This is a genomic window from Emticicia sp. BO119, from assembly GCF_013912375.1.
Classification (GTDB): Bacteria; Bacteroidota; Bacteroidia; order Cytophagales; family Spirosomataceae; genus Emticicia.
This window is the reverse complement of record NZ_JACETV010000008.1, coordinates 173,015-230,685: the sequence shown is the minus strand read 5'-3', so window position 1 is coordinate 230,685 and position 57,671 is coordinate 173,015. Positions and strand designations below refer to the sequence as shown.

Annotated in this window: 53 protein-coding genes (2 of these 53 running past the window's edge); 23 read left to right on the top strand and 30 right to left on the bottom strand. The window is 37.7% G+C overall.

The window, feature by feature from the left end; genetic code table 11:
- The 9 genes from H1R81_RS22580 to H1R81_RS22540 all read right to left on the bottom strand — a co-directional run.
- Positions 1–256 carry the beginning of a M20 family metallopeptidase gene (locus H1R81_RS22580; RefSeq protein WP_181843019.1) on the bottom strand. It extends 935 nt beyond the left edge of the window, so 256 of the gene's 1,191 nt are visible here — the first part of the coding sequence; the start codon lies at positions 254–256; its stop codon lies beyond the left edge, outside the window.
- Positions 257–460: 204 nt separating this feature from the next.
- Positions 461–1,975, bottom strand: a complete 1,515-nt coding sequence (locus H1R81_RS22575) for a flotillin family protein (protein WP_220275290.1) — start codon at positions 1,973–1,975, stop codon at positions 461–463.
- A gap of 21 nt (positions 1,976–1,996) precedes the next feature.
- Positions 1,997–2,560, bottom strand: coding sequence for an NfeD family protein (locus H1R81_RS22570; RefSeq protein ID WP_181843017.1), 564 nt, complete (start codon positions 2,558–2,560; stop codon positions 1,997–1,999).
- A gap of 222 nt (positions 2,561–2,782) precedes the next feature.
- The gene (locus tag H1R81_RS22565) at positions 2,783–4,039 is read right to left on the bottom strand and encodes an asparagine synthetase B (protein ID WP_181843016.1); all 1,257 of its coding nucleotides are present in this window, start codon (positions 4,037–4,039) and stop codon (positions 2,783–2,785) included.
- A 219-nt stretch (positions 4,040–4,258) separates the two neighbouring features.
- Positions 4,259–4,660 (bottom strand): VOC family protein, encoded by a 402-nt coding sequence (locus H1R81_RS22560; RefSeq protein ID WP_181843015.1) that lies wholly within the window; start codon positions 4,658–4,660, stop codon positions 4,259–4,261.
- A 187-nt stretch (positions 4,661–4,847) separates the two neighbouring features.
- Positions 4,848–5,684 (bottom strand): ThuA domain-containing protein, encoded by an 837-nt coding sequence (locus tag H1R81_RS22555; RefSeq protein WP_181843014.1) that lies wholly within the window; start codon positions 5,682–5,684, stop codon positions 4,848–4,850.
- Positions 5,685–5,785: 101 nt separating this feature from the next.
- Positions 5,786–6,016 carry a DUF4287 domain-containing protein gene (locus H1R81_RS22550; protein ID WP_181843013.1) on the bottom strand — a complete coding sequence of 77 codons (231 nt, stop codon included), beginning with the start codon at positions 6,014–6,016 and terminating at the stop codon, positions 5,786–5,788.
- A gap of 217 nt (positions 6,017–6,233) precedes the next feature.
- Positions 6,234–6,773, bottom strand: coding sequence for a DinB family protein (locus tag H1R81_RS22545; RefSeq protein ID WP_181843012.1), 540 nt, complete (start codon positions 6,771–6,773; stop codon positions 6,234–6,236).
- A 73-nt stretch (positions 6,774–6,846) separates the two neighbouring features.
- Positions 6,847–7,788, bottom strand: coding sequence for a YafY family protein (locus H1R81_RS22540; RefSeq protein ID WP_181843011.1), 942 nt, complete (start codon positions 7,786–7,788; stop codon positions 6,847–6,849).
- Positions 7,789–8,047: 259 nt separating this feature from the next.
- Between H1R81_RS22540 and H1R81_RS22535 the strand changes: the two genes are divergently transcribed.
- Positions 8,048–8,593 carry a fasciclin domain-containing protein gene (locus tag H1R81_RS22535; protein ID WP_181843010.1) on the top strand — a complete coding sequence of 182 codons (546 nt, stop codon included), beginning with the start codon at positions 8,048–8,050 and terminating at the stop codon, positions 8,591–8,593.
- A gap of 174 nt (positions 8,594–8,767) precedes the next feature.
- Here the strand turns inward: H1R81_RS22535 and H1R81_RS22530 are convergent, their stop codons facing one another.
- The 5 genes from H1R81_RS22530 to H1R81_RS22510 form a co-directional block, all read right to left on the bottom strand.
- A complete protein-coding gene (locus H1R81_RS22530) occupies positions 8,768–9,166 on the bottom strand; it encodes a DoxX family protein (RefSeq protein WP_181843009.1) in 399 nt (132 codons plus the stop codon).
- A gap of 89 nt (positions 9,167–9,255) precedes the next feature.
- Positions 9,256–10,197 (bottom strand): NADP-dependent oxidoreductase, encoded by a 942-nt coding sequence (locus H1R81_RS22525; RefSeq protein ID WP_181843008.1) that lies wholly within the window; start codon positions 10,195–10,197, stop codon positions 9,256–9,258.
- Positions 10,198–10,276: 79 nt separating this feature from the next.
- On the bottom strand, positions 10,277–10,870 hold the full coding sequence (locus H1R81_RS22520) for a phosphatase PAP2 family protein (protein WP_181843007.1): 594 nt from the start codon (positions 10,868–10,870) through the stop codon (positions 10,277–10,279).
- Positions 10,871–10,880: 10 nt separating this feature from the next.
- Positions 10,881–11,426: an acyl-CoA thioesterase gene (locus tag H1R81_RS22515; RefSeq protein WP_181843006.1), complete on the bottom strand. Its 546-nt coding sequence runs from the start codon at positions 11,424–11,426 to the stop codon at positions 10,881–10,883.
- Between the two features lie 364 nt (positions 11,427–11,790).
- Complete coding sequence (locus H1R81_RS22510; protein ID WP_181843005.1) at positions 11,791–14,550, bottom strand: hypothetical protein; 2,760 nt, start codon at positions 14,548–14,550, stop codon at positions 11,791–11,793.
- 445 nt (positions 14,551–14,995) lie between these two features.
- Here H1R81_RS22510 and pfkA point away from each other — a divergent pair, with 445 nt between their 5' ends.
- Positions 14,996–15,970 (top strand): 6-phosphofructokinase, encoded by a 975-nt coding sequence (pfkA, locus tag H1R81_RS22505; protein WP_181843004.1) that lies wholly within the window; start codon positions 14,996–14,998, stop codon positions 15,968–15,970.
- Between the two features lie 19 nt (positions 15,971–15,989).
- Complete coding sequence (gene upp / locus H1R81_RS22500; RefSeq protein WP_181843003.1) at positions 15,990–16,634, top strand: uracil phosphoribosyltransferase; 645 nt, start codon at positions 15,990–15,992, stop codon at positions 16,632–16,634.
- A gap of 4 nt (positions 16,635–16,638) precedes the next feature.
- On the opposite strand, the gene H1R81_RS22495 is transcribed toward upp, so the two are convergent.
- The 3 genes from H1R81_RS22495 to H1R81_RS22485 form a co-directional block, all read right to left on the bottom strand.
- Positions 16,639–17,241: a DUF4230 domain-containing protein gene (locus H1R81_RS22495; protein WP_181843002.1), complete on the bottom strand. Its 603-nt coding sequence runs from the start codon at positions 17,239–17,241 to the stop codon at positions 16,639–16,641.
- 77 nt (positions 17,242–17,318) lie between these two features.
- Positions 17,319–18,260, bottom strand: a complete 942-nt coding sequence (locus H1R81_RS22490; protein ID WP_181843001.1) for an MlaD family protein — start codon at positions 18,258–18,260, stop codon at positions 17,319–17,321.
- Positions 18,261–18,481: 221 nt separating this feature from the next.
- Positions 18,482–19,240, bottom strand: a complete 759-nt coding sequence (locus tag H1R81_RS22485) for an N-acetylmuramoyl-L-alanine amidase (RefSeq protein WP_181843000.1) — start codon at positions 19,238–19,240, stop codon at positions 18,482–18,484.
- A gap of 204 nt (positions 19,241–19,444) precedes the next feature.
- Here H1R81_RS22485 and H1R81_RS22480 point away from each other — a divergent pair, with 204 nt between their 5' ends.
- From H1R81_RS22480 to H1R81_RS22460, 5 genes are all read left to right on the top strand, one after another.
- Positions 19,445–22,402 (top strand): putative LPS assembly protein LptD, encoded by a 2,958-nt coding sequence (locus H1R81_RS22480; RefSeq protein WP_181842999.1) that lies wholly within the window; start codon positions 19,445–19,447, stop codon positions 22,400–22,402.
- Positions 22,403–23,740: 1,338 nt separating this feature from the next.
- Positions 23,741–24,583 carry an N-acetylglucosamine kinase gene (locus tag H1R81_RS22475; RefSeq protein ID WP_181842998.1) on the top strand — a complete coding sequence of 281 codons (843 nt, stop codon included), beginning with the start codon at positions 23,741–23,743 and terminating at the stop codon, positions 24,581–24,583.
- Positions 24,584–24,600: 17 nt separating this feature from the next.
- Positions 24,601–25,227 carry a carotenoid biosynthesis protein gene (locus H1R81_RS22470; protein WP_181842997.1) on the top strand — a complete coding sequence of 209 codons (627 nt, stop codon included), beginning with the start codon at positions 24,601–24,603 and terminating at the stop codon, positions 25,225–25,227.
- Positions 25,228–25,248: 21 nt separating this feature from the next.
- Positions 25,249–26,073 carry an amidohydrolase gene (locus H1R81_RS22465; RefSeq protein ID WP_181842996.1) on the top strand — a complete coding sequence of 275 codons (825 nt, stop codon included), beginning with the start codon at positions 25,249–25,251 and terminating at the stop codon, positions 26,071–26,073.
- A 98-nt stretch (positions 26,074–26,171) separates the two neighbouring features.
- Positions 26,172–26,918 (top strand): glycosyltransferase family 2 protein, encoded by a 747-nt coding sequence (locus tag H1R81_RS22460; RefSeq protein ID WP_181842995.1) that lies wholly within the window; start codon positions 26,172–26,174, stop codon positions 26,916–26,918.
- 147 nt (positions 26,919–27,065) lie between these two features.
- Here H1R81_RS22460 and H1R81_RS22455 read toward each other — a convergent pair whose 3' ends face one another.
- Positions 27,066–27,509, bottom strand: coding sequence for a transcription elongation factor (locus H1R81_RS22455; protein ID WP_181842994.1), 444 nt, complete (start codon positions 27,507–27,509; stop codon positions 27,066–27,068).
- 9 nt (positions 27,510–27,518) lie between these two features.
- Entirely contained in the window at positions 27,519–28,628 is a 1,110-nt protein-coding gene (gene moeB, locus H1R81_RS22450; RefSeq protein WP_181842993.1) for a molybdopterin-synthase adenylyltransferase MoeB, read from the bottom strand.
- Between the two features lie 131 nt (positions 28,629–28,759).
- Between moeB and H1R81_RS22445 the strand changes: the two genes are divergently transcribed.
- The 4 genes from H1R81_RS22445 to H1R81_RS22430 all read left to right on the top strand — a co-directional run bounded on the left by H1R81_RS22445 (position 28,760) and on the right by H1R81_RS22430 (position 35,081).
- Entirely contained in the window at positions 28,760–29,503 is a 744-nt protein-coding gene (locus H1R81_RS22445; RefSeq protein ID WP_181842992.1) for an FKBP-type peptidyl-prolyl cis-trans isomerase, read from the top strand.
- Positions 29,504–29,674: 171 nt separating this feature from the next.
- Positions 29,675–31,747, top strand: a complete 2,073-nt coding sequence (locus H1R81_RS22440) for a carboxy terminal-processing peptidase (protein WP_229251197.1) — start codon at positions 29,675–29,677, stop codon at positions 31,745–31,747.
- Between the two features lie 285 nt (positions 31,748–32,032).
- Entirely contained in the window at positions 32,033–32,386 is a 354-nt protein-coding gene (locus H1R81_RS22435; RefSeq protein ID WP_181842990.1) for a PadR family transcriptional regulator, read from the top strand.
- A gap of 4 nt (positions 32,387–32,390) precedes the next feature.
- Positions 32,391–35,081 carry an ABC transporter permease gene (locus H1R81_RS22430; RefSeq protein WP_181842989.1) on the top strand — a complete coding sequence of 897 codons (2,691 nt, stop codon included), beginning with the start codon at positions 32,391–32,393 and terminating at the stop codon, positions 35,079–35,081.
- Positions 35,082–35,161: 80 nt separating this feature from the next.
- Here H1R81_RS22430 and H1R81_RS22425 read toward each other — a convergent pair whose 3' ends face one another.
- The 5 genes from H1R81_RS22425 to H1R81_RS22405 form a co-directional block, all read right to left on the bottom strand.
- Entirely contained in the window at positions 35,162–35,620 is a 459-nt protein-coding gene (locus H1R81_RS22425; RefSeq protein ID WP_229251196.1) for a hypothetical protein, read from the bottom strand.
- Between the two features lie 96 nt (positions 35,621–35,716).
- On the bottom strand, positions 35,717–37,288 hold the full coding sequence (locus H1R81_RS22420) for a hypothetical protein (protein WP_181842988.1): 1,572 nt from the start codon (positions 37,286–37,288) through the stop codon (positions 35,717–35,719).
- 75 nt (positions 37,289–37,363) lie between these two features.
- Complete coding sequence (locus H1R81_RS22415; protein ID WP_181842987.1) at positions 37,364–37,903, bottom strand: RNA polymerase sigma factor; 540 nt, start codon at positions 37,901–37,903, stop codon at positions 37,364–37,366.
- 85 nt (positions 37,904–37,988) lie between these two features.
- Positions 37,989–39,422 (bottom strand): PepSY-like domain-containing protein, encoded by a 1,434-nt coding sequence (locus H1R81_RS22410; RefSeq protein WP_181842986.1) that lies wholly within the window; start codon positions 39,420–39,422, stop codon positions 37,989–37,991.
- Between the two features lie 74 nt (positions 39,423–39,496).
- Positions 39,497–39,721, bottom strand: a complete 225-nt coding sequence (locus tag H1R81_RS22405; RefSeq protein WP_181842985.1) for a DUF2905 domain-containing protein — start codon at positions 39,719–39,721, stop codon at positions 39,497–39,499.
- 31 nt (positions 39,722–39,752) lie between these two features.
- On the opposite strand from H1R81_RS22405, the gene H1R81_RS22400 reads away from it, so the two are divergent.
- Positions 39,753–40,430, top strand: coding sequence for an NUDIX hydrolase (locus H1R81_RS22400; RefSeq protein WP_181842984.1), 678 nt, complete (start codon positions 39,753–39,755; stop codon positions 40,428–40,430).
- Between the two features lie 66 nt (positions 40,431–40,496).
- Here the strand turns inward: H1R81_RS22400 and H1R81_RS22395 are convergent, their stop codons facing one another.
- Together H1R81_RS22395 and H1R81_RS22390 are read right to left on the bottom strand one after the other, a co-directional pair.
- Entirely contained in the window at positions 40,497–41,960 is a 1,464-nt protein-coding gene (locus H1R81_RS22395) for a Gfo/Idh/MocA family protein (RefSeq protein ID WP_181842983.1), read from the bottom strand.
- Positions 41,961–42,214: 254 nt separating this feature from the next.
- On the bottom strand, positions 42,215–42,868 hold the full coding sequence (locus H1R81_RS22390) for an NADPH-dependent F420 reductase (protein WP_181842982.1): 654 nt from the start codon (positions 42,866–42,868) through the stop codon (positions 42,215–42,217).
- Positions 42,869–42,978: 110 nt separating this feature from the next.
- Between H1R81_RS22390 and H1R81_RS22385 the strand changes: the two genes are divergently transcribed.
- Positions 42,979–43,353 (top strand): helix-turn-helix domain-containing protein, encoded by a 375-nt coding sequence (locus H1R81_RS22385; protein ID WP_181842981.1) that lies wholly within the window; start codon positions 42,979–42,981, stop codon positions 43,351–43,353.
- 1 nt (position 43,354) lies between these two features.
- Here the strand turns inward: H1R81_RS22385 and H1R81_RS22380 are convergent, their stop codons facing one another.
- A complete protein-coding gene (locus tag H1R81_RS22380) occupies positions 43,355–43,711 on the bottom strand; it encodes a M23 family metallopeptidase (RefSeq protein ID WP_310588103.1) in 357 nt (118 codons plus the stop codon).
- A gap of 372 nt (positions 43,712–44,083) precedes the next feature.
- Here H1R81_RS22380 and hslU point away from each other — a divergent pair, with 372 nt between their 5' ends.
- Positions 44,084–45,478 carry an ATP-dependent protease ATPase subunit HslU gene (hslU, locus tag H1R81_RS22375; RefSeq protein WP_220275289.1) on the top strand — a complete coding sequence of 465 codons (1,395 nt, stop codon included), beginning with the start codon at positions 44,084–44,086 and terminating at the stop codon, positions 45,476–45,478.
- Between the two features lie 79 nt (positions 45,479–45,557).
- Here the strand turns inward: hslU and H1R81_RS22370 are convergent, their stop codons facing one another.
- From H1R81_RS22370 to dnaG, 3 genes are all read right to left on the bottom strand, one after another.
- Positions 45,558–46,457, bottom strand: a complete 900-nt coding sequence (locus tag H1R81_RS22370; RefSeq protein WP_181842980.1) for a PE-PGRS family protein — start codon at positions 46,455–46,457, stop codon at positions 45,558–45,560.
- A 117-nt stretch (positions 46,458–46,574) separates the two neighbouring features.
- Positions 46,575–46,982, bottom strand: coding sequence for an alternative ribosome rescue aminoacyl-tRNA hydrolase ArfB (arfB, locus tag H1R81_RS22365; protein ID WP_181842979.1), 408 nt, complete (start codon positions 46,980–46,982; stop codon positions 46,575–46,577).
- A 21-nt stretch (positions 46,983–47,003) separates the two neighbouring features.
- Positions 47,004–48,983: a DNA primase gene (dnaG, locus tag H1R81_RS22360; protein WP_181842978.1), complete on the bottom strand. Its 1,980-nt coding sequence runs from the start codon at positions 48,981–48,983 to the stop codon at positions 47,004–47,006.
- A gap of 72 nt (positions 48,984–49,055) precedes the next feature.
- Between dnaG and H1R81_RS22355 the strand changes: the two genes are divergently transcribed.
- The 8 genes from H1R81_RS22355 to H1R81_RS22320 form a co-directional block, all read left to right on the top strand.
- A complete protein-coding gene (locus H1R81_RS22355) occupies positions 49,056–49,667 on the top strand; it encodes a trimeric intracellular cation channel family protein (protein WP_181842977.1) in 612 nt (203 codons plus the stop codon).
- Positions 49,668–49,801: 134 nt separating this feature from the next.
- Positions 49,802–50,269 (top strand): hypothetical protein, encoded by a 468-nt coding sequence (locus H1R81_RS22350; RefSeq protein WP_181842976.1) that lies wholly within the window; start codon positions 49,802–49,804, stop codon positions 50,267–50,269.
- 244 nt (positions 50,270–50,513) lie between these two features.
- Positions 50,514–51,431, top strand: coding sequence for a transporter (locus H1R81_RS22345; RefSeq protein ID WP_181842975.1), 918 nt, complete (start codon positions 50,514–50,516; stop codon positions 51,429–51,431).
- 75 nt (positions 51,432–51,506) lie between these two features.
- A complete protein-coding gene (locus H1R81_RS22340; RefSeq protein ID WP_181842974.1) occupies positions 51,507–53,045 on the top strand; it encodes a phosphatase PAP2 family protein in 1,539 nt (512 codons plus the stop codon).
- Between the two features lie 54 nt (positions 53,046–53,099).
- On the top strand, positions 53,100–54,170 hold the full coding sequence (locus tag H1R81_RS22335; RefSeq protein WP_181842973.1) for a hypothetical protein: 1,071 nt from the start codon (positions 53,100–53,102) through the stop codon (positions 54,168–54,170).
- A 2-nt stretch (positions 54,171–54,172) separates the two neighbouring features.
- The gene (locus H1R81_RS22330; protein ID WP_181842972.1) at positions 54,173–54,715 is read left to right on the top strand and encodes a carboxymuconolactone decarboxylase family protein; all 543 of its coding nucleotides are present in this window, start codon (positions 54,173–54,175) and stop codon (positions 54,713–54,715) included.
- Between the two features lie 97 nt (positions 54,716–54,812).
- Entirely contained in the window at positions 54,813–55,376 is a 564-nt protein-coding gene (locus H1R81_RS22325; RefSeq protein ID WP_181842971.1) for a carboxymuconolactone decarboxylase family protein, read from the top strand.
- Positions 55,377–55,425: 49 nt separating this feature from the next.
- Positions 55,426–57,671, top strand: the 5' portion of a protein-coding gene (locus H1R81_RS22320; RefSeq protein WP_181842970.1) for a TonB-dependent receptor. 523 nt of this gene lie beyond the right edge of the window; 2,246 of the gene's 2,769 nt are visible here — the first part of the coding sequence; its start codon is at positions 55,426–55,428; its stop codon lies off the right edge, out of view.

Below are 57,671 nucleotides of genomic sequence, written 5' to 3'. Positions count from 1 at the left end.
GCAGAGCATCCATATCAGCTCTTAACCCGATTACTTTACTTTCACAATTTTTGCCCTCAACAAGGGCTACAACTCCGGTATTGGCAATGCCTTCCTGTGGACTTAGACCAATATCTTTAAGTTTTTGAGCTACAAAACGTGCAGTATTATATTCCTGAAAAGAAAGTTCGGGGTTTGTATGCAAATAACGACGATTAGCAATAGTTTCAGAAGCAAATTCCTTAGCTAAACGTTTTATTTTTGAGTCAATAGACATGCGCAATATTCTTTGGTAAACAGTATAGTATCAAAATCAGTCATTTTCTCAAAAATAATGACGATTTAGTAAAAAATGATTCATTTTTTTAATCGGACTGCTAAGATACGTATAGAATATTTTTCTACCATAATTTTTAACAAAAAATAGTGTTACCGCTCATTATTGAAAGATAACACTATCATAATTTTTGAGAAAATAAATTTATTTTTTGGCTTTAGGGTCTTCTTTAGGCACCTCTGGTTTCTCCTCTCCTTTCAGATAAGTAGGTAAATTAAGACCAGCCATATTAAATAAATCGTTCAATGGCGGTACAGTTTTCATCATACCTGACACAAAATTGGCAGTAGAAGAACTCCCATTATCATTTGTGCCATTGCCTGAATCCCAAACAGTAATTTTATCAATCTTGATATTTTTAACGGCTTCCACCTGTGTTTTAACCAATTCCGGTAGTTTTTCAATCAAAAGTAATTGGAAGGCCTTTGTTGGATCGCCTCCTGCAGCAGCTACAACTTCTCTATAACCTTCAGCTTGTTTAGTCAATATTTCAAACAAACCTTTGGCTTCGGCTTCCATTTTGGCATAAATAGCGTCGGCTTCCCCTTTGGCACTTTCTCTGATTCTTTCTGCCTCTGCCTGGGCCTCGATGATGGCTCTTTGTTTGGCTATTTCCGCCGGAATCACAATATTGGCAATCTGAGTAGAACGCTCTCTTTCAGAACGTGCTAACTCGGCTTTTTGCTCGGCTAAGTAGGCTTCTTCAAGTGCTTTAGCCTGTTGTACTTTTTCTGCCGTAATCGCTATACGAAGCGCTTCTGCTTCTTTTTCTCTTCTTAGTGCTTCCGAATTAGCAATGGCAATTTTAGCTTCGTTTTCTCCTTTTACGGCCACAGCATTGGCTTCCGAGGTTTTCACACGCGTATCTCTGGTTGCTTCTGCTTTACCAATGGCTTCGTCTTTTCCTGCTGATGCAATACTGATTTCGCGATCTTTCTGGGTAATAGCGATCTTTACATCACGGTCTCTGTGGGTTTCTGCAATCTGGGTATCCCTTTCACGGTCAGCTAACGCTTTTCCTGTTTCTCCGATTTTCTCTTGTTCTGCAACACTGACTTTTGCTTCGTTGATTGCCTTTGCCGCAGCTTCTTTGCCCAATGCTTCTATATAGCCTGACTCATCTTTAATGTCAGTTACATTTACGTTAATCAGCTTCAAGCCGATTTTCTTTAATTCTGTATCTACATTTTTTGAGATATTATCTAAAAATTTATCTCGGTCGGAGTTAATTTCCTCAATAGTCATAGTAGCAATAACCAGACGTAACTGACCGAAGAGTATATCCTTTGATAATTCCTGTATTTGCTCTGCCGACAGGCCTAATAATCTTTCAGCAGCATTATTCATGCTATCTGCTTCCGTCGAAATAGCAATAGTAAACCGACAAGGAACATCTACTCTGATGTTCTGGCGACTTAAAGCATTGGTCAGGTTCGCCTCAATTGAGATAGGTTTCAGATCTAAAAAAGCGTAATCCTGAATAACTGGCCAGATAAATGCACCTCCACCATGAATACATTTGGCGGAAGTTCCTCCTGTTCTACCATAAATAACCAGAATTTTATCAGAAGGGCATCTTTTATACCTTGAAATAAGGGCAGTGATTGTCACAAACAGAACAATAGCAGCCACAACAATAATAATAAGTGGTGAAGACATTTCAGACATATGTGTATAAGGTTAAATTTTTTCTACGACAAGGGTATTGTTTTCTATACCGATGATTCTTACGGTTTCATTAGTTTTGATTCTCCCGTTTTCAGTTATAGCTTCTAATTCATGAAAGGTACCTTTGATACTTATCTGCACTTTACCTTTGCCACTTTTGTGCTCAGGAATACTCAGATAAACAGACCCTACCTGATTAACCGTATTGCTGATCTGGAAAGAGTTATCCTCAGAAAGCTTACCGATTTGCTGAATGATAAAAAAGAATACAGCTACAAATGCAATTCCAATCAGAAAGGCAATAATAGCAAGTATAAAACGGTTGCCGACAAGATTATAAAAAGAAATACCTGTCCAACTAAATCCTAACAGAAAATTAATCAGATTTCTAAATGAAAAAAGTTGAAAGGGTTCATGCGAATGACCTAAATCTCCATCAAAGTCGGCTTCAATTCCATCAGCTGCATCAACTCCGGCAAAGGTCATGATGGTCTGAATAAGGAAAATTAAACTGGTAGGGATAGCGATGTACCAGAAAGTCCTTAGCAAAGGCTCCAGGTTATCAAAAAATTCCATAGGGTTTCATTAAGGTTATGTGTAGTAAAAAACAGTTCAATACCCGAAAGTAAGCGTTTTTCATGAAGGCTGAATATGATTTATGACAAATGGCTTGACCAGCCCGGGAAAATGTAAAAAAACTATTTGGATATTTATTTTTCACCAAAGATAAATAAAAAAAAATCAGACCGGGGTCTGATTTCAATTAGGGGCATAGTTTTTTATTAAGCGAATAGTTAATCAGGTCTTCCTTTTCTTTTTTCTGGCTGATGGGAATAAGACATTATTGAGAATAAGTCGATAACCCGGTGAATGAGGAAAAAGATTCAGGTCGGTTGGAGTCCGGTGAAAACCACGACGCCCTTCCGGGTCATGGCCTCCATAAAATACCCATTGTCCTAAACCCAGTTCACCATAGATATAACGATGCGATTCTTTGCCTTCACCCATCACAAGCACATTAGATTTAACAGTCTTTTTATTAAAAGCAGAGGTTTGTCCCATAAATTCTCTGATAAGATGCTCATGATTCTGTCCTAACATTGCCGGAATCACGTCCCATTTGGCAGAGAAATCGAACAGGTCAAAATAAGAAGATGATTCATCATCAAATCTGCCTGACCACACATTAATGTCAGAAAATGACATAGAGCCATAACCTTCACCATCATTGAAATACAAACTGAAATTCTCAAAGGCAAGGGTTTTGTTAAAATCTAATTTTGATTGCGCACCAGGGTCAATATCATCGCCATCAAATCTGCTGCTTACAATATCTGTTTCTTCTGCTGATAAAGCGATGTCTAATGTTTCGGCACCTGAGCACATGGCAAATAAATACCCTCCACCCATGCAGAATAGTTTAATCATTTTGGCCACATCTAATTTCAATGCTGATACTTTCGAATATTTTAGCCTTTTAGCAATATCTTCTTGCGCTTTCATATCTAAAGCAGACATGCGGCGGATATTACGGCCATATTGCCCTGTAAAATCTTCGTGATGCAGATGGAGCCAATCATATTTAGCTAAATCGCCCCTGATAATTTCTTCATCATAAATTACTTCAAAAGGAATCTCGGCATATTTCAACACCAATAAAACGGCGTCGGTATCTTCAAAATTAGAAAGGCTTATTTTAATAGGTGAATACACAGCTATTTTAGCAGCTTTATATAAGCGTACTACTTCCATATTTATGTCAGGATCGGAAATCTCTCTCAGAATGGCCTGCACATTGGCTGTAGAAAGCACCTCAAAAGATACGCCTCTTACCAGACATTCTTTTTCTAAAGAAGGGCTATAGTCAAACAAAAAGCTACCTCCTCGATAGTTGAGTAGCCAATCAAGTTCTGTATTCTGTTGAAGTGTGTTGTAGGCTATACCATAGGCTTTCAGATGGTTAGACTGGGTATCGTCCATTGGTACCAGAATTGAGTTCGCAAAACCTTGCCGGAAACTCAATAAGAAGAGTAGAATCAGTAGTTTTCTTGCCATGACTCAATCTGTTTTTTAATCAAATATACTAATCAATTTTCAGGTTTTATTTTTTGATGATATATTTTTTATGACCTGATAACCAATATTTTAGAAGCATTTTGTGAAACACTTTATCATAACAACAAAAGCATTTCGGATACTTTAATATTAAATGCTATACGTAATATTGGATTAAAAAAAGAAAGAACGAATTAGAACTAACATCTTGGCTTAAAATTATGTACTTTTCTTAGATTCGATAAAATCCCACAGATTGCCGTATAAATCTTCAAATACTGCCACTGTTCCATATTCTTCCTCAGATGGTTGCCTTACAAATTTAATCTCATTAGCTATCATGTTCTTATAATCCCGCCAGAAATCATCTGTAAACAAGAATAAAAATACACGTCCTCCTGTCTGGTTACCTACCCGGCTTTTCTGCTCCTCTGTTGATGCCTTGGCTAATAATAAATTACAACCTGTAGTACTACCAGGCGGACTAACAATTACCCAACGCTTGGTATCGCTCAAAGGGGTATCTTCAACGAGTTTGAAATGAAGTTTTTCAGTATAAAACGCTATTGCTTCGTCGTAATCATTTACTACCAGTGAGATATGTGCTATTTGTTGTTTCATATGAGGGCAATTGAGTGAATTAGTGATTGAGTGATTTTGTCCGAACAAATGATTTAGCTGATTTGTGTGATGTCATTGATTTATTTTTATAACTAAAATTAATATTAGAGAGTTTATTTTTTCAAAAAACCATTCTTGAAATCATAAAAATCAGCAAAATCACAGTTCTGACAATTTATTCACTCAATTATTTCTTTCTTCCCAACCACAATAGTGCATCAAGCAGAAATTTATTCTGGATTTCGTTATTGAAAGTAAATGATAATTCTTTATTGGTTTTGCCTTCGTAGTCAATATCATTATGCCCCATATTGGCATAAATCATTTTATACTTTTTGTTTGTCCACACTACAGGATAGTAGCCACTATGCCAGATTTCATGTTGTTTTGGACCTGTGCCTAATGGAAAACTTGTGGAATCAATAGACATCAGAATCTCTATATCAGGATTTGCCTTTAAGTCATTTTTCCATCTGTACCACTCGTTGGGAGACGATTTAAAGGTTTCTGGTAGGTGCTTCATGGCAGGGTGTTTTTTAGCTTCTATTCTCAAGATTGCTGAGGTAGGCCTCCATGTATTGCTTCTATATTCGCCTGACCCTAAAAATTCATTATGATACCAATCCCAATCCTGATTAAAGGCCGATTTATTCAATGCAAATCCTGCAAAATGGAAGCCCATCCATCCACCGCCGTTTTCCATGTATTGTCTGAACGCCTCTCTCTGTGACGGGTCTTCCGGACGGGTATCTAAGAAAAGTACAACCTGATATTGTTTCAAAAAATCAGTATTCAGATTGCTCCAGTTGTTCGTGGAATCATAAGTGAAATTATTTTCCTGAGCCATTTTTAGAAAACCCTTGTTGGCTTCATGTACATAGCTGATATGTGCTCTATCATTTTTGGCAGTATAAAAGGCAATAACTTTAAACTTTGGTTTTTTGTTTGGCGTAAAAGCACCTGTAAAAAGGCCGACTGAAAAAATTATGACTATAAGAGTGGCTGAACGCGTGAAAGAAATCATGGATTTGTAAATAGATGGTATTGGTTGAAAATTATGGTTTTATTGCCCTATTAGGTAGAAACAGGCAATTATGAGTTTAAAGTGATATTCTAAGAATAATCCTATTTCTTTTCTTTGGCTTTAATCTTTTCTTCCATTGCAGGATTCAGCGTTGCATAAATAGCCATGGCATGACCATGTCCTAAGCCAAAGTCATCTTTGAGCCAGGCGACTATTTCACCAGCTTTTACCCCCGGTTTGAGCAAGCCTTTTTCTTCGGCTAACTGTTTGAAATCTTCAGGTGTTTTACCTGTTTTCTTTTGAATATTATCAATATATGCTTGGAATGACATAATTATTATGGTTTTATAGGCACGAATAAATTCTGTTCAATACTATTACAAATTAAGTGGAAATGCAAATACTCTTACAACACTTCATAAAAAAGGGTAAACCTCTCTGTGCACGTGCTAAGCGTAGAGAAGGTTTACCCAGATTGTAATCAAAGTTGAGGGAATTTAAAAGTTGTGGATTGGTAGCGGTTATTCCCCTAAAGACACCTAAAAAGTTTTAAACTAATGCACGCTCCCGCGAGAGATAGTACATATAATTGGTAATTGGTGGATCTGAAAGCCCGATATGAAGGGCGATGTTCGTAATTTGTACCCTATGGTAGGTACTGTGGTCAAAAGCAAGTTGTATGAGTTCAAAGCGTGGAATATCACAGTCTAAAATATTGGGTATGTAAACGTGTGTGGTCTCTTTCAACTCTCTTTCTTCAAGTTCTAAAGTATAATCGGCAAATCTCTCTGATTGCTCCAGCAAACCCTCGAATATCTCTTCGGCCGAAGCATTTGAAATCTGTTCGTAAGGGAGGGTGGTAGTAATATTGTGTAAACAGGCAAACCAGGAAAGCTCTACCTGCCATATATGTACTAAAGTTTGCTTAAGACTATTAGAGCTTGAAGGTACTTCTACATCAAGCACATAGGTAGGTTTGGTTTTCAGCCAGCTGACAATTCTCTTATTCGCTACCTGATTATAGATAGCATAATCTTTAATATGCGTATGTATGTTTTTGTCAGTAGTTGCTGTGAGTTCTTGTAGCATTGCCTTTTCCGTTTAGTGCTACAAAGTAAATAGGGGCTAATGACAGCCCTATGTCAGCAGGTTAAAAGTATTTTTAAAATTTTGAAGAAATATTGGCAAGCATCGTTTTTAGCTTGTCTTTGAGGCTTTTTGGCGTTAAAATTTCGGCCTGATCAGCAAAAGTAATATACCAGCGGGCAAAAACATCAAGCGAAGCACTCAGAAAAGTCATCTCCATTGTTTCGCCTTTATCGGTTTCAGAAACAAAGCCGTTAAAATATTTTTGTTCGAGCAAAAAACGCATGGCAGGTTTATTTACCTGTATTACTACTGTTATTAAATTTTCATTTTCAGGCATACGTTCCAGGTACTCTTTCAGCGAATAATGCTCCTTTTTGAAGGATTCATCAGTTAAGGCTATCTTAGAAATCCGGTCAGTTCTGAAATGCCGGTAGTCGTTTCTCAGATGGCAGAAAGCAATAGTGTACCAGTAATTAAACTCATGATAAATACCCACAGGTTCTATTTTGCGTTGAAGAGGTTCGCTCGAATTAAAACTGGCATACTCCATCTTGGCTATCTTCTTTTCAGAAATGCTATTCAGAATAATTTCAAGGGTATTATTAATAGATTTATTGAAAGGGGTTGTCCGTTGGCGTACTTCAATGTTCTCTTCAATGCTGTTGAGCATATCTTTTTCGGCACTTCTTAATACAGCTTTCACTTTATACATAGCCGATTTATAACTGGCCTTGGTTGAAAGGTCAGTAAAGGTTTCCATTAGTTTTTCAGCAGTTATAAAGGTCCGGGCTTCCTCACGTGTAAACATAACGGGGGGTAGCCGATAGCCTTCCATAATAGAATAGCCAATACCGGCCTCACCAACAATAGGCACGCCTGCTTCTTCCAACGAACGCACATCTCTATACACAGTTCTTAAACTGATATTAAAGCGGTCAGCAATATCCTGTGCCTTTACGATTTTTTTCGATTGTAACTGAATTAAGATGGCAGTGATTCTATCGAAACGATTCATAAGTATAAGTGAAAAACTTATGCAAAAATCTGAAATAAATACATAAGTTGATGCGATTTTCTTTTTTTCTTCATTAAAAAGCCTATAATAAGATTTTTGAGAAAATATTCAGTTCTAAAATATTGATTGTGAGGAGCTTAAAAAAATGTTAAGAAAAAATAAAATAACTTTTCAATCCAAGTTTAAAGGAATCCCGTTAGTTGAGATATAATTCAAAATATTACAATAAATAAATCAATCTAAAAAAACAGAAGTAACCATGAAAACTTTAGCAATCAGCTTTATAGCTGCCTTCATTTCTATTGCCTCATTTGCACAGGAAAAAACTGTAATGGTAGGTGGAGCACCCATGTATCCATCAAAAAACATTGTTGAAAATGCTGTAAATTCTAAAGACCATACCACATTGGTAGCAGCTGTAAAAGCAGCGGGCTTAGTAGAAACTTTGCAGAGTGCAGGGCCATTTACTGTATTTGCACCCACCAATAAGGCATTTGACAAGTTACCTAAAGGAACAGTAGAAACATTAGTGAAACCAGAGAATAAAAGCACATTGACAAAAATTCTTACGTATCATGTAGTGGCTGGTAAGTGGAGTGCAGAAGACCTGATGGCAAAAATCAAAGCAGGTAATGGTAAAGCAATGTTGACCACCGTACAAGGGGGTACGTTAACTGCCTGGATGAAAGGCAAAAATGTTTGGATTACTGACGAAAAAGGAGGCATGGCAAAAGTGACGATTTCTGACGTAAACCAAAGCAATGGCGTGATACACGTGATTGATACGGTGTTGATGCCTAAGTAATTTGGACTTGAACTCTGATTTAGCTGATTGTATGATTACTCTGATTAAGTGTTACCAGTTTAAGAGTAGATAAAAGGAATTGCGGAGCAGTAATTCAAAAAATCAATGAAATCATTCAATCAGCTAAACCAGAGTTCAGACAATAAGTAATTAAATTACAGTTCAAAGACAAATTTATCGTTTCAAAGCATTATCTACTGAGTAAGCGTTATAGTTCAGATAAGACAGTAATACTGAAAAAAAGAACGTATGAATCATTTGAGAAGGTAATGCACCCCAGTCTTCTATCATGCCTGATCCAAAAATTAGTGCTACCATCGTAAATCCTCCAATAATCAGGGCTAATCTCGTAAATAATCCTATCAATAAGAGAATACCTATCACCAATTCAATTATCGGAAGGGCATAACTGAACGGCGTAACCAGTGCCTCCGGTAGCATTGAATTAGCAAATTTTTCAAGCATCCACGCACTGAATTTAGGGAGTTTTACCACACGCACAATTCCATGACAGAACATACTTGCACCTATCGCCAGACGTAATATTACAAAGGTTAGAGAGTGGTTAATCATAAAATTTGTTAGTTAGAGGAGTCAGAGAATTAATAAAAATGGCACAGACAGACAAATCTATCATGCATCACCTTCAATAACAAGCATTATCAGGGTTTAATAACAATCTTTCCTCTCGTTGAACCTGTTTCTATTTGCTGATGGGCTTTGCCCATTTCATCTAATGAATAAACGGCTGATACATGTGGTTTAATAATCCCTTTTTCGAGCAAATCAGCCAGCTGTTTCATATCCTCTCCATTCGATTGTACCATAAAATGAAAGCCAGTAACACCTTTCGCTTTGGCCTTCTCAACAATCCCTTCTGATGTGTTGGACGGAAGTGTAATAACTGTACCACCTTTCTTTACTACTTCAAAAGAACGTTCAATATTGTTGCCACCAACGGTATCTAATACAATATCTATATCGCTGATAGCTTCTTCAAAAGGCTTTGATTTATAGTCAAAATGTTCGTCGGCACCTAAACTCAATACAAAATCCTTATTGGCTGCCGAAGCCGTACCGATAACATATGCACCAAAGTATTTGGCAATTTGTACCGCAAAATGCCCGACACCTCCGGCTGCTGCATGTATTAATATTCTGTCGCCCCGATTAATTTTTGTATAGGTATTAAATGCCTGCCATGCAGTTAAAGCTGCAAGAGTAGCCGCTGCGGCTTCTTCAAGCAATATATTCGCAGGTTTTAACGCCAAATGAGCCGCAGGAGCAGCTACATATTCGGCATAAGCTTTGCCACTGCCTGGGAAATTAACCATTCCAAATATCTCGTCGCCTACTTTAAAATCTTTTACGTCGTTGCCTACCTCAGTTATTACACCCGAAATATCCCAGCCCAGAATAATCGGATTTTCCTCTTTCAGTTTTCCTGCCAATGCTTTACCCGAACGAGTTTTCATATCAACGGGGTTTATACTTATGGCTTTTACTGCTACCAATACTTCATGATCCTGAATAGTTGGTTGTGGAAGTTCTTCTACTACGAAATTGTCAACACTCCCAAATGCTTTTAATACGATTGCTTTCATTGATTTAATTATTTTTGATGGGGCTAAATTAGTATGAATGTATGTGCTCAGAAAATTTAAAATTCCAGCACATTATTCATTAATACTTTCTCTTTTTTTGCAGCCATCGGTTTACTTTATAGCTTGCCCATGCCGAACCTGCACCAATCAATGCCCCCGCTAAGACATCGCTCGGATAATGTACACCTAAATATAAGCGGGAATAAGCTACCGTGCCTGCCCAAAGGTAGGCAGGAACAATCACATACCATTTACGTGCCATGAGGCTCAATGAAGTAGCTGTTGAAAAAGCGGCTGTGGTATGCCCTGATGGAAAAGAAGAGTCGGTTTCAATAATATATGGATGTATAAAAGGATATTTTTCAGCGGGTCTTGGGCGGTCAATTACTTTCTTTAAAATATAAGAAGTACCTAATGATACTACTAATCCGGCCCCTGCAGCTAAACCCTGCCTTTGTAAATCTTTGTTCCTTTTGATTAATCCTATTCCGAATATACCAATCGGAACAGCAGCACTAATTGGGTAGGTAGCTTTGCTGAGGGTTTTAAAAGTGGGGTCTAAGCCTTGATTTCGGTGAGTATGAATGTCTCTAAGAATATTTATATCTAAAGTTTGTGCAGATAAGCTAAATGATAATAAAAAAGTGAGGATTGTATTAAAGAAAATTTTCATAGTCAGTGGGTTATGAATTGATAATAACTCTTTCGTTTGCTAATAAATGGAGGTTGCTTTCTAATTGAAGTTCAGAAATTTTATTGTCAAAATCATCTTTGTACGCATCTTTTAGTTGTTTTCGTTTAATAGCTTCCAGGCAACGTCTGATGTCATCTTTAGTCTCTAATAGTAATTCAGGTACTTCTGTTGGTTTTCCGGTTATATCATCTTTAGCCACCATCGTAAAATAAGAAGTATTAGTATGCTTTTGCTCTCCGGTTTTCACATTTTCAGAAACAACCCTTATGCCAACAACCATTGAACTTCTCCCTACATGATTAACAGAGGCGTGTAGAGACAGTAATTCGCCCACTTCAATAGGTTGCAGAAAATTAACACCATCTACTGAAACGGTTACCACATAAGCTCCTGCATGCTTTGAAGCACAGGCATAGGCTACCTTATCCATTAAAGAGAGTAGGATGCCTCCATGAATTTTTCCGCCGAAATTAGCATAAGAAGGAATCATGAGTTCGGTGATGGTTGTACGCGAGTAGGAGACTGGTTTAGGCATATGTAAATTGAGCAATTGAATGAGTTAGTGAATGAGTGAGTTGTCTGAATAAGAAATGTAAATAAATGTAAAAACGCCACGATAATCAAGTATCATGGCGTTTAACAATAAACCCTAACCCATAAAAATCAATATTATGAAACTATTGATATTTGCATTATTTTAATAATTACTATACAATTAGTGTGCCAGTTTTGTTTGAAAAATTTTATTTTTTTTATTAAAAAATTAAAAATAAACTGAGCCTTTTAAAATTTATCGGATAGAAATACTAATCAACTATCCGATAAATGATAATTGTTTACAAAAAATAAATGTAAAATTAGGAAAACACTGTCGGACTTTCTTACACAAAAGGAATTGTTTATTTTTGTATTTTTTCAAGATTTTTTACTTTCTTGTCCAATTCCTCTATTCTTTTATTTGCTTCTATTAAATAGAGCGTTAGTTCTTCTATTTTTTCCATTAATTTGGCACTCGTTTCAGCTACGTCTAAACCACGGTTGGCCATTTCTTCAGCCGATGGAACATTTGGCAAGTGTTGATTATGTTGAATAAACTTCTCAACATCTTTCAAAGGCATCAGTTTATAATCTGGTCTGAAAACATAGTCAGCCCAGCGTTCAGAATTAGCTAAAGCTACTCTAACCCTTTCTGTCAGGATACCCCCTCTGACAAACAGATTGAAGCCATCAGGATATGAATTGATACCTGTACCTATTACTACTTTTCCATTATTGGCATTGTGCAGGCGGCCATCAATAGTATTCCATGTATTTGATACATTGCTACCACCATCTGTTACTAAAATTACATTACCGCTATCGTCTACCGATAGCACCTTACCATATGCGTTGCCTGCTGGCGAGCCGGCTTTTAATCTTGTCAATTGCAAACCACTCTTATTATCTTCATTGCTATTGATGAAAATACCCCCTGTATTATTATTGACAATGCCAATGCCATTATCATTGTTCTTCCATAAAGAATTTCCAATACCTCCACCACCTCCTGATTGAGCAGGTGTGTTTACCAGTATTACCTGTCCATTAGCATCAACCGATAATACTTTTTGTGAAGTAACAGAAGTTGGTGCTTCACTATTTAATTTTGAAAGTATCAGGCCGTTAGAGATATACACATTCCCTGTATTTTTGTTAGAAATATTATTGTCGTTCACAGCCCACGGAGATGGCTCTGTTGATGGTACAATAGGAACACCACCGGTATTTGCTACAGTAGCTATTGAATCTCTTACCAGTATAAGATTGCCTGAATTATCAACAGAAAGTACTTTGCCATTTGATTTTCCGGCTGTTGAATTAGCCGTTAATTGGCTGAGCGTCAACTTACCTGTTTCTATTTTAATGCCATTCTTGGCATTTAAACCATTGTTTATGTTAACAACCCCGGCATTACTGTTACTGATATTAGTACCACTCAGTGCCCAACTGCTTTCTCCACTACCACCTGTAGATGCAGGAGCATTTGCTAAAATCACATTGCCTTGATTATCAACTGATAAAAATTTCTGACCAGTAACACTTACGGGAATATCGCTCGTAAGCTGAGGTAATCTTAACCCTGAATTAATTTGTACAATTCCTGAATTATTATTTGAAATGTTATTACCGCTGATATTCCACGAGGAAGGACCACCCCCCCCAACACCTACTGAGTCCCGAACCAGTAGCAGATTACCAAAATCATCAACAGTCAATACTTTACCATAAGGAGTGTAAGCTCTTTCATAAGCTGTCAGATTCTGTAGCCTTACACTACCTTTAAGTATCACGCTACCACCATCATTTACATTAGATAAAACATTGTCATTTTCTTCCCAGAAACCACTTATAACGTTCGTCTGGTTTTTAGTTGTTCCGATAGAATCTTTTACCAGAATCAACAAACCATTTTCATCTACTGATAAGACTTTGCCATTTGATTTTCCTGCCGCCAGAGTAGAGCGTAGATTTTTTAGGCGGATATTACTTGCAATTACATCTCCGGTATTATTGTTTTCAATATTATTACCCTTGGCCGTCCAATAACTTGTTGTCGGGCTTGTAGGTATTGAAGTGCCGATACCAATGGAGTCTCTTACCAATATTATTCTACCTTTTTCGTCGACTGATAACACTTTCTGGTTAGGTCTCCCTGCAGGTGAGGCACTGGTTAATTGTTTCAACTGCAAACCACTACTATTGGCTGACTTGCTGTCAATACTCAAAGCAGTTTCAGGAGCTTTTGTATTGATACCTAAATAGCCTTTGGCAAAATCTCCATAAATAAGGGGGCCATTTGTACCGCCATTTTCGATATATAGTTTATTATTGCCTATTTCATTTATACCGGCATTATTTCCAATAAAAACGTTTCCATCTCCCACTGATTTCTGCCCTGCCTGTGTACCAAGGGCTATATTTTGTGAGCCAATAATGTTAAAGAATAAAGCACTTGTACCTACAGCTACGTTATCACTACCTGTTTGGTTGTTAGGTAATGCCTGATAACCCACCGCTACGTTATTTAAACCCATATTGACATCATGCAGTGCATATGCTCCGATAGCCACAGAGTTGAAACCCACACTTCGGTAACCCGCCCGGTAACCGAAATAGGTATTACCAAAACGATAATCTATAAAGCCTGAACGGAAATTATTTACCTTAAATGACAGAGAACTGGTGTCGGTCGTACCTATAAAATGTATGTCTGAATTAGTACCTGCATTACCGTTAATGCTCCAGGTGGCATCGCTTGCGGAAGCCTCTTCCCGAAGAGATTTGCCAATGCTATTCATAGCTAAACTCTTCCATTCTACGCCATTAAAAAAATAAAAACCTGCCAGAAAATCAGTTTGGTAAACCATTAAGCCGTTAGCCGGGTTCATAATTTTACCACGCTGTGCCAAAGTCATGCGGGGAATTAGTAAACCTTTAGTGTTTGATGAAAGGTCTAAAATTGCAGATCTGTCTGGTCTTGTAGTTCCAATACCTACATTTTCTGCACTTTTTTCAGAGCCTTTGTTTTGTGCCAATAAAGGGAAAGCACCTAAGAGTAGCAACATAATAGTTCCGATAAAAGAACCATGTCTCTTTTGAATTAATTTTATTCCTGACATTTTGTAAAAGTTAATTATAGCTAACTTGATTTAGTAAGTGGGATTGGGCCGTAATGATTTTATCTATTCAGTTTCAAATAGTATGCCAAAAATTCATTTTTTGCGTGTTTGTGTATAAGTGACTGATAGTAAGAGGGTTATGTCTCAGCTGGAATGGGGAAAGAAAGTTAGAGAAAGAAATTATCTTTTGAGAAAATATTTTTTTTTCACAGCAAAAGACTTTATAAGGCTTTTAAAGATGATATAGTTCAAATATTTCTTAAAATAATTATATAATAAAATATTATTTCGATAAAATTACTTTTAGCAGAATAATTATTAAATACTAATAACAATTAAAATTTGGGAGAAGTAAATAAAACTAATTACTTTTGCGGTAGAACATACGACCTTATTAAACTATTTTTATTTTAATTCTAAGCCAAAATAAAGTACCTATATTAAGATGAAACGAATTGCAGTTTTTACCTCTGGTGGTGATGCCCCGGGCATGAATGCCTGTATAAGAGCAGTAGTGCGGGGAGCTATTTATCATGGATTAGAGGTATATGGTATCAGGAGAGGTTATAGTGGAATGATTGCAGGTGACGTGTTTCCGATGACATCACAGTCTGTCAGCAATATTGTACAAAGAGGTGGAACTATCCTGAAATCTGCACGAAGTAAAGAGTTTATGACTCCCGAGGGAAGAAAAAAAGCCTATGAGAATCTGATGAATGCAGGTATTGAGGGCTTAGTAGCAATAGGAGGAAACGGGACATTTACAGGTGCAGAAGTTTTTTATAACGAATACGAAATCCCGACAGTGGGTTGTCCGGGAACTATTGATAATGACTTGTATGGTACTGATTATACCATTGGTTTTGATACAGCAGTAAATACAGCCTTAGAAGCAATTGATAAAATACGTGATACTGCCGATTCGCATGACCGTGTTTTCTTTATTGAAGTAATGGGACGAGACTCTGGATACATTGCTATTCAGTCGGGTATTGGAGGTGGAGCCGAAATTGTGATGGTGCCAGAAACACATACACCATTGAAAAAAGTGGTTAGCACGCTGAAAGATGGCTGGACACGGTCAAAATCATCATCAATAGTAGTAGTAGCCGAAGGAGACGAAGAAGGGCATGCAACTGATATTGCAGACAAAATCAAAGAACAGGTAGCTGATAAACTGGATATTCGTGTTACGACCCTTGGGCATATTCAGAGAGGAGGCACGCCAACAGCTTATGATCGTATTCTGGCAAGCCGCTTAGGACTCGGAGCAGTAGAAGGTTTAATAAAAGGAAACAAAAACGTGATGGCAGGCATAGTTAATAATGAAATGGTATATACCCCGTTTATTGATACTATTAAAAAACCTAAGCCAATCCATGACGATTTGCTTAGAATGGTACATATTTTAAGCTTATAAGCCTATCAAATAACAAACTATGTTTGTCCTGACCGAAACTTATTCTATTGCCAACCATTTTCTGGCCGAACTACGTAATAAAGAGATTCAGAAAGACGCCATGCGATTCAGAAAAAACATGGAGCGTCTGGGTGAAATCTTTGCCTATGAAATATCCAAGACGCTTACCTATCAGAATCGTGATGTTGAAACACAATTAGGAGCTAAGATTACACAGCAGATTTCCCAACAGGTGGTTCTGGTCACTATTCTTCGGGCAGGATTACCGTTACATCAGGGTTTACTTAACTACTACGATAAAGCCGAAAATGCTTTCATAGGAGCTTATCGTGGCAAGCACGACGAAAAAGAATCTTTCGAGATAGAAATGGATTACATCACAAGCCCTGATATTCAGGATAAGGTGCTGATTATCAGCGACCCGATGTTAGCAACCGGAAAATCTATCGAAAAAGCTTACCATGCTATGCTTCGTTATGGGATTCCGGCCAAAACACATATAGTTTCTGCTATTGCCAGCCGTAGAGGCGTGCGCTTCATTAAAGCACGGTTGCCTCAATGCCGCTTATGGATAGGTGATATTGATGAAGAGCTAAACAATAAATCGTATATAGTGCCTGGATTAGGTGACGCAGGAGATTTATCTTACGGCGGAAAAGTCTAATGGATTACTTAGGAGCGTCTAAAGTTGCTCTTAATTGAAACTGGAGTACTACTTTTTTGCCAGATATATTTTCGAGTATCGGCCTCAGCACCAGGTCAGCATTCTTTCTCGTTTGTTCTAATATCCCCATTTCAAGTGCCGATTGTTTGATTTTTTCCTGAGCCCGGCTATATGCTTCATTCAATAAGGCTTGTTCGTTCATAAACGCATATTGTGTGTCATAAATCCTTGAATTTTTGTGGTCAATGCTATAGTGGCACAGCTCAGGGTCGGGTAGGCGAACAATCAGGGTATCTTCTTTTGTAGCCACATCATCGGCTTTTACTTTGGTCAGGTCTATGCAACCAACAGCATTGCCTTGTACAATCAGAACAGCTTTAGGGTTAGGCAGATAATTAAATTTTAATTCCTGCTCTACCACATCGCGAAAGGTAAAATTAGCTAATTCGATTTTCCCTAAAGCCGACATTTCCTTCAAAACCATATTATGTGTAGTCTTGATCTCCTGAGCAGTAAAAGGATTGAGCGATTTTCCTTTTTCCCAAAGAAAAATTGAACCAATAACAATAAAGAATATAATAAGGATACTACGCAGACCTTTGAACATAAGCTATGATTTTTATCTTCGAATAATTATGTAAGCATAACGGAGAAATCGAATCTTTTAGCCCATGCAATAGCTATTTATTTCTTTTTCTCCTTATCGTTTTTTCTGCCGAATAAAGAGAAATGTACGTAGCGCTTCGGATTAGCTTTGAGATCCGCCATTAAAGCGGCAAGATTGGCAGCTGTTTTATCTAAGTTTATATAGAGCGAATCATCAGTAGCTAATTTACCAATTGTACCCTGTCCAGAATTAATATCCTTCAGAATACCCTGAAGACTTGCAACAGAGTTATTCAATTGTGCAACAGTTTGCCCTAAGCGAACGGCATTCAGGGAGTCAGCGAAGGTACTGGTTTTTTGAAGAATAGGCTTGATTTGTGAATCTAAACTGGTAGCAATTCCATTCAGGTTTGAAGTGAGTGTTGCAGTATTTGCTGTAATAGCTGATAGATTTTTGGCATTGCCATCAACTACAGCATTTACACCCGTAGTTGCCTGATTGGCATTGGCAACCAATGCTTTTAAAGCTACACCCGTCTGGTCAAATTGCTTGACAATAGTTGTAAGTGTAATAATCAATGAGTCTGCGTTCTTCAATACCGGAGAGGCCCTTTCGCTTAAACCACTCATCAATCCTCCTTCAATCTCACTTTTAAGAGTTCCTTCATCAGTTAGTGTGTTCCCTGATTGTATAAGCAATTTTATCATTTTACCTCCCAATAATCCGTTATCAGCTAAAATAGCTACTGAATTATCATTAAGTGTAATATCTCTTTTTATAGCAAGAAGAACCTTTACTCTATTTTGAGTTTGTTCAGGCGTTACGTCAACCACTCTTCCGATTGTTACACCGTTATACATCACAGGATTTGAGGTTTGCAGACCTTCTACATTTGAATAATAAGCATAGTATTCATTTTCGGTACGAAAAACATCTAAACCTTTTAAGAAATTAAATCCAAGATAGAAAATTGCGAAAGTAACAATACCTAATAATCCTACTTTTACTTCTTTTTTCATATAAACCCCGTATGATATAGTGAATTTAAGAGACGAATGCGATCAAAATTAACATTTACTGCAAAAATACATTTCTACATTCGTGTTTCAACGTTTTAAGTCTGTTTAAATTTTATTATTCTGACCGAAAAATTTATATTTTTTGATAATCAATCGGGTTGTTAAGTAGTTTTCTTTTAAAGTCAGATTATAATATTTAAACGGACTTTTCTAATTAATGTTTATTTTTCAACCTCATCTTTGTATATTTTCAGAGCTTTTACGATAGATTCCGCTATTTTCTTTTGCCCTTCTTCACTTTCTAAAACTTTTCTGTCTGTGGCATTAGTCAGGTAACCTGTTTCTATGTAAATACCAGGCATGGTGGTTTCCCATAAGACCTGGAATCCGGCTTGTTTTACCCCTCTGCTTTTACGACCCGATTTCTGAAATTGTTTTTCAACCTTAGAGGCTAAGTTCAGGCTTTGTTTCATGAAGGCATTCTGGTAATTTGCCATCTTGATATGTGCCAACGGAGAATTAGGATCGAAATCATAGTTTTTCTTATAGTTTTCTTCCATCAGAATTACACCATTTTCCCTTTTAGCTAACTCAAGATTCTCTTCAGTTTTATGGAGCCCCATCGTATAGGTTTCTGACCCATATATTTTAGACGAATAAGGATTGGCATTTACATGAATACAGATAAACAAATCAGCCTTATGGCGGTTAGCAATAGACCCACGTTCGTGTAAGGGAATAAAAACATCTTTTTTACGGGTATAAACTACCTTTATGCCTAATTCTTCCTCAATAAGTTTACCTACTTTCAGAGTGATACTAAGCGCAATATTTTTCTCCTTCAATTTCCCATAACTCGTGCCAGGGTCTTTTCCTCCATGTCCGGCATCTATTACAATTGTTCTTATCTTGCCTCTTTGCGCTTCAGCCGAACCAAAAGCAATGAGTATGATAAATAGGACTTTAAGAAATTTTAACATGATTTTACAGGCAAACGTTCTCTCTATAGTATTAATAAGCTAATTTTGTGCCACGACTTATCGTTATAGAACTAATAGAACGAATTTGTTTACAAAAGTACTATTTTTGACGCGACTTAAAATATAAACTTTTTGTAAAAGCACTCATTTAGTTTGAGGAAGTCTTAGGTTTTTGAGTATAATTTTTAAAATCATCATAATCGCTTGAAGTTTTTCCTCATTGTCTGTAGTTTTATTTTTAGTGTTTCAGCCTTTGCACAGTTCCCGTCAATAGACCCACTTCGGCGAGCTGGTTCAGGTGGAAACAATGGCTTTGGACAACCACTTCCTGAAAATACAAGAAAAACCCGCACCGTAACAGGAAATAAACTGTTTGCTGAGAAAATAGATACCGTAAAAGTTATTATTCCTGACTCTCTGAAAAGTAAAGACAGCAGCCTGCAATCGACAGTAAAGTACACCGCACAGGATTCAACCATAATGGATGTAGATGGCAAAACAGTTCATCTTTATGGGCAAGCCAAGGTTACTTACGGGGATATTGAGTTGGATGCAGACTATATCAGATTAGATTGGGGGAAAAATGAGATTTTTGCCCATGGGATGCCCGATACTACCAAACAAGGCGAGAAAGTGAAAGGAAAGCCTGTGTTCTCACAGTCTGGCGATAAGTATAATACAGATACTATTCGCTATAATTTTAAATCCCGAAAGGCAATTATTAAAAACATCGTTACTCAACAAGGAGAAGGTTTTGTGCAAGGCGAAAAAGTAAAAAAAGACCCCGACGATAACCTCTATCTGGTTCATGCCAAGTACACAACGTGTAATTTGAAAGAACCGCATTTTCATATTGCTGCCCGAAAAATCAAATTGGTCAATAAAAAACAGGTTATCTCCGGGCCATTCAATTTTGTATTGAGTGGCGTTCCCTTGCCTGTCGGCCTGCCCTTTGGCTTTTTCCCTGTACCCAAGAAAAAAGAAATTGGTACTTCAGGTATCATTATGGGATCTTATGGCGAAGAACCCCGTAACCGTGGATTCTACTTCCGGGATTTCGGCTATTATTTTGCTATCAGCGAAAATATTGGGGCGAAAGTATTAGCCCAGATTTATTCAAAGGGTAGCTATGGCGTAGGTATTCAGTCGAGTTACTCTAAGCGGTATAAATATTCAGGTAATCTGAGTTTTCAGTATAATTACAATAAGCCTGTAGCTGAAGTAATAGACCCCTCAACCGGCCAAACCGCAGCTAAAGATTTTAGTTTAAACTGGTCTCACTCCCCTGCTAATAAACGCCCGGACCGGAGTTTTTCTTCATCTGTAAATCTGAGAAGTAATGGGTTTAACAGGAACAACGTAAATACGGCCGATGTAAGCAACTATCTGAGTAGTAGCTCAAATTCTTCCATACAATTTGGGCGTACTTTTGCTCAGAAAGTAGTAACCAGCACAGGCTTGAATATTTCTCAGAACTTTACGACCGGGCAAATGGACGCATCATTAAATTATAGCATAGGTGTAAACCAATTTAACCCATTTGTACCTGAGAAAAAGATGATAGGCCGTTGGTTCGAATCATTCAGGGTAGGATTTAATGTGAACGGAGGTTATCAGGCCACCAACACTAAAGTAAACAGCATTACCAGTTATTCAGAGTATAAAATTGTTCGGCAATTACCTGATGGTACCTATGAGTCAATAGAGGCAAAACCATTGACACCCGAAGAGATAAGAATACGTGATGCAAATCCACTGACTTTAACAGAAGAGCAAAGAGCCCAGCAGAAAGCATTACAGGAACGTTTGAACAATGTAAGAAAAATTAACAGTTTAAGTGCTTTAAGTGACATATTAGCTGATGGACAGTTTAGGACTACTTATTCTTTACCAATTACTTTACCTAACTTCAAGATTGCCCGTTATATCAACTTTACACCAAGCGTATCTTTAAGAGGCGATATTTTTACACAAGCATTGAGCTATGAATATATTGAAAGCCAGAATGCCGTAAGAATAGATACTGTAAAAGGTTTCTTCCCGACTTATCAGACCTCTGTTTCGGGTAGTATGAATACCCGTGTGTATGGTACATATCAGTTTAAAGGTAAAGGCCGCCTACAGGCAATCAGACATACTTTAGCTCCATCTATTAGTGTAAGTTATGCGCCTGATTTTACCAAAAACCTATTTGATTATAAAGTAGTCCGTATTGACCAGGATACTGTTAATGGAATCATTACGCGTACGGCTATCAATAAACTTCTGGCAAGGTACCCTACACTGGGAGCATCTGCCGGAGCATCAGGAAGTATAGGATTTGGCATTACCAATCAGTTAGAAGCGAAATTGAGATCGAAGTCTGATACAGCTGCCAAAGCCTTTGAAAAGATTTCGTTGTTAGATAACTTTGGTATTAATGGCAGTTATAATTTATTAGCCTTAGGAGATTCGATGAATCTATCGAACATCAGTATGGCGGCTAATACGAATTTATTTAAAAATTTAGTTAATATTAACCTTTCAGGTAGCTTTGATCCTTATTACTATAGACAAGAAAATACCGCACAACTGAGGGCACAAAACCCTGCTGGTCGTATTACCCGGTTTTATAAAATAGCAGAAGCAGGAAAATTCAGTTTAGGAAATCTGGCTACCTTACGATCGGCTAATATCGCTATTGCTACACGTTTGTCTCCCGCAACCTTTGATAAAACCAAAGCAAAACCAAGGGAAACAAAATCAACAGACCCTGCTATGGATGCTATGAAAAAGTTTGTGGCTGCTAATCCTGAATTGTATGTTGATTTTTCAATACCCTGGAATTTGAGTTTGAGTTATAACCTGAATTACACCAAACAAGGGTTGGCAGATGCGCAGATAACACAAGCGGTTACAGTGCAAGGAGATTTTAGTCTGACACCCAAATGGAAGATAGGTTTTAATACGGGGTGGGATTTTCAGTTCAAGGCTGCTACTTTAACAAATATCAGCTTGCACCGGGAGTTGCACTGTTGGGATATGAGCTTTAACTGGACACCAATTGCCGGAAATAACCTTCGCTCAAGCAACTACTCATTCGATTTGCGTGTAAGAAGCTCTTTATTACAAGAATTAAAAGTAAGCCGCCGCCGCCAGACTTACGGCTTAGGAGGATTTTAATCAGATTAACTAAAAGTCAGATATTTATAACCGGTTGAATTATCAAAATGAATACTAAGGGAGCAATGAGGTACAATTTATTAGAGCAATTGGGCTTCTTTTCTATCATACAGGAATTGTTCAGAATTATTCCTTTTCTTTAGAATAGGTTGTTTAGGCCTGCTCAAGAGATGTCAGTTCCTGAATAGCAACGAAAATCCTGAACGAATCAATGAAAAAAATCTTATATCCTTTATTTACAACAATTGCCCTGTCAAAATCTGATAAAGCACTTAAGAAAGCATATAAAACGCAATGCAAAAGCAATTAAAAAAGTATTGATAGTATAGATACACAAGTAAATAGAAAGTAAAATAAACTATTAAATCAGAAAAGTATAACCTGTCGAAATTGATTAGGATCAAGGAAATAAATTTTGAATAGACGTTCTGTTATAAAATTATTTACTGTTTTATTCATAGGGATGAAAAGTAGTGAGTCTCTATGAAAAGTCTAATCCCTCCAACAGTTTAATTTTACCAGAAACCTCCCAAAACCTTTGGAAAACACAACCCAAAACCAGAAATTTAGGATACACCCGGTCTTACAATACAACTATATAACAACTATAGCACTGAAAAAAGAGAAAAAGAAACAGATGCAAGCGCAAAACAGTTAGCAGAGGCATAGCCTACTATATTTCATAATCTGGCGGGTAGGCTTGCAATTAATATCTATTGGGCGGAATCAATAAAACCTTCGCCCGGTTTTTGTATATTCTCTTACCATAAAAAATAGATAAAGAAGTATCCGGGTTTTCAGGAATATGTCAGAATGGGAGGGAGAGTGACTGATATAAAGGTAGTTAGAAGTCTGTTTAAAAGACCAATTGGTTATACTTACCAAGAAGGTATTTTTGAGGTCTGTAGAAGTAAAAAGAGTTGAAAAGGAACCGAAAAAGGTTACCAATATGGTGGGAACCTTTTGAAAGATGATAGCAGCGCAGCCAATGTTTCCAGACAATCCGTATAATCACTAAATAGATATAGCCGGCACCAGAGTGTAGCTTTTTCAGATCTAAAACCATCAGCCTGAACTATGGCTGATCAAACTGGAGGCTTGCCACACATCACGAAGTGAAAATTGAATGGTGCTACGCTGTTAAACTTTTACTCTGTTTGAGCTACCTGTGTACAACCGGTTGATAAAGGCCGCACCAATCGGGATTGGCCGACTGCTCGATGGCTACAGGATGACATTTTATAGTAGTTAAATTAAAAAAGTTTATAGTATAGTACATTCCTTGTGTAATTTGTGTCAAAAATATTAACAACATATCAAAGTATAACCTTATTCAAAATGATATTAATTGCAGATAGTGGTTCAACCAAAACAGATTGGCGGATCGTTGAGGGTAATACCATTGTAGGCCAAACCCAGACTGTAGGTTTCAGCCCCTATTATCAGGATGCTGACGCAATAGCTACTGAAATGCAAGCCAATCTCCTACCACACTGTAAAGGAAAAATTACAAAGGTTTTTTATTATGGAACAGGCATTACAAATGATGAAAAAGCTGGAATATTAAGCACTGCTTTCCTGAAAGTCTTTGATGAGGTTGAGCATATTGATGTGCAGAGCGATGTATTAGGCGCAGCAAGAGCAGCTTGTGGGCATCAGGTGGGAATAGGTTGTATTTTAGGCACAGGCTCTAATTCCTGTTATTTTGATGGGGAGAGAATTACTTTTCAGATACCCCCTCTTGGTTTTTGGTTAGGAGATGAGGGCAGCGGGGGGCATTTAGGTAAATTACTGGTTCTATCCTATCTGCATAAAGAAATGCCAGCTGACATCAGGCAGTTATTTGAAGAAAAATACGGAGTAATGGACCGACTGATGGTACTGGATAATGCCTACTATAAGCCCTTTCCTAACAGATATTTTGCATCATTTTCTGAATTTATTTTTGATAATATAAAAGATTCCTTCTGTTATAATTTAGCTACAGAATCTTTTCGGTTGTTTTTTGACAAGTATATTCTGAAATACCCCATGTGTTTTGATGTAAAACTTAACTTTGTAGGCTCTGTCGGATTTTATTATCAGCAGATTTTGAGAAAAGTAGCCGAAAGTAAAAAACTGCAAATCGGAAATATATTAGTAACTCCTATTGATGGTTTGGTAAAATATCATACGATTTGAAAAAGCAGAGTACAAATATGCATAAACCTCTACCTTTTTTAGTCTTACTTACGGCTATGTACTCAGCTGGATTAATAGGCTTAAATATACCACAGATAACGCATCTGTTTCAATGGCTGACACCCTTTAATCTGTTAGCTTCTTTGGCTATTCTGCTCTATTTTCATCAGCAATGGAATCGGAGTTTTATTATTTTTTGCGTTGTTACGTTTCTTGCAGGTTTTTCTATAGAAATATTAGGTGTAAAAACCGGAATTATTTTTGGTGAATATCAGTATGAAACTACTTTAGGCTATAAGGTTTTAGAAGTGCCGCCTATGATTGGTGTAAACTGGCTTTTATTAGTGTATTGTGTGGGAAGTTCTTTTTGCCGCACATCTCAACCTATTTATATCAAAGTATTGTATGGCGCTTTGGTAATGACCCTATTCGATTTTCTGGTAGAACCGGTGGCTATCCGCCTGAATATGTGGTCATGGAAAGGAGCAAATCCGCCTGTTGATAATTATATAGCATGGTTTATCGTTTCGGCGGTTTTACTAACTTTGTTCCATAGTATGAAATTCAGAAAAGACAACCCGATTGCCCTATGGTTATTGGTTTTACAGATTTGTTTTTTTGGCATACAAAATTTTATTGATTAATCTATTCAACTGCTCATTTCAATGACTATAGACGCACATCAACATTTCTGGCATTATATAGCTAAAGATTATGCATGGATTGACGATTCAATGAGGGTTATTCAGCGTGATTTCTTACCTGCTGATTTAGAACCCATTTTGCAAAAAAACGGATTCGATGGTTGTGTATTGGTGCAAGTGAATCAGACAGAGCAGGAAAATCTTGATTTTTTGAAATTTGCTGAGTTATATAGTTTCATTAAAGGCGTAGTGGGTTGGGTTGACCTAAAAGCAGAAAATTTATGGGAACGTTTGAGTTATTTTAAGCAATTTGACAAACTGAAAGGTTTCAGACATATTGTGCAAGGTGAGCCTGTTGGTTTTATGCAGCAAGAGAGTTTTATTAAAGGTATAAAGAAATTGGTAGATTTTGATTATACCTATGATATACTGATATATCCGAAACAATTGAGAGATGCCTTGCATTTAGTTCGCCAATGCCCTGACAATAAATTTGTGATAGATCATATTGCCAAGCCTGATATTAAAAATAAGGAAGTAAATAAATGGTCTAACTACATGAAGGAAATTGCCCGACATAAAAATGTTTTCTGCAAGATTTCAGGCATGGTAACCGAAGCAGACTGGTATAAATGGAAAAAGGAAGACTTCTATATCTATCTCGACATAGTTTTGGAATTTTTTGGCACTGATAGAATTATGTATGGCTCTGACTGGCCTGTCTGCTTAGTGGCAGGTGCTTACGAAGAACAGTTATCTATCGTGCAATCGTATTTCGATAAATTAAACAAAACCGAAAAAGATAAGCTTTTTGGAGGTAATGCCACCCATTTTTATAGTCTATAAAGAACAAAATGCCTTAAAAACTCCCTTTCTATAGTTGTCTTTTGTATTTTTGATACTTAATAATAAATCTTACAGATTGAAGAATCTGATATTACTTAATGAAAATTTCAATTGTTACTGCCGCTTATAATTCTGCTGCAACTATCCGTGATACTATTGAGAGTGTACTTTCACAAGATTACCCCGATATTGAATACATTGTAGCTGATGGTGCATCAAAAGATGGCACAGTAGATATTCTGAAATCGTATGGTAATAAAATAAAATGGGTTTCTGAAAAAGACAGTGGTATTTATGAAGCCATGAGTAAGGGCGTAGCTATGGCTACCGGAGAGGTGGTAGGCATCATGGGTTCAGATGATTTTTACCCTGATAATCAGGTAATTTCTAAAGTGGCAAAAGCTTTTCAGGAGTCAAAGGCCGATTCTGTCTATGGCGATTTATATTATGTAGATAGCGAAGATATTAATAAGGTAGTTCGGAACTGGAAATCAGGCAAATATGATAAAAGGCGTTTTCTTATGGGTTGGATGCCCCCACATACAGCCTTTTTTTTAAAAAAGTCAGCTTATGATGCTTTTGGGCTTTATGATACTTCTTTCAGAAGTGCAGGAGACTATGAACTGATGCTTCGAATGCTATATAAGCATAATGTATCTTCTTTTTATATACCCGAAGTTTTGATGAAAATGCGTACAGGCGGAACCAGTAATGCTTCGTTAAAGAATCGTATCCGAGCCAATAAAGAAGACCGTCGGGCTTGGGTAATCAATGAAATCACCCCTCGCTGGTACACCTTGTATGCCAAACCATTATCGAAGGTATTGCAATGGGTGGTAAAATAACTTAATGATTGAAGTGGCTGAATTTTGATTTCACTGACTAACCTGATTCTTTTGATTCTAAAAGGGTTGTTATACTTTCAGAACAATTATCTTTTATAAAAAATCAGCGTAATACTCAAATCAATCACAGTTCAGGCAAACTCTAAATCAATCAATCGAAACAATCTCATACGCTTTTCCTCTGAATTCAAAACTTTCCTGAGGAGATTTACCTATTAATATTTGTCCTATAGGTGATTGGGAAGATATTACCATGATATTTTTACCATTCAAGGTAACAACACCTGCACCAATAGCTACGAAAAAATCACCCATTGTCGTTTTAACTAATGCACCTAAACCTACACTTAAAAAGGGAAGCTGAAGATTTATTTTTTCTAAGAGTAGCCTGTCCTGACGAGCTTGTTCATACATTCGTCCGTTCATTTCACGGTCTATCTGACCCATCGCGCGGGCGGTTTCATATTTATCTCCTGCCGAACTTTTACCTTCTTCATTAGCAGAGTTTTTAGCAGCTTCCATCGCCTGCCAGGAGGTATCCATACGTTTTTCGACCAGCTGTTTTACTTTCTCTAACAATTCTGCTTTCATAAATCAAATCTACAATGTGTCTGATATAGCATTTAAACCTCCTGCAAAATTAAGCAGATTTGTGTATCCGAATCGCTCCTGTAGCAAATCAATAGCCCTCTGGCTTCTGATACCACTCTGACAATGAATAACCACAGTTTTATCTCTTCTGATTTTAGGGATATGCTTCTCTATTTCTGAGAGGGGCATTAACTCTCCACCAATGTTATGCATTTCAAATTCGTACTCTTCCCTGACATCAATTAGTTGAAAAGGGGATTCTCCGTTAATTTTGGGCTTTGCTATTAAATCAAGATATTGCTCGTATGTTATTTCATTATCCTGAAACTCATCATTTAGCCTAATACCACAAAAAGCTTCATAGTCTATCAGGTTTTCAATACTTGGTGAATCTGGTATTTTAGGCACTTTCAGGGTTCTGCTTTGCATAGTCAAGGTATCAAGCATCAATAATTTTCCCGCCAATGGCTCTCCGATTGCAGTAATAGCTTTAATAGCTTCCAGAGCTTGCATTGAGCCTATAATTCCGGGCAATACGCCAAGAACCCCAGCTTCAGAGCAATTGGGAGCTTGCTCAGGTGGGGGAGGTGCCGGGAATAAATCCCTATAGGTAGAAGAACCTTTATAATTAAATAAGGCTACCTGCCCTTCAAACCTATGAATAGCCCCATAGACAAAAGGTTTGTCAAGTATCACACAGGCATCATTCACCAGATAGCGGGTCGGGAAATTATCAGTGCCGTCTATCACGAGGTCATATTTCTGAATAAGCGCCAATGCGTTGTCAGCAGATAGGCGAACCTCATGTTTAGCAATAGTCACTAAAGGATTCAGTGCTTTCAGTTTTTTTTCAGCTTCATCTATTTTAGGTTTTCCTATCTTGTCAGATGAATATAAAATCTGCCTTTGCAGATTACTCAAGGAAATTCGATCATCTTCTACGATTCCCAATGTCCCGACTCCTGCGGCGGCCAGATATAGAAGCACAGGGCTACCAAGACCACCACAACCAATCACAAGCACTTTAGCTTGTTTTAACTTCTGTTGCCCCTGCAAACCTAATTCTGGCAGAAGTATTTGCCGATCATATCTTCTGATTTCTTCTAAGCTTAAAGCCATGTTAAAAAATCTTAAATTCTATGAAAAATTAATATTTTTTATAGTTTTTTTCTACTGAATCGAATTTTTCAGGTAAAAGTACGTTTATTTGTTATTCTTTAACAAATTTTAAAAAAACAGTGTTTCCAAAAATGAAGAAAATCATAGTAGCTATTTCAGTTAGTTTATTTACAGCACAGTTTGCTGCGGCACAAACCCCAAAAACTCCGGTTAAAAAGGCACCTGCAACTACTGCAAAACCTGCTACTACAAAACCAGTTGCGGCAAACGCAAGTGGCCCGATGAAGAATTCAATAGATTCTCTTAGCTACGCTATCGGGATGAACATCGCTGCTAACCTTAAGCAGCAGAATATTAATTGTAATACAGATATGTTGGCAAGTGCTATTAACCATGTACTGAGTGGTCAGCAAACAGCTTTAGAGCCTGGCGATGCCAACGCCTATATTCAGGGCTATTTTCAGAATGAATCAATGAAAAAAGCGATGGCTAACCAGAAAGCCGGAGATGCGTTTTTAGCTACTAATAAAGGAAAAACAGGAGTAATAACATTACCGAGTGGCTTACAGTATCAGGTAGTGAAAGAAGGCACCGGGGCAAAACCTGTGTCGACTGATAGAGTAAAAGTACACTATCATGGAACAACTATTGATGGAATGATTTTTGATAGTTCTGTACAGAGAGGTGAGCCTGCGGAGTTTGGTGTTACACAGGTAATTCAAGGCTGGCAGGATATATTACAGATAATGCCGGTTGGGTCTAAATGGAAAGTGTTTATTCCTGCAAACCTGGCTTATGGCCCACAAGGCCCTCCAAGTATAGGCCCGAACCAGGTTTTGATTTTTGACCTGGAGCTATTAGATATAGTAAAATAATAGCAAGTGCCTTTTTGGAGAGATGAGAAAAAAGCAACTATATCAGGTTAATAATTGTTAATAATTGAGTAGTTTACTTGTGAGTAGCTTTTCAAAGCGTATAATTTAAAGATTCGGTATATTTTAAATCAAAACTCTCCTTTAGGGGGTAGGGTTATTATGTTAGAAATTATGAAAAAAATATTAGTCCTATTTACCCTGACAGGGCTTTTTGGATGCTTTGAGAATAAAGCTCAGAACAAAGTATCTACTGTACCATCTTATGGTTACAAAGAATTGGTTCCCACCCGCACACAAGAGCAGGTAGAGCAGTTTGCTACGCAGTTTTTGAGCTACCACCACTATCAGAAATTCAAATTAGACGATAATTTTTCCTCAAAAGTGTGGGATAATTTCCTCAAAGATGTGGACGGTGGGCATTCTTACTTTACAAAAGCTGATGTTGAGTCTTTTGAAAAATATCGTTATGGTATTGACGAAGATTTGTTGGAGGGTGATTTGACTGCTCCTTTTGAAGTATTCAATCTTTTCAGGAAGAGATATAAAGATCGTTATGATAAAATCATGACTTTACTTGATAAACCATTTGATTTTACAAGTGATGAAACTTTTGAGACTGACAGAGACAAAGCTCCCTGGGCAACGTCAGAACAAGAATTGGATGATGTATGGAGTAAAATTGTGAAAAGTCAGGTATTAGACTTAAAATTGAGCGGAAGTAAGGATAGTGCTATAGTTGCTACCTTGAAAGATCGATACAAACGTTGGGAGTCAAGAATAGCCAAATGGCGTTCTGAGGATATATTTCAGGCATTTATGAATGCCTTCTCTGAAAGTATTGACCCTCACACAAGTTATATGATTCCGAGTACAGCGGCACAGTTTAATATTGAAATGAGCCAGTCTGTAGAAGGAATAGGTGCTTCTTTGAAAAACGAAGGCGACTATGTAACTATCGCAGAAGTGATTCCAGGCGGCCCATTATTTAAAAATGGCAAAGCCGTGAAAAATGATCGTATAATGGCGGTAGCTCAGGGGGATAACGGTGCGTGGCAGGATATTGTCGGGTGGCTGACAGATGATGCTGTGAAACTTATCAGAGGTACTAAAGGAACAGTAGTCCGTATCCGTTTGTTGCCTGGTGATGCTCCTGCGGGTTCGGCCACCAAAGAATTAAGACTGGTGCGTGAGAAGGTGAAATTAGAAGAGGCCGTTGCCAAAGGTGAAGTAGTACCTTTCAAATACAATGGGAAGGACTTTAAATTGGGTGTAATAGATATTCCGATGTTTTATCGTGATTTTGAAGATGCCCGTAAAGGTGGAGATTTTCAGAGTACTACAAAGGACGTAAAAAGATTTCTTGATGAATTTAAAGCCAAAGGAGTAGAAGGGGTAGTAATTGATTTAAGAAACAATGGTGGTGGTTCGCTGACAGAAGCGATTAATCTGACGGGTCTGTTTATTACCAAGGGTCCTGTAGTGCAACGTCGTGATAATAATGGTGGTGTTGATGTTGAAAGCGATACTGACCCGGAATTAGTATATAATGGTCCATTGGTAATTCTTCAAAACCGTTTTAGTGCTTCAGCTTCAGAAATCTTTGCTGGTGCTATTCAGGATTACAAACGTGGATTAATTGTAGGAGAGAAGTCTTTTGGTAAAGGTACAGTACAACAATTGGTTGACTTAGACCAGTTCCTGTTGTCGCCACGTACGGCCTCTACTGACAAAAAGGCGTCAGCTAATGTAGGATTTGATCAGAAAGAAAAATATGGACAATTGAAACTGACTACCGAGAAATTCTATCGCGTAACAGGTAACAGTACCCAACGCAAAGGTGTTTCAGCAGATATTATTCTTCCGTCACCTTTTGATCCGGAAGAAATGGGAGAGAGTTCTCAACCAACAGCTTTGCCATTTGACCAGATTAATACCTCAACTTATGAAAAAACCAATATCATTACAGATAAAGTTATTAGTAAATTGCAGGAGAAATACAATGAGCGTCTGAATTCTGATGCTGCTATGAAACAATTGGTAGAAGACCTCGCTGAGTATCGCAGAACAAAAGATATAACAGTGGTTTCTTTGAATGAAGCGAAACGCAAGCAGGAAAGAGATGAAAACGAGAAGCACAGAACTGCTATTAATAAGCTAAGTACAGGAGAAAAGGACGGTAAAGATAAAGACTTGATATTAAGTGAGTCTGAAAGAATCCTTTGCGATTTAATTAGTATTAAATAAAATTATAGGGTTGTGAATTGTGATACCCTAAGGGTTAAATTCTGTTTCCTGTATAACAAAAAAAGAGCTACATATAAAAGTGTGTAGCTCTTTTTTTATTATTAATTCTACATAAATGGCCTGGCTAATCTCTGATTATCTGTCCACTTATGGACAATGAGATGTCCGTTTCTGGACAGTGGTGCTTTCTCAAATATGCCTGACAATGCATTAAAGCATATTTTTCATAAATGGCACATGATTTGATTTACAATATTATATCTAATTAGTCAATTACATAGATTCATGAAAAAAACCATATTGGGAGAATTAGAAGAGTGGGTACTTTTGGTAGTAGCAGCCAGTACTGATGAAGTTTATGGTGTGCCTGTAATGGAACAGCTCCAGCTTATGACAGGAAGAAGTTTCACGATTGGAGCCATACATACCACTTTATACCGCTTAGAAGAAAAAGGCTTTTTGGCTTCATCAATTGGAGGAGCAACCACTGAACGTGGAGGAAGGAGCAAGCGTCTTTTTACTTTAACGGCATCCGGTGCTCAAGTATTATCTGAAATCCATCAGATGCGTACACAACTCTGGCAATCAATTCCAAAGGGAAAGCTAAAGTTATTAGGGTTATCAACCAAGCCTATATAAAATTATGGAAAAGCAGCAAAAATCTTTAACACATCATAAACCACCTCAATGGGCCGACAGACTATTAGAATGGTTTGTGGCTCCACACCTGTTTGAATATATACAGGGTGATTTACATGAGCATTATTATAAAAGGATTGACCAGGTAGGTTTATCACATGCTCGGCGAGAATATATTTGGTCGGTATTGAGTTGTCTGACCCCTTTCTTCGCTAAAAGAAAAAAAAATAAATATGATTCTCGCTATTCGAAAAATTACTCTAATCCTCCTTTTACTACTATGCTCTCAAATTATCTTACCATTGCTTTTCGGAATTTGTGGCGCCACAAAGCATTTACAGCTGTCAATGTTCTTGGTTTAGCTGTAGGTTTGGCATCATGCCTGCTGATTGTTTTGTTTGTATTGCATGAGTTAAGTTATGACCGTTACCACGCCCATGCTGACCGGATGTATCGGATGACTTTGCATGGGCGAATGGATGAAAAAGAAATTAATCTTGCTTATTCAGCAGAGCCTGCTGGGCCTACTCTATTACGGGAATTTCCGGGAATTGAATCGATGACCCGTATCCGTGATGATGGGGGCTTCCTTGTTAAAAACGGACATGATGTTTTCAAAGAGGAAAATATCGCATTTGTTGAGCCAAACTTCTTCTCTTTTTTCTCAATTTCAATGTTGAAAGGGAGTTTAATAAAAGCATTAGTTGAACCTAAAACAGTGGTATTGACAGAAACAACTGCCCGAAAGTATTTCGGTATAACCAACCCTATTGGCAAAACCCTGACATTAGGCAATCTGGGTATTTTTCAGGTAACGGGTGTTTGTGAAGACATTCCTTCAAACACTCATTTTCATTTTGATATATTAGGTTCTTTCAAGTCTGTCAATCAAGGGACAAAATGGTTAGCCAGCGGCGCATATACCTATTTTGTACTACGTCAGGGCTATTCAGTTAAACAACTGGAAGAGCAAAGTCAGAACATAGTAAATAAATATGTATCATCTGAAATCAACGAGTTTTTTGGACTTAGCTTTTCAGAATTCCTGCAAAATGGAAATCGATTTAGCTTTCCTTTTCAACGTGTTACAGAAATTCATTTACACTCTAATTTAGACGACGAGATAGAAACTAATAGCGATATAAAATATGTATATATTTTTTCGATAATTGCCCTATTTATTCTATTGCTTGCTTGTGTAAATTTTATGAATTTGTCTACAGCAGGTTCAGCGGGTCGTTCTAAAGAAGTAGGCATCCGCAAAGTATTAGGCTCAGTTCAGAAACAGTTAATAGGGCAATTTCTGACCGAATCTGTTCTTTTAACCTTTTTTGCATTACTACTTGCATTCGGACTTGTTATTATATTATTGCCCGGCTTTAACAACATAACTGGAAAACTCTTTACACTCAGTTCGATTTTCAATTGGCATATCATTCCTGGCACAATAATCGGTTGCCTGATAATTGGGTTATTAGCTGGGAGTTACCCTGCTTTTGTACTCTCATCTTTCAAACCTATTACTGTTCTTAAAGGTAGAATACAGGCAGGTTTTCGAAGTAGCTGGTTGCGTAATACCTTAGTAACAGGTCAATTTGCTATATCAATAGGTATAATGATTGCCACAATTGTTGCCTATCAGCAATTGAAATTCATACAAAACAAAAAAGTAGGTTTCGATAAAGAGCAGGTGCTTGTTTTGCATGATACACAAATATTAGACAAACAATTAAATACTTTTAAAGCAGAGTTGGCCAAGTTGACTCCTGTTATTAGAGTTTCGATGGCCGGTTTTTTGCCCGCAGGTATTTCCCGTAAGAGTGTAGATGGTGTTCAGGTTAAGAATGGTTCACGCATAGTTACCCATCGGACCAAAAGTTATTATATTGATGAAGATTATCTTCCTACTTTAGGAGTAAGATTAGCACAAGGACGCAATTTTTCAAAAACTATTATTACAGATAATTCGGCTATATTAATTAATGAAACAGCAGCCAAGACTTATGGCTTTAAGAATCCGATTGGCCAACAAGTCTCACTGACAGGAGATGGTTCTGATGGAAGCAAACGCACCTATACAATTGTTGGAGTAGTCAAGGATTTTCATTTTGAGTCTATGCATCAACATATTGCTCCTCTAATGTTGTTTTATGGTGGAGACAATACACAAATGGCATTGCGTATCAGCACCAACGATATACCTGCCCTTTTGCACAAGATAGAAAAGTTATGGAAAATACAGACTGATAATCCTTTTGTCTATTCATTCTTAAATGAAAGGTTCAATAAAATGTATGAATCCGAACAACGGATAGGGCAAATCTTTGGTGTTTTTGCAGGGTTAGCTATCTTGATTTCCTGTTTGGGTTTATTCGGTCTGGCTGCTTTTGCCGCCCATCAACGTACTAAGGAAATTGGCGTACGGAAAGTGTTGGGAGCTTCTGTTGCAAGTATTGTTACACTTCTATTAACAAATTTCCTCAGGTTAATTTTAATTGCTATTATGATTGCCTCACCTATTGCAGCTTACGCGATGAGCCAATGGCTTCAGGATTTTGCTTATAGAGTAGATTTATCTTGGTGGATTTTTGCTTTGGCTGGTGTATTAGCTATTTCAATTGCTGTATTAACTGTTGGTTATCAGACTATCAAAGTGGCTTTGGTAAATCCAGTAAAGAGTTTGCGATGCGAATAGTTTGGATAAAACGTAAACGAAAGAAAATATTGTTAATACAATACTCTTTCGTTTACAAATCTGAAAATAATAATTGATGCTTACAAAGTAGAATCAGCTTTAGCAGAATCTGCCGGAGCTATTGGTACTACCTGTTGCTGAGGATGCGGTAAAGGCAGATTTGTTGGTCTCTGAGGCTCTTCTAAAAACTGAACATCTATTATAAAATATTTAGTATCTCCATTCCACGGAAAAGTGAAAAACTTTTCTCTGTAAATCAAAGTTACCCGTTCTCCTGTTTTTAAGGCTCTTTGCAGTTTAGATGTAACAGAATCTAATTTGCAGGAAAAATCCCAGTAACGTGGTGTGAGTGTACCTGTTTCACCAGAGTATCCTCCTTCGTTCAGAACACCCTCAAAAGTTTTAAAAACATACCCCCGTTCACTAATTTTTGAGATAGTTCCGGCTCTTTCACCGCTTGAGTAATATCCAGCAGTTAGATAATAGGCTATTCCCAAGACCACTAATAATAATATTATCAGAAAAATTCTCAGTTTCATTGCGTTATCGTTTAAATCTATTGATGGTGCAAATGAAATGATTTTTAACAGAATTGCAAAAATTAGGAGTTCAATATTGTATCAATTAATCGCTAATTAAATGAAATTGATACGTAGATTAAGTCCGATATTATAAGGACGAATCTTTAAATAATTATTAGCGTCGAACGATTGAGAAAGACTATAACGAAATGTGGGCTCTATCCAAAGAGATTTTCCCCCTTTAATCGGGTAGGCAACACCTAACGAAGCATTTACATAATACCCTGAATCTTTATTATTGAGCACCCGAACAGCTTCTGCACCTCCAATAGCATATACTCTTGTTTTCTTTTTGGCTATCAGGTATGCATTATCCAGTTTTACACCGATAGTTTGTAAGAATTGTTTCTGAGCTACCTGTTCACCTATTCCTACCAGCGTATAAGAACCATTGTCAGCTGTCTCTACTTCATATTCTCCATTATTGAGCTCATAATTAGCCCATTGTTGTACACCTGTATAAGCGGCAGATATACCCATCGCAAAGCGATCTGATAATGGTTTCATTGCTCCTGCTCTCACCTGAATCCCCATGCGTTGGTTATCAATGGCATCTAAACGGCCCACCTGTTGGATATAAGTATTAGTTTGAGGAAGAATCGTAAATGCCTGATACGTCTGTAAAGGCATCAGACTGGCTGTAAAGTTAATCTTACGATATACTCTTTGCTCTGGTTCTTCTATCTGGTAAGGTCTTTCGGCATTATAAGCAATGGCGCTGAAAGGTTTGTGTATTGCTTTTGGTTTAAATTCTTTACCTGATAATTGCTCAAATCTTAACTCCTCTGTTATTTTATTCTCTGAGTTATTATTAGCTAATACCTCATTTTTATTAGTAGTTTCAGGAGTAACTTCTTTATTTAAGACAGTGGGCTTCATACCTGAATCCTGCTTACTATTACGATTAGGCTTATTATTAACTATTAAATTCTCCTGACTGCTGTCAACCGCTTTTCTTCTCTCCTTTGTTGCTTTCTTTATACCAGTATTTAAACTTCTATTCGATAAACCACTTTTATCTGATTTGGTAATAGAAGTATTAGCGGCTACATTCTCCTTAGGCAATTGTTGTGAATTTGGCAACTGTTCTTCAGTAGTTTTTTCTGATAACTGCTCTTCTTGTACTTTTTGGGCATTTCTTGCCTTGCCAGACTTTTTAATTATCGGGTGGCTATTTGTAACGGTTTTTTTATCGCCTGATTTAACAGCTGTCATGCCTGCATTCTCTTTGCTATTCAACAGCCACCATAAGCTACCCAATAATATCACAAGTCCTGCTGCTAAACCCACACGATAAAAAAGAGGAATAATGATGCCACGACGGCGTTTTTTAGGCTGAATTGCCTCTTGTATTTTCAGCCAGCTAATAGCTTGTGGTTCGGGTTCGTAATCTTTGAATTTCTGAGCTAAATCTACGCCTGCACGAATCCTATCCCACGATTCTTCTTGAGGCTCAGGCTCATATTCCTTCATCCGTTGAGTAAAATCAAGACCTGAACGGATTTTCTCCCAAGACTCATCCTGTGGCTCAACTTCGAAATCCAGAAACATCTGAGAAAGTTGCATAGACGCACGAATCTTGTCCCAAGATTCTTCCTGGGGCTCTGATTCAAAGTCCTTAAACATTTCTGACAGTTTTTTCTTTATTTTGTCGTCTGGTTGCATATTAGATTCCCTATGGGAACAAACCTATTATTATTCTTAAACAGTTACGCCCATTTCTATGAGCTTTTTTCTTAAATGAACCTTGGCCCGTGATAATTGAGACTTTGAAGTCCCCTCTGAAATACCTAAAATTTTGGCAATCTCATTATGTTCGTAGCCGTCAATCAGATACATGTTTACTACCATTCTATACCCGTCTGATAGTTCATTAATTATTGCAACAATTTCTTCATGCCCCAACTGCGATATCGCACTTATATCTGCATTACCGGTATCTTCCAGTACATGGTAGTCAACAAATTGTCGTTCATTAGTATTTTGCCGATAGTGATCAATGGCAGTTCGGATAACCAAAGATTTTACCCAATATTCGACAGATTCAGGTTTTTGTAAATCCTGAATTTTATTAAAGACCTTAATAAAAGCCTCTTGAAAAATATCTTCGGCTTCCATAACCGTGCGTGCGTAACGCCGACAAATACCCAAGAGCCGGCCTTTATAGAGATTATAAAAGGCGGCTTGTGCTCTGGGGTCGTTCCTTTGGCATCCAAGTACTAATTCAATTTCATTGGGCATTCTCAAAAGGATTGCAGTGTTCTTAGTAATAACGTTTAAAATAGGTTAGCATTATCTGCCCCCGATAATAGCTGCAATAGAGGTATCAGCCTTTTCTTGCCGCCACAAAATTGCCATCTGCATCAAAGCTTAAAATATAAAATTCACTGCTCACTCTGATAACTATAACATATGAAAATAACTGACTATCTACATAGTGCATTAAGCCAGCCTGAAATACCCAACCTTTATAATATGTATTAAAATACTCTTTAATTACGACTGTAATGTCGCTATCCTGCATATATTTTGCTACAAGCTTGCCATTACTGAATTTTAAAGGATTCTCAAAAGCTCCGATCACTTTACCCTTGTCATCAAATGAATAATTAATAACAAAGTTTTCTTTGACAATAGCTACCCAATAGATTTTCTTATCTTTATCAGTAATAAGAGAGGTCTGTATATAAGCAAACTCCTGATAACGATTAGACAAAAAATTGGTGATAGATTCAGGTAAATCTTTGGGTTGAATAGCTTTTATGTCGTACTTACCACTTGATGCCCCTAATGCTCCACATACTTGAAATCCACGTCCATTTTCACCTTTTGCATCAAACTGTACTGCGAATTGTTTTTTTTGAGAAGTAATTAAAATATAATATCCTTGTAAAGCTCCATTCTGCAAAAATGTAAACCCATTTTCATAGGTCCATTCAGTAAAATTCAAATTCAGCACCTCTTTGATAACCTGAGGTAAATCTTTAGATGATAAAGGCTTGTAATCTAACTTATAAACCGGAACAGTAAGCCCTAATGTACCTGACCTTAAAATATTACCTTTTTCATCAAACAGATATTCAAAAGTAGTCAGGTCTTTTGTTATAACAACTGAATATAACTTGTTCCCTCCTTGTATTGATACGGCCGCTTTTATCAGCGAATAGTTCTGGTGTTTTTCAGATAAATAAGCCTTGATGGCTTCGGGCAAATCTTTTTGCTCAATGAAATAGATTTTAGGAGGTCCTCCTATTCCCATTGAGCCACCTCCCGGGCCTGGTCTGTCATTAGACGCTACCATAACCAAAGTGCCAGTAGCATCAAAGATGACGGCTATATCTTTGCCCTCTGTCAGAGTTACAATTACTTTATACCCTATAACGGTTGTATTATTAGGAGCTAATTGCTGACATACATTCCTTATTGTTGCACTTGGGAAATTAGTCGTAATATAGTTTAAAGCGTTATCGGGCAATTGTACACCATTGGTTATCTTATAAGTTTCTGTAATCTTGCCGGTATTGTTGACTATAGCCGACATCCGGTCAACCTTAAACTGAAAGTTCGACTCCCATAATTTATCTTTTTCAAGCGTAGAAAACTTTATCTGTGTAGCTTCCGGAAACTCCTGCTTAATGGCATTAATAGCCGCCTGCGGCACAGCTTCACCCATATTGAAGGCAGGTTGAAGATCCTTTATGCTATCGCACGCTGAAAGAATACAGCCTACCAACAAAAGGTATATGTAGAGTTTTTTCATCTTTAGCGTTACAATCTTCTTATCGGTTTTACAATACAGACGCACCCAAAAAAAATTTGGTTGCATGAAAATCTTTAGAAAAACTTTTTTATAAGGTAAATAATGAGATTCAGCAGTAGGCTTAGCAATAGCATTGTAACAACGGGGAAATAAATGCGCGTATTGCCTTTCTCATAACGAATATCACCAGGTAGGCGTCCTAACCAATGCAATTTGTCTGCAAAAAAATAAATGATGATACCGATTAAAATTAAGATACCGCCAATGAAGATGATATATTTTCCTGTGTTTTGATTCATGTAATGCTTATTTTTGTAGAAAAATCTTGTTATGACTAACGAAAAACTCGAAGACGCACACAAATTTAAGCTTTGGAAAAAGAATCTTATAGGAAATGGTTTAAAAATCAATCATATAGAGCAACATTATACCCGATATCGCTACAATGGAGAAGTACTTTTTTCGCTTTTGATGCTGGATGCCGAAACACCTGAAGGAGATAAGATACCGCCGATATGTTTCTTAAAAGGTGAAGTAGTATCAGTTCTTACCTGCCTGGTTGATAAAGAAACTAAAGAAAAGCACCTGTTATTGGTAAAACAAAGAAGAATTGCAGAAGGAGCATTTACCTATGAGCATCCGGCAGGGATGGTTGATGGCTCAAAAACACCTTTAGAAATAGCTATTCAGGAAGTGAAAGAAGAAACAGGATTAGCTGTTACGGCTGAACAGTTAATTGATGTTACACCTCAGAAAAGGGTTTTCCCGAGTACTGGTACAAGTGATGAGGCCATTTATCTCTATTATTGTGAGTTATATTTGACTGCCGAAGAAATAGCAGATCTGAATGAAAAAGAGATGGGAACTGACTATGAGCATGAAAGAATAACTACTCATATTCTGCCTTTTGTAGAAGCACACCGTTTAATTAACAATACCAATGCAGTATTGCTGAATTACCTGTATCTGGCTAAAATAAAAGATTTTCAGCTGATGGCTCAATTATGATAAACTAAAAATCCTGCTTCTTATGAGGCAGGATTTTTATAGATAATTGATATATTTTTATATTAATTACACTAATTTCCAACCGTCGCGGTATTGGCGTTGTACAAACTGATTGGCTTCATCGAAGTTAGTAATCTTCATGTTAGTACCATCCCACAATAGTTTTTTACGTCCGTCGTAATTGAAACCATTTCTACCGTTCGATTTACGAAGGTTATAACTACGGATAGCAAGGTTACCCATCAATACGGTTTCTGTCAATGGTCCTGAATAATCGAACGACGACGAAAGACCTTTGTGTTCTTTGCTATTAAAACCAGCTTTACAAGCCTCAGCCCAAGATGCCTGATGTCCGTGTTCAGGAAGCGATTTCACGTTCGGATCTGCTTTTGGATTGATGTCTATTTTCTCCCCGTTTTTCATATAAATCTTAGGTGTATTACCATAGGTTCCACAAGTCATTACACCTTTAGTACCAATCATCAATACACCATTGCTGCTATCTGCTTCTGCCAATGGCTCGTTAGCAGGAATCCACTCTGGATGGAACGGACGGATACCACCGTCTGTCCAGTACATAGTAACAGGAGCATTATTACGTTTGGTCGCAGGGAATTTAATCTGAACACTTGAAGATGGCGGGCATCCTTCGGGATTATATTCTGGTTGCCAGTCTTTCAGGAATACCTGTCCCACACTACATTCAATTTCTGTTGGATAGCCCAAACCTAATACACGGAAAGCAGGATCAATCAAGTGACAACCCATATCTCCCAAAGCGCCAGTTCCGAAGTTCCACCATCCACGCCATTTGAACGGGTGATATAATGGGTGATAATCAACCCAAGGAGCAGTACCTACCCATAAATCCCAGTCTTTTGAAGTCATCGACTCAATCAAAGCAGGTTTATCGGTTGGTGCAGGGTTGCCTTGTGGCCATACAGGGCGGTTAGTCCAGATATGAACATCGCTTACAGTTCCGATAGTACCTTTGTCCAACCACTCCATCATTACTTTCTGAGTTGGATTTGATGCACCCTGGTTACCCATTTGCGTTACCACTTTGTATTTTCTGGCACCTTCAGTAAGCTTACGGGCTTCGTAAATATCGTGCGTCAATGGTTTTTGCACATAAACATGTTTACCTCTTGACATTGCATCCATAGCTGCTACTGCATGCTGATGGTCAGGAGTAGAGATAGTTACTGCGTCAATATCTCCTTTCATTTCATCAAACATCACTCTGAAATCATTATAACGTTTGGCGGTAGGGAATTTTTCGAGGCTGCCTTTACAACGAGCCATATCAACATCACAAAGTGCTACTACATTGTTCACACCATTGTTATAAGCGTTGGCAATGTCTGAACCACCTTTACCACCGGCACCAATGGCAGCAATATTGAGTTTATCACTTGGTGCAAGAAAACCTTTACCTAATACATGACGAGGTACAATAAAGAATCCACTCGCAGCAACAGCACCGCTTTTGATAAAATCCCTTCTGTTCGTTGTCTTTTTGTTTTGCATTATTGAAGAGTTGAATAGTGAAAATTAGATTAAAGTATGTAAAATCTGACAGAGATTTTACGATTTACAAAGCTTATTTTATACGCTTGATATTTACTTCAAACTTACAAAAAAATCTGTTTGCTTGATAAATTTTATAGCATTTCCATGAAAAAATATTATATCATGAATAATATGCAATGGGTATAAACAATACAATCGAGTATTTCTTATACTCGATTGTATTAACGAAAGACTATTGCTTTTATGCTTATTTATCTGATAACTTTAAAACCAAAATATCCGTTCTGCGTCGAAAGATAAATTCTTAGCCATATAGGTAGCATCATTTCAGTACCACGAGCGGTGCTTATATCACCTAAGTCCATAATATCTGTCCATCCAAACTGATTCAGAATACCTTGTACCGCTTCTTTTGCATCTGCATTATTGCCACACACAAACATAGTCGGGACACCACCACTTTTTGTTGCCTCTACCATTACCTCACAATTCACAATGTTTAGTGTTTTCACGACATAAGCATTGGGCAATAACTTTTGTACTTCTTCACCTAATGAATTGCTATTACTGTATTGTGGTGCTAAAATTGGTGGCATACCCTGAGAGAAATCCAGCGGATTGCTAATATCTATAATGGTTTTTCCATCAAAATTTTCAATACCTGCCTGTTTGAATACCTCTAAGGTGACTTCTCCTTTGGTACAGTTAAAAACAATTTCGTCAAAGGTGGCAACATCTGCAAAAGTACCTGTCAAAGCCTTGTTGCCGTTGGCTTTAGCCCAGGCAATAGCTTTTTCGTTAGTAGCTGTACGGCTGCCCATTTTAACTTCGTAGCCTAATTGAATAAGTTTTGAGCCGATAGTTTTACCTACTATACCTGTGCCCAGAATTCCGATTTTTTTCATGAGTAGACTGTTGATTTTGTTACTATAAAAAGTATAGTTGCAAAACTATGTATAGTAGATTATCTTTGCAATAACTGTCAAATTTGACAGTATAAGAAAAGTTTCAAAAAATGATAATACAAGAAAAAATTTATGCTTTTAAGATAAAAAATAAGATGTATCACTGTGCTATGGATGTAACGATGGGCTACATAGGTGGCAAATGGAAAACCGTAGTACTTTGGTATTTACGTAACAAAACCCTCCGTTTTGGTGAGTTAAAAAAGCAGATACCTGATATAACCGAAAAGATGTTGAGCATACAACTGAAAGCCTTAGAAGAAGATGGGTTGGTAAAAAGAGAGGTATTTGCAGAAGTTCCATTGAGAGTTGAATATTCACTAAGTGATTTTGGCAAAACATTAATTCCCGCTCTTGAAGCCATCGCTAAATGGGGGAGAAACTTAGGTAATACCGAAGGAGAAATGATCGAAATTAAGTCTTGACTTAGGAGAGAGCCTGGCTCTGATAAGGAATAGGATTCAGATAAAACATTTTCTTCCAACCTTGCTTAGCCCGATCTATCTGCCAGAAATATGGAAAAAGTGTAACAAGAGAATAATGTGAATGTGGTGCTTTGCCTTTGGCATTGCCTGAATCACTTACTGTACCAATGGTACTTTGCCCGTTTACATAAGAAAAAAACTTAGCCGAAATGGTATCTAAATGGGCATAATAATGTACCCTCCATTTAGGTCCTAAAACCATAACAACTTTGCACCCTATGCCTGAATTTCCTTTAAAAATGACAAACCCTTTAGTTGCCGGATTAACCACCACACCTTTGACAGCAAAAATATCCACTCCCTTGTGAGTACCTGATTTACCCCATGAATAATACCAATAAGACTTTTGATTAAAACTTGATTTTGTTGCGCCCCCTGACTGGCATACGGAAAATCTGGGGTATCAGGAAACCTGCAATTATAATAAGGAATATGATCTGGAAGATTCTTTTGTAATTAACAACACGTTTCATTAACCGATAAATTAGAATGAAGGCAGTTTAGAAAAATGATACAATATTGGCAAAAGAGAATAATCTGTTTTTTATAAACTATGTCAACCGCTAATCATAAAAACAGGCCTGCTTTTTGTTTTGGAAAGAATGAAAACTAAATTTGTAGCCTGACTGTTGATAAAATACATTAAACAATTAAATAGAAGCTTATTTTAATGGCGAAAATCATAGAAAATCTTACACCGCAACAAATTGTACACGAACTCGACAAATATATTATTGGTCAGAAAGAAGCAAAAAGAAACGTAGCTATTGCGTTAAGAAATCGCTGGCGCAGAATGAATGCCAATGTAGAAATGCAGTCAGAGATTATTCCGAACAATATATTGATGATAGGTACTACGGGGGTCGGGAAAACAGAAATCGCCCGCCGGTTGGCAAAAATTGCTGATGCCCCTTTTACAAAAGTAGAAGCTTCAAAATTTACAGAAGTAGGTTATGTGGGTCGTGATTGTGAAAGTATGGTAAGAGATTTGGTGGAGCAATCGGTAAATATGGTGAGAGCTGCCAAAAAAGAAGAGGTCAAAGCTAAAGCCCTCGAAACAGTTGAGGATAACCTGTTGGATATTCTGATTCCTCCTGTAAAAGATAAAAAAGAATTTGGTTTCAAGGTTGAAAACAAAAAAGAGGAAATCGAAGATTATACCGAAAATTTGTTGAACGAAAAAACACGTGAAGCTTTCAGGGACAAGTTGCGTAACGGAGAATTAGACCATAGAAAGGTAGAAATTGATTTGCAGGGTAATAATACACCCTCAATTGGTGTTATGGGCGGCCCGATTGATGATGTTTCGATGATGAATATTCAGGAGATGATAGGGGGAATGCTACCGAAAAAAGGTAAAAAACGTAAAGTAAGTATCGCCGAAGCCAGAAAACTTTTATTGGAGGAAGAGGCCGCCAAACTGATAGATATGGACGAGGTAAAAGAAGAAGCTATCTGGAAAGCCGAAAATTTAGGTATCATATTTATTGATGAAATAGACAAAATTGCTTCATCAAGTGGCAAATCTGGTGGTCCTGATGTGAGCCGTGAGGGTGTACAAAGAGATTTGTTACCTATTGTAGAAGGAAGCACAGTAAACACCAAACATGGTTCAGTAAAAACTGATCATGTCCTGTTTATAGCAGCAGGAGCTTTTCATGTTGCCAAACCTTCCGATTTGATCCCCGAATTACAAGGTCGTTTCCCGATCAGAGTAGAACTGGAAAGCCTGACAGAAGAGAATTTTTATCAGATTCTGAAAGCCCCGAAAAACGCTTTAACAAAGCAATATGAAGCGATGCTTGAAGCAGAAGGGGTAAATCTGAGTTTTGATACAGAAGCATTGAAAGAAATTGCCCGGATCGCTTTTCATGCCAATAGCGAAGTTGAAAATATAGGTGCAAGACGCCTGCAAACAGTAATGAGCCATTTATTGAACGAAATCATGTTTGAGGTACCTGATATAATTGGGGCAAATTCTACAATTCTTATTACAAAAGACATAGTAAATGAGCGATTATCAAATCTGGTAAAGAATAAGGACTTGAGTCAGTATATTTTGTAGAATGGTGCGTTTTTAATCACGGAGTTACTCTGAATCTTTCACAGAGTAACTCCGTGGTTGAAATATACTAAATACAGTATTATTTCTTTTTAGAGAAGTAATATAAATAAGAAGGAGTCGTTTGCCCGTCAGGTTTTTCACTATTCGTAAAATATCCACTTCCGTCTTTATCAAAACAAAAACCTTCCCCCTGCGATTCTTTTATATAAGGTAATAACAGATCTCTACTTCTTGAAAGGGTTTGAGGAATCGTTTCTCCATCTTTTCGATACCAATAATATAATACCTCATAATTACGAATCACGACTTCTTTGCCATCAGGTGAAATGCCACCACTGGTTACAATCTGAATTGGAATATTTTGTAAAAACTCGGCTGTCTGCATTTCTGAAACAGATTGCGGATATTTAAGCCGATACAGGCGTACATTAAATTCACGCTTCGTAACAATGTAGATGTCTTTTGTTGCAGGGTCAATTAATATACATTCAGCATCCCGGCTACCATCAGGGTATTGAAAAGAGATACGGTCAAAGGCTGTAACCGATTGGCTCAATGATTGAGGTTCTACAAAACGGTAGATATAATATTTATTTTCGTAAACGGCTAAATTGTCTCCAATATCAGCTAAATATATATAATTTTTTTGATTTTCAGGCCCCGGCCCTATAGAAATATCCTCCCAGTCCCGATTAGGGAATGGCATTTGTATTGCCCCCTTATATTGCCCCTGATGCGAAAATAAATGAATTTTGTTTGGGTTATCGCCATCTTCTTCAACCCAAACGTTTCCAGGCATACTTCGGCTATCACATACTCCTGAAGCCTCATTAGCTATATTTGATGAAAGAGTAGCAATAGTCGGAGTTGTCTCGAATTCAGGTAGTACATCAGGTTGTGGGTCGGGGTCAGGTTTTGTAAACCAGTCGCAAGAGCTTATAAAAAATGGAATTAATAAATATAGAAGATTTTTTTTCATTCGGCTGTTGGAAATAATCTATGCAAAGAAAACGATTATCACGGTAAGATATTGGCATTAATAAATATTTAATCCTGCTTGCAAGCGTTAGCAGACGTTTTTTTATTTTATGGTCAGTTAATATTCTATCTTCTGATTTCTGATTGCTTTTTTATCTGATTCTATCTTCTTAGACTTCAATCTTTTTTCTACCGATACTTCACTTGGTTTAGTTGCCAGCCTTTTTTTCTTCTCATGCAAAGCGCTTTCCACAACTCCATAAAACTTTTGGATGGTCAATTCTTTATTCTTTAACTGGCTGCGTTTCTCTTGTGCTGTAATAACTAATATTGTTTCCTGGACTAACTGATTTTTTAATTTTTCCAGAAGCCTTGCTTTTTGTTTGTCTGTCAATAAAATAGAGGCTTGTATATTAAATCGCAATTCTACTTTAGTTTCTACTTTATTTACATTTTGCCCACCCGGGCCTCCACTTCTGGAGGTAGCAAATTCAAATTCGGGCGAAAAATCTATATCTTTTATCATTGTTTTTATTGTGTGAGAATTTTATCCTTGTATTACAGTGCCCAGTAGTTTAGCTATTTTCTTTATTACTTCTTTGAGTTGCATCATTTTTATCAATATCTGTTCCTGTGTTTCATAAGATTCAGCTTCCATTAGTTCTGCCTCCAATTTGGTCATATCAGTTTCAAATCTGCTTTTCTTTAAGCGCAGTATATTGGTATAAGCCATATCTGACAGCTTGTCGGCCTCTAATGGCACATAAATTTCAAACTTCAGCCAGTTTTCACTTAAATGATGCGGCGTAGAAAGCCAGTTAATGGCTTGCTGTTGTATCTCAATATCCTGATGACTTGTGAAATATAAAGTCTGAGGAATTTCTCCTCTCTGATGGAACTCCCGACAAATATTCAGAATCTTCTGATAAGTCTGGTTCTCAAACTGTATATCTTTTATTTCATTAAAAATATAATCTGTCAGTGTAAAATCAATATTATCTATTACATTCCTTTCAAGCACATTGCTGCCGTAGCAAACCAGCAACCGAACACATTCTTCTTCATGATAAGATAAAACAGTTCTTTCTTTTTCCTGTTTTACCTCAACAAACTCCTGATACTCATAGTCGGTAGGAATAAAATTCTCAACAGGAATATCAACGTCAGCAACTGACTGGATTCTTTGCTGTCTTTGTCTTTCTTTCTCAGAGTCGTGTGCTTTTTTCTGAAAGATTTTGTTGCCTTCGGTAATCAATATATGCTCATCAATACTTAGCAAAGAAGCAACTTCTTTATAAAATACCGAGCGTTTGATGGAATCAGGAATTTTAGAGATAGTTTCAACCAGATCTTTTATTAACTCGGCTCTTCTGATAGGGTCATTACCTACATCTTTAAGGGAGATTTCGGTCTTAAAACGTATAAAATCTTTTTGCGTATTTCTGACATAATCCTTAAATGCCTGGCTTCCCACTTTTTGTACAAAGCTATCAGGGTCATCCCCATCAGGAAAAACAACGGCTTTTACATTCAGCCCTTCTTCTAATATAATGTCAATCCCACGTAAAGAAGCCTTGATACCAGCGGCATCCCCATCATATAAAACAGTAACATTATCAGAAAAACGTCTGATTAACTGGATTTGCTCTTTGGTAAGAGATGTACCTGAAGAAGCCACTACATTCTCAATCCCTGCCTGATTGAGCGAAACAACGTCGGTATAACCTTCAACTAAATAACAATTCTCTTCCTGCCGTATAGGATTTTTGGCCTGAGCAATACCGTAAACAATGAAGCTCTTATGATAGACAGCCGTTTCAGGGGAGTTAAGGTATTTAGGTGAATTAGGATCTTTTTTCAGAATCCTGGCTCCGAAGGCAATGGCTTTTCCGGCTACATTATGGATCGGGAAAATAACCCGCCCTCTGAACCGATCAATCGGATCTTTACCTTCTCTGACAACAGTCAATCCTGCTTTTTCAAGAATGTCAAGCGAAAATCCACTTTTTAAAGCATGTCTGGTAAAAGTATCCCAGCCATCAGGGCTATACCCTAAGTCAAACTTATGGATAGTCGGGTGATTAAATCCACGTTCTTTAAAATAGCTCTGCCCTATGCTTTCTCCCTCCGGTGTTTTCCAGAGTTGATCCTGAAAATACTTATTGGCAAAATCTAAGGCTATATATAAACTCTCTTTTTCGTTCTGGGTTTGTTGTTCTTCACTTGTTATTTCTTTTTCACTAACTTCAATCCCATATTTTTTAGCTAAGTGTCTGAGGGCTTCAGGGTAGCCTATACCTTCAATATCCATCACAAACCTCACAGAGTCTCCTGCTTTTCCACAACCAAAACACTTGTAAATACCTTTTGATGGTGAAACAGAAAAGGAAGGTGTTTTTTCATTATGAAAAGGGCAACAGGCAATCATATTTGCGCCTCTCTTTTTAAGAGAAACATAATCGCCCACCACCTCTACTATATCGGCGGCCTGAATAATCTGCTGAACGGTGTCCTGGTCTATGCGCATATAGCTATTTTACTCAGATAACGTTAGGGTGACGTTTTTCTGGCTAATTTTGTTCCAAAATTAAGAAAACCTATGGAATTTTTTAGCTTTATAAATATAGCCGGAACCATTGCCTTTACTGCTTCGGGTACTTTGGCTGCTATGCGGAAGAATTTAGACATCTTTGGTGTTTTAGTGATCGCATTTGTTACCTCTGTTGGTGGAGGCACTATCCGAGATATGTTGATAGGGCATTTACCTGTCAGATGGATTCTTGACTCATCAATTATTCTTTTAATTATAGGTGTAACAGGCTTAACGGTTCTTTTTAGAAGCAAAATCGATCATTTGGATAAAACACTTACTTTTTTCGATTCGCTTGGTCTTGGTTTTTTTGCCTTAAGAGGAATACAGGAAGGCATAGCCGTGCAACTGAATATTCCATCATGTATTATCTTAGGAACCATTACTGCTTGTTTTGGTGGTGTGATAAGAGATATATTATTAAACGAAATTCCGGCACTTTTTCGCACAGGTCAGTTATACGCTACTGTATGTATAATAGGGGGGTGTCTGTTTTTTGTATTACAACAATTAAATATCTCTGATGAATTAATTGAAATAACAACGGTTTTATTCATTTTTGGCATTCGTACCTTGGCTATTAAAAAGAATATTCATTTACCAAAAATCAATAAAATGTAAAAAGTTGTTGGAAAATTTCAATTTAATTGATTAATTTGTTGCATGAACCAAAACTACTACTGAAAAAAGTTGCTGCCATATCGCTCCTTGTATTACTTATCTGTAATATACTTGGCTCTACATTTGTTTTTTTAATGGACAAATGGCAGGAGCAACGTATGGTACAGACAAATGTATTTTATGAAGAAAATGGAGAGCAATTAGTAATGAAAGTTCCAATGGCTATTCCTTATATGTCCAGTTGGAATGAATCAGAAGATGCAGATGGTCTTATTATCTTCAAAGGTAATTTTTTTCGTACTACCCAACGTAAGTTTGCCAACGATACCCTTTACACTTATTGTACCAAAGAAAACGCAAGCCGTGAAAATGTGTTTAGTTTGTTGCAACAAGTAAAGAAACATGTGAGTGACGAGCCGACGAGTCCGGGTAAAAAAGCACTTAATTTCTTTAAGAATCTTACAAAAGATTATACTCAGTTCAGTACCCACACAATTGCTTATTTTTGGGTTGAGGACCTCCCGTTAAAAATCTACACCTATCAGGAGTTTATTCCTGCTACAACAACATTAGTTCATTCTCCTCCGCCAGATTTGGTTTAAAACAGATTCTTCTTTTCTACAATTTTTGTCAAAGATGGGCGAAGTGTGCACTTTGTTATCGATGATGGGATTTACATTCTAATTAACACACTTTTCGAGTGAATCATATAGGTTTACAACCTACGTGCATGGGTATTTGTCGAAAGTGCTTCAGATTTCCCTGATACCACTTCTCAATGCCTGCAAAGTGAATGGTTCTCTTGTATAACAAGACTGTTTTTAACCAAAACTCTGTATTTTAAAAATGAAATTACTTTACAAGTTAATACTTGTGTTGGTAGGCAGTGTTTGTATGAACACCTATGCTCAAATGCCTCATGATGCAATCTATATGAATAAAAAATCAATTTGTATTGCAACGACATATTCTAACAGTCAATGGAGTGAATATTGGGAAAATAACCTCAAACGAGAAAACCTGAATATCGGGACATATACAATGCAGAGTGTTATGCCAATGGTTGCCTATGGAATTACCAAAAAATTGAATCTTATTGCTGGAGTACCTTATGTATGGACTAAGACAAGTGCTGGGAATCTAATGGGACAAAAAGGCCTGCAAGATTTATCGTTATTTGCAAAATACAATATGGTTCAAGCTGAAAACGGATTGTCGTTACATGGAGTGTTAGGAGGTTCTGTCCCTTTAACAAACTATGTAAAAGATTTTTTACCGATGTCAATCGGGATAGGAGCTAAAACATTTACTACACGTCTGATTGTGCATTATAAACATAAATCGGGCTTTTATATAACTGCTCACGGAAGCTATATCTTTCGTAGCAATATAAAAGTTGACAGAGACGCTTACCAGGCCGATGATCGGGTTTATAATACCAACGAAGTAAGAATACCCAATGCAACTGATGTGGCTGCACGCGCCGGGTATTATAAAAAAGGCATTCAGGCAGAGATTTTCATTGATAAAAATACCTGTGTAGGTGGCGACTATATCCGCCGAAATGATATGCCTTTCCCGACAAACAATATGAAATCTACTGGTGTAGGCTTTTACGGCAAATTTCAGCCTAAAAACATTGGTTTCAATCTAACTGTCAGAAGAGTAATAGATGGTCAGAACATGGGCCAGTCAACTACTATTTCGGCAGGGTTCTTATATCAGATAAATTTCAGAACGAAGTCGGCAGAGGCCACCAAATAATAAAATTGTAGAAAAGATTAATCACAGAAAATATGCTTCCCCAAGCAGTTCATTAATCGAACAAGGGGCCGTAATATGAAAAAGATACATTTATCACTGATCCTTCTTGCAGCATTGAGCGTTTTTGTTTCATCTTGTAACAAAGAGCTGGAAGAGCCACTAAAAGAGGCTTATATTCCTGCCAAATTAGATGAAAAAGGGGGCACATGGAAAACATATATTTTAGCCGGTTCAGACGAAGTTCCCGTTGCAGAGCCTAAAGCGACTAATTCTGTAGAGTATCAGGCAGAGATTACCAAGCTAAAAACTACCATTTCTACCATTACTCCAGAAAACAAAAAAGCAGTAGCATATTGGGGTGCTGGCGCCGTATATCGCTGGAATGAGATAGCCCGCGAATTATCAGCACGCTATAATATCCCTCCTGCTTCTAATGCAGAAGGCAAATATCCAGCTCCTGATGCGGCTAATCCATTGGCAGACCCTAAATTTCCATTTGCCAACCCACCATATGTAGCCCGTGCTTTGGCGTATCTGAGCGTAGCTCAATATGATGCCTTAGTTGCTGCCTGGAATTATAAGTATAAGTATAGCCGTAAAGCACCTTCTAAAAACGATGCTTCGGTTTCTGCCTTATTACCGGTTTCTGACCTGCCATCGTATCCATCAGAAGATGCAGTTGTGGCAGCTGCCTCATATACTGTTTTAGTAGCTATGTTTCCGGGCGAAGTACCACTTTTAGACGCTAAGCTGGCTGAAGCAAAAAATGCCCGTATCTGGGGTGGAATGAATGTGGATTCTGATATTGCAGCAGGCGATGCATTAGGGAAAGCGGTTGCGGCCAAAGTAATGGGTAGAGCAAAAGCTGATGGTATGAGTGCTTCTAACAATCAGACAGTCAATGCTGCAGCCATCGCAAATGCCAAAGCTATGGGTTTAAAATCAGAATGGTTAAGTCAGGAATTTCCTGCCCGCCCACCTATGCTTCCAAATTATGGTACTGTACAGACCTGGAATTTTGATAGAGCAACGATGATTGCCATGCGTCCTGGCCCACCTCCTGCTTTGGATAGTGATGAATTCAACAAGGATCTTGATGAATTGAAAAAGATTGATAAAGGACAAACACGTGAGCAGGCCCGGATAGCCAATTATTGGTCTGATGGGGCAGGAAGTTATACTCCTCCTGGGCATTGGCACAGAGCGGCGGCTAATTTATGCTTTAAAAACAAATATAGTGAACTGGCAACTGCACGTACGTTAGCTCTTTTAGGAACTGCCGAAATGGATGCCGGAATTGCTTGCTGGGATACCAAGAACTATTATTATTATCCTCGCCCTCAGCAATTTGGTTTGAAAACCTCTGTAGGATTACCAAATTTTCAATCATATACTTCAGGTCATTCAACTTTCTCAAGTGCGGCAGCTACTGTATTAGGTGCTATTTTTCCATCAGAAGCAGAGAAGCTAAAAGCTATGGCATTAGAGGCATCTAATTCAAGAGTCTATGGTCTGATTCACTACCGGTTTGACGCCCAGACAGGGTTGGAGCATGGAGAAAAAATCGGTCAATATGCCATAGCTCGCGGTAAGGCCGATGGCTCGGGTCTATAAGACCTCTGGAATTGATTTAAAATCTATTTACATTTTCTTTCAAACGTATTAACAATGAAAAAAATATATTCTTTCTTTTTAATAGCAATGCTAATGGGAGCAATAAATGCTTATTCTCAGGGTTGTATTGCTGTTCGTCACATGGCTTCGGCTACTGGTAATCCCAATAGTCCGGCATCAATGATGAAAGGTGGACAATTTCAGTTTACAGCGTCTTACCGTTATCTTCACTCGTTCCGCCACTTTGTTGGAACAGAAGAGCAAAAAGAACGTATCGAAAACGGGACTCAGGTTATCAATAATTCACATGCTTTTGATTTTGGGTTAAGCTATGCCGTAAACCCCCGTATAAGTTTTGCTTTAAATATCCCATATCTGGATAATGACCGCTCTTCTTTATATGAGCATTATGGTAATTCGATTGAGACTAATCCTGAGCAGAAGCGTTTCCATACATACTCAAAAGGTGTAGGTGATATGCGTCTTTCAACTACCTATTGGTTGTTAAACCCAGCCACTCACCTGAAAGGTAACATTGCTATAGGTGTGGGTGTTAAGGCTCCAACTGGTGATGCCAACGTGCAGGGAGATTTTCATAAATTAGACAAAAACAAAAAGGAATATATTCAGCGTAAAGCACTTGACCAATCCATGCAATTAGGTGATAGTGGCTGGGGATATAGCGTTGAGCTTCAAGGGTATCAGTCTATATTCAAAAATGCATCGGTCTATTTTAATGGTTTCTATATGTTCAGCCCTAAAGTAGTAAATCCGGCCACCAATTTTTCAGTACCAGATCAATTTGCCGGCAGGGTAGGTTTAAGCTATGCCATTATACCTAAAAGCGGAATCTCTTTTGCTTTGGGCGGTAGAGTAGAGGGGCTACCAGCTATTGATAGAATAGGTAGCAGCGAAGGCAATCGTCGTCCGGGTTATATTGTTTCAGTAGAACCAAGTTTATTGCTCAATACACACCATCATTCTTTTGTATTTGCTGTGCCGTACGCAGTCGTTCGTAATCGCATTAAATCGTGGAGTGATATGCAAGACCCCACAGGCAAAAAACACGGCGATGCCGCATTTGCTGACTATCTGATCTCAGCAACTTATGCCTACCGTTTCTGATTATGGCTTATATCAAATTGTTGAATGAGGAACTCCCGGGTATCTCGGGCCTTCTCGCCAATAATCCTCGTACAGCCGTACCGCTGTTGAATTTAGCGGAAACTTTGTTGCGAAGCCCGTCTACGCTGACGAGTGGTGAACGGGAATTGATTGCCTCTTACGTTTCGCACCTGAATGATTGCCATTTTTGCCATACTTCTCATGGAGCAGCGGCAGCGGCACATTTAGCCTGTGATTTATCGATAATTGATGACATCAAAATGAATTTTGCTCAAACAGACATTTCACCTAAGCTGAGAACCTTGCTTAACATTGCCGCAAAAGTACAAAAAGGCGGAAAATATGTGCAGGCAGCAGATATTGAGGCTGCCAGCAGCGAAGGTGCTACCGATGAAGAAATTCATGATTCGGTGTTGATTGCAGCAGCATTCTGTATGTTTAATCGCTATGTTGATGGCTTAGGCACGTGGGCTCCGGAAGAAAACGAGGCTTATCGTGAAATGGGTGAGAAAATGGCCTTTTTAGGTTATAATCGCACTCGCTAAGTAGCAGATTCATTCTGTTAACTTTCCCTGTTTTTATTTATAACATCACTCAAATTGGCCAAGATTGACCAATACAGGATTTCTATTGTCCAAAATTATGCCTCATATATCACTTCCTGACCATTTACCCGGCATTACCGGATTATTAGAATTCAGTCAGAATACAGCAGCTCCTATTCGCGAACTGACACAAATCTTATTAAGAGGTGACAATTCTCTGACACAAGGCGAAAGAGAGTTAATAGCCACCGTAGTCTCACATAACAATGAGTGCAGATTCTGTACCTCGGCTCATACAGCCGCTGCTGATTTATTATTAGGAGAGTCAGAAACCTGTGAAATGGTAAAATATGATTTAGACAATGCGCCAGTCAGTGATAAAATGAAAGCCTTGCTGACAATTGCTAAAATGGTACAAAAAAGTGGAAAAAGTGTTTCGCCTGAAGCCATAACTAATGCTAAAGCACAAGGTGCAACAGATATAGAGATTCATGATACTGTATTGATTGCTGCGCTTTTCTGTTTATATAACCGCTATGTTGATGGCTTGGCGAGCGTTACACCTGATGACTCCTCATTTTATCAGTATTTAGGTGAAAGAATCGTCAATCATGGGTACACACGATTACCACAAGGCTATGATCACCTGAAGAATAGTTAAACGGAGTATTAAAATCATTATCACTCGAGTATTAACCTGAATAATTCTGATGAAAAAAATCTTTCCATATATTAGTTTCTTATTTTTTGTTTCAAGTGGAGTTTTTGCCCAGAAAACTTTGGTTAGAGGCAAAGTCTCGGACATTGAAACGCAAAAACCATTAGTTGGGGCTTCTATAGCTATTAAAGGAAAAGTAGCAGGAACCATCACTAACACTGAAGGTAATTTTGAGTTGAACACCACACTTCCTGTCATTTTAGTAGTATCAATGATCGGCTACGAGCGTCAGGAAATAGTTGTGAATAGTGAAACCTCATTATTAAATATTTCCTTGAAGGCAGGTTCGGAAGACCTGAATCAAGTGGTTGTATCTGCTTCAAGAATTGAGGAAAGTATCTTACGTTCGCCTGTAAGCATAGAGAAGATGGATGCAAGAAGTATTCAGCAAAGCCCTTCTCCTAATTTCTATGATGCTTTGCTTAATATGAAATCGCTGGATATGGTAACCAGTAGTCTTACTTATAAACAAATCAATACCCGTGGATTTAACACTACCGGAAACAGCCGTTTCCTCCAATTGGTAGATGGGGTTGATAACCAGTCGGCAGGCTTAGGTTTTACAATGGGCAACCTTTTCGGCCCGCACGATATTGATGTTGAAAGTGTCGAGTTAATTCCAGGTGCTGCCTCTGCGCTTTACGGTCCTATTGCTTTCAATGGTATGTTGCAGATTCGAAGCAAAAATCCGTTCGATTACCAGGGATTAAGTGCGCAGGCCAAATTGGGTGTGAATCACCTGAACGATGGAACAAGTCTTGGTGCGAAACCTGTATATGATTTGGCTTTAAGATACGCTAAAGCATTTAACAACCGTTTCGCTTTTAAAGCAAATGTGGCTTATCTCAAAGGTACAGACTGGTATGCCAATGACTATACTGATGTTGACCCGAATACAGCTGCGGGAAGCCGTGGTCCTGACAACCCCGGCAAAAATTCATTGAATATCTATGGCGATGAAGTAGCACAAACTATTGCAGGTATTGGTCGCGTATCAAGAACTGGTTATGAAGAGAAAGATTTAGCACAATACGGTGTTTATAGCCTTAAATTAAACGGCTCAGTGTACTATCGCATTACCGATAATCTTGAAGCAAATTATCAGGCAAATTATAGTGAGGGTATTGCGCAATATACAGGTAGTAGTCGGTTTGTAATCAATAATTTCCACATGATGCAGCATCGCCTGGAATTAAAAGGAAGCAATTTCTATGTAAGAGCGTATTCAAATCAGGAAGACTCGCAGGATTCATATAATAGCCGTTCGTTAGGCCAATTGATTAACCGAATGTGGGTAAAAGGTCTTGATGGTAATACTGTTGCTCCTGCGCAGGCAGATGCTACCTGGTTCCAGCGCTATACGGCGGCCTATAACGGAACGATTAATGGCATAACAGGGCAAGATCATACAATAGCCCGGACCTTTGCCGACCAGGGAAGATTACTACCTGGTACATCAGCATTCGATGCTGCCAAAGAGCAGTTAATTAAAACACAAGGGTTAAGCGGTGCGGGTATTTTCAGTCGTTGTGGATTGAAACATATTGAAGGTATGTATGATTTCAGCCAATTGTTTAAAATGGTTAATATACAAGTTGGTGCCAACTACAGAAGATATTACTTAGATACACAAGGAACACTATTTGATGATAAAGATAAAAATCTGACAAATGATGAGTATGGGGCGTTTATTCAGGCCTCAAAATCTTTAGCGAATAATAAATTGAAAATAACCTTGTCTGGACGTTATGACAAAAATGAAAATTTTGACGGCCGTTTTACTCCAAGAGCTTCAGCAGTTTTTTCTCCTAATGATAATCATCACATCAGAGCTTCTTATCAGACAGGCTTCCGTAACCCTGTAATTGGCGACCAATACATTAAGCTGAATGTTGGACCAATCATTATCTTAGGTGGTGCTCCCGTAAACTCTGTAGGTATGGGTGCCTATGAAAACTCTTTTACTGTCGCTTCTGTAAGTGCATTTGGTGGTGCTGCAGGGGCGCAATTGGCACAGGGTGTTCCGCCACAGACAGCTATTGCGAATCATAAAGACAAACTGGTGAAATCTAATGTGCCTTATATTCAGCCTGAAAAGGTACAAAGCCTTGAGATTGGTTATAAAGGTGTATTCAACCAGAAGCTATTATTTGATATTAATTATTACTACAGCCAGTATAAAGATTTTATCATCAATACTGTAGTTATCCGTCCTGATAACCCTGTTCTTTTGCCAGA

What these genes read in the sequence shown, in the direction of transcription:
- H1R81_RS22415 (WP_181842987.1), bottom strand. Translation starts at nt 37,903, where the DNA reads ATGCCCAATGAAATTGAATTAGTACTTGGATGCCAAAGGAACGACCCC.
- H1R81_RS22460 (WP_181842995.1), top strand. Translation starts at nt 26,172, where the DNA reads ATGAAAATTTCAATTGTTACTGCCGCTTATAATTCTGCTGCAACTATC.
- H1R81_RS22470 (WP_181842997.1), top strand. Translation starts at nt 24,601, where the DNA reads ATGCATAAACCTCTACCTTTTTTAGTCTTACTTACGGCTATGTACTCA.
- H1R81_RS22545 (WP_181843012.1), bottom strand. Translation starts at nt 6,773, where the DNA reads ATGCTACAAGAACTCACAGCAACTACTGACAAAAACATACATACGCAT.
- H1R81_RS22325 (WP_181842971.1), top strand. Translation starts at nt 54,813, where the DNA reads ATGCCTCATATATCACTTCCTGACCATTTACCCGGCATTACCGGATTA.
- dnaG (WP_181842978.1), bottom strand. Translation starts at nt 48,983, where the DNA reads ATGCGCATAGACCAGGACACCGTTCAGCAGATTATTCAGGCCGCCGAT.
- H1R81_RS22395 (WP_181842983.1), bottom strand. Translation starts at nt 41,960, where the DNA reads ATGCAAAACAAAAAGACAACGAACAGAAGGGATTTTATCAAAAGCGGT.
- H1R81_RS22340 (WP_181842974.1), top strand. Translation starts at nt 51,507, where the DNA reads ATGAAAAAGATACATTTATCACTGATCCTTCTTGCAGCATTGAGCGTT.
- H1R81_RS22335 (WP_181842973.1), top strand. Translation starts at nt 53,100, where the DNA reads ATGAAAAAAATATATTCTTTCTTTTTAATAGCAATGCTAATGGGAGCA.
- H1R81_RS22535 (WP_181843010.1), top strand. Translation starts at nt 8,048, where the DNA reads ATGAAAACTTTAGCAATCAGCTTTATAGCTGCCTTCATTTCTATTGCC.
- H1R81_RS22345 (WP_181842975.1), top strand. Translation starts at nt 50,514, where the DNA reads ATGAAATTACTTTACAAGTTAATACTTGTGTTGGTAGGCAGTGTTTGT.
- H1R81_RS22410 (WP_181842986.1), bottom strand. Translation starts at nt 39,422, where the DNA reads ATGAAAAAACTCTACATATACCTTTTGTTGGTAGGCTGTATTCTTTCA.
- H1R81_RS22485 (WP_181843000.1), bottom strand. Translation starts at nt 19,240, where the DNA reads ATGTTAAAATTTCTTAAAGTCCTATTTATCATACTCATTGCTTTTGGT.
- H1R81_RS22420 (WP_181842988.1), bottom strand. Translation starts at nt 37,288, where the DNA reads ATGTTTAAGGACTTTGAATCAGAGCCCCAGGAAGAATCTTGGGACAAG.
- H1R81_RS22520 (WP_181843007.1), bottom strand. Translation starts at nt 10,870, where the DNA reads ATGAAAATTTTCTTTAATACAATCCTCACTTTTTTATTATCATTTAGC.
- H1R81_RS22370 (WP_181842980.1), bottom strand. Translation starts at nt 46,457, where the DNA reads ATGAAAAAAAATCTTCTATATTTATTAATTCCATTTTTTATAAGCTCT.
- H1R81_RS22390 (WP_181842982.1), bottom strand. Translation starts at nt 42,868, where the DNA reads ATGAAAAAAATCGGAATTCTGGGCACAGGTATAGTAGGTAAAACTATC.
- H1R81_RS22425 (WP_229251196.1), bottom strand. Translation starts at nt 35,620, where the DNA reads ATGAAACTGAGAATTTTTCTGATAATATTATTATTAGTGGTCTTGGGA.
- hslU (WP_220275289.1), top strand. Translation starts at nt 44,084, where the DNA reads ATGGCGAAAATCATAGAAAATCTTACACCGCAACAAATTGTACACGAA.
- H1R81_RS22510 (WP_181843005.1), bottom strand. Translation starts at nt 14,550, where the DNA reads ATGTCAGGAATAAAATTAATTCAAAAGAGACATGGTTCTTTTATCGGA.
- H1R81_RS22350 (WP_181842976.1), top strand. Translation starts at nt 49,802, where the DNA reads ATGGACAAATGGCAGGAGCAACGTATGGTACAGACAAATGTATTTTAT.
- H1R81_RS22525 (WP_181843008.1), bottom strand. Translation starts at nt 10,197, where the DNA reads ATGAAAGCAATCGTATTAAAAGCATTTGGGAGTGTTGACAATTTCGTA.
- H1R81_RS22540 (WP_181843011.1), bottom strand. Translation starts at nt 7,788, where the DNA reads ATGAATCGTTTCGATAGAATCACTGCCATCTTAATTCAGTTACAATCG.
- H1R81_RS22455 (WP_181842994.1), bottom strand. Translation starts at nt 27,509, where the DNA reads ATGAAAGCAGAATTGTTAGAGAAAGTAAAACAGCTGGTCGAAAAACGT.
- H1R81_RS22565 (WP_181843016.1), bottom strand. Translation starts at nt 4,039, where the DNA reads ATGGCAAGAAAACTACTGATTCTACTCTTCTTATTGAGTTTCCGGCAA.
- H1R81_RS22560 (WP_181843015.1), bottom strand. Translation starts at nt 4,660, where the DNA reads ATGAAACAACAAATAGCACATATCTCACTGGTAGTAAATGATTACGAC.
- H1R81_RS22530 (WP_181843009.1), bottom strand. Translation starts at nt 9,166, where the DNA reads ATGATTAACCACTCTCTAACCTTTGTAATATTACGTCTGGCGATAGGT.
- H1R81_RS22400 (WP_181842984.1), top strand. Translation starts at nt 39,753, where the DNA reads ATGACTAACGAAAAACTCGAAGACGCACACAAATTTAAGCTTTGGAAA.
- H1R81_RS22495 (WP_181843002.1), bottom strand. Translation starts at nt 17,241, where the DNA reads ATGTTCAAAGGTCTGCGTAGTATCCTTATTATATTCTTTATTGTTATT.
- H1R81_RS22430 (WP_181842989.1), top strand. Translation starts at nt 32,391, where the DNA reads ATGGAAAAGCAGCAAAAATCTTTAACACATCATAAACCACCTCAATGG.
- H1R81_RS22550 (WP_181843013.1), bottom strand. Translation starts at nt 6,016, where the DNA reads ATGTCATTCCAAGCATATATTGATAATATTCAAAAGAAAACAGGTAAA.
- moeB (WP_181842993.1), bottom strand. Translation starts at nt 28,628, where the DNA reads ATGGCTTTAAGCTTAGAAGAAATCAGAAGATATGATCGGCAAATACTT.
- arfB (WP_181842979.1), bottom strand. Translation starts at nt 46,982, where the DNA reads ATGATAAAAGATATAGATTTTTCGCCCGAATTTGAATTTGCTACCTCC.
- H1R81_RS22355 (WP_181842977.1), top strand. Translation starts at nt 49,056, where the DNA reads ATGGAATTTTTTAGCTTTATAAATATAGCCGGAACCATTGCCTTTACT.
- H1R81_RS22515 (WP_181843006.1), bottom strand. Translation starts at nt 11,426, where the DNA reads ATGCCTAAACCAGTCTCCTACTCGCGTACAACCATCACCGAACTCATG.
- H1R81_RS22490 (WP_181843001.1), bottom strand. Translation starts at nt 18,260, where the DNA reads ATGAAAAAAGAAGTAAAAGTAGGATTATTAGGTATTGTTACTTTCGCA.
- H1R81_RS22465 (WP_181842996.1), top strand. Translation starts at nt 25,249, where the DNA reads ATGACTATAGACGCACATCAACATTTCTGGCATTATATAGCTAAAGAT.
- H1R81_RS22555 (WP_181843014.1), bottom strand. Translation starts at nt 5,684, where the DNA reads ATGATTTCTTTCACGCGTTCAGCCACTCTTATAGTCATAATTTTTTCA.
- H1R81_RS22570 (WP_181843017.1), bottom strand. Translation starts at nt 2,560, where the DNA reads ATGGAATTTTTTGATAACCTGGAGCCTTTGCTAAGGACTTTCTGGTAC.
- H1R81_RS22475 (WP_181842998.1), top strand. Translation starts at nt 23,741, where the DNA reads ATGATATTAATTGCAGATAGTGGTTCAACCAAAACAGATTGGCGGATC.
- H1R81_RS22440 (WP_229251197.1), top strand. Translation starts at nt 29,675, where the DNA reads ATGAAAAAAATATTAGTCCTATTTACCCTGACAGGGCTTTTTGGATGC.
- pfkA (WP_181843004.1), top strand. Translation starts at nt 14,996, where the DNA reads ATGAAACGAATTGCAGTTTTTACCTCTGGTGGTGATGCCCCGGGCATG.
- H1R81_RS22435 (WP_181842990.1), top strand. Translation starts at nt 32,033, where the DNA reads ATGAAAAAAACCATATTGGGAGAATTAGAAGAGTGGGTACTTTTGGTA.
- H1R81_RS22575 (WP_220275290.1), bottom strand. Translation starts at nt 1,975, where the DNA reads ATGTCTTCACCACTTATTATTATTGTTGTGGCTGCTATTGTTCTGTTT.
- upp (WP_181843003.1), top strand. Translation starts at nt 15,990, where the DNA reads ATGTTTGTCCTGACCGAAACTTATTCTATTGCCAACCATTTTCTGGCC.
- H1R81_RS22445 (WP_181842992.1), top strand. Translation starts at nt 28,760, where the DNA reads ATGAAGAAAATCATAGTAGCTATTTCAGTTAGTTTATTTACAGCACAG.
- H1R81_RS22405 (WP_181842985.1), bottom strand. Translation starts at nt 39,721, where the DNA reads ATGAATCAAAACACAGGAAAATATATCATCTTCATTGGCGGTATCTTA.
- H1R81_RS22330 (WP_181842972.1), top strand. Translation starts at nt 54,173, where the DNA reads ATGGCTTATATCAAATTGTTGAATGAGGAACTCCCGGGTATCTCGGGC.
- H1R81_RS22385 (WP_181842981.1), top strand. Translation starts at nt 42,979, where the DNA reads ATGATAATACAAGAAAAAATTTATGCTTTTAAGATAAAAAATAAGATG.